The organism is Bacillus sp. TE9106W (assembly GCF_054062215.1).
The window spans coordinates 57,672-115,342 of record NZ_JBSSFA010000011.1 but is presented as its reverse complement, the minus strand read 5'-3'; the positions used below and the strand labels follow the sequence as shown (position 1 = coordinate 115,342).

The following is a 57,671-nucleotide window of genomic DNA, read 5'->3' as shown; positions in this document are numbered from 1 at the left end:
TAAAGTATGGATATTACAAGCAACACCTTGGTATGCCATCCTCATACTATTTACAATAGCTTGTTGTTATGTAGCTTATAATACGTTTAAAGTCATCGTACGATTTTATGTCATGGCCTCTATTCTCATTTTACCTATGGCGCTTTTAATTGCCCTAGGGCTTTCCCGAGCTGATTTTTCTTATATTTTCCCCATTACAGAGGCTGGATGGTGGAATATTATTCAAGCATCGAAAGAAACAATTACAGCCATGTATGGTTTTGAAATTATTCTTATCGCTTTCCCAAAAGTAAATGGGAATTCTCTGGCAAAACTAAAGGCCATTTCTATCGCTAATGGATTTGTAACTCTTTTTTATACGTTTACTGTTTGGATTTGCTTTATCGTATTTAGTCCAAAACAAATTGAACTTATTCCAGAGCCAGTTGCTTACTTATTACGCTCCTTGCATATCGGGATTATAGACCGGACTGATTTACTATTCATTCCAATATGGATGATAACAGTTGTGGCTTCTATTGCGAGTTATTATTGCGTTGCTTCAATCGGAATTGGACATATCTTCAATCTTGCTAATCATAAAAAAGCTGTTCCCATCGTTGGTATTATTGCTTTTAGTATAGCCTTATTTATAGATACACCTGAAGAATTAAAAGTAATTGCAACTTTCACTGATAAGTTCACCTATATTTTCATCGTTGTCCTCCCTCTTTTATTTCTACTTTATTCAGTAATAAGAAAGAAGAAAGGAGAACAGTATGTTCAAAAAAAGAGTTAAATTACTTTTTATATTATGTACTAGTTCCCTCCTTTCTGGCTGTTGGGATCAAGAACCATTAAGGGAGGCAAGGTTAGCTTATAGTCTTGGATACGATATCACTGAAGAAAATAAACTCCAGCAAGCGATTGAACTCGTAAAAAGTTCAAGCGGAGAGCAATCTTCATTCGAAAATGAAATACATTCAGCAACTGGGCATAACATAAGGGATACAAGTGATGCCCTAAAAAAAAATGTGACTGGGAATATTCGCTATTTTAAATATGGTGTTCAATTACTAGGAACCAAAATTCTAAAAAAAGGTATACTACCCTATTTAGATGTCAGTTTTCGGGACCCAACAAACCCAACTGCTTTAGTAAAACTTATTGCAGTAGATGGTGAAACATCCGAGATACTAGAAAAAAAGAAAGTTGGAAATTTACTAATTGGAGATTTTCTAAAGAAAAAAGTGAAAAGCTTAGAAGATATGAGTGTATTTCCAAAAGAAACTTTAGAAACAGCTGCTACAAAAATGTTAGATCCCGGTAAAGACTTTACCCTCCCCTCTATAAAAATAAAAGGAAAAGAAGTAGTTACAAACGGGTTAGCTTTATTTAACAATGATAAATTAACTGGCCATTTACCTTTGAAACAATCTGTTTTATTCGTATTATTAACCGGAAAAATGGGAACAAGTGCCCGTATAACCCAAAAACTTACTAGCGATGAATCAGAAAAGACATCTGATTATTTAACAATGGAAATTAGCAATCGAAAGTTAAAACGAGACTTAAAAATAACAACAGATAAAAAAGGAAATGTTTATGCTCACATTAAGCTTCAATTAAAAGTTATAGCACTTGAAGCTCCGAGAGATAATCTTTACAAAATGGATGAAAGAACAAAACTAAATAAAGAACTGTCTAAACAGCTTACGAAAGAAGCTAAAAAGATAACGAAAAAGTTACAAAAAGCAAACTGTGATGCTTTCGGAATTGGTAGACATCTTATCGCTTATCATCCTGACTTATGGAAGAAAAAAAAGTGGAATAAAGATTATGCAAAAGTAAAGTTTAAACCAGAAGTAGACGTAAATATTTTGTACAGTGGTGTCTTAAAATAAAAGGCTGTATGCCACACGGGCATACAACCTTTTTATTTCGTATATCGATATACAATTGATTCGTATGGTCTTAAGTTAAGTTTTGTAATATCCTTGCTGGAATCTTTATAATTCGACAGTAGTACTTCTTGTTTCATTCCATCTAATTGAACATGAGCTGGTACAGAATACGTTATTTCTTCTCCATAGAAATTATTGATAACAAGTAATACCTCATCATTTACAGTACGTGTATATGCCCAAATCTTAGCATGGTTTTCATCTAAAATAGCATATTCTCCTTCTGTAATAACATCATATGTTTTTCTTAGTTCAATTAACTTTTTATAATGATAAAATACAGACTCTTTATCTTCTAATGCCTTCTCTACGTTTATTTCTTTAAAGTTTTCAGCCACTGAAATCCACGGTTTACTTGTGGTAAACCCACTATTCACATCTTCATTCCACTGCATCGGAGTACGAGAATTATCACGAGATTTTTGTTTTAAAATCTCGATAATCTCTTCTTTCGATAATCCTTCTTCTAGCTTTATATCATATATATTTAACGATTCTACATCGCGATATTGCTTGATAGACTCGAATTTAGGATTCGTCATACCGATTTCTTCGCCTTGATAAATGTAAGGTGTGCCCTGCAACATATGCATAGCTGTCGCTAACATTTTTGCAGACTCATTTCTATACTTCTCATCATTACCGAAGCGTGACACGATACGAGGCTGGTCATGATTACACCAGAATAACGCATTCCATCCTCCACCCTTTTGCATTTCAATTTGCCAATTAGACATAATCTCTTTTAATTTAATGAAATCAAAATTCGCTTTCGTCCACTTATCTCCATTCGGATAATCTACTTTTAAATGATGAAAACTAAACGTCATACTTAATTCATTGCGCTCGGGGTTTGAATATTTAATACAATTATCAATTGTCGTAGATGACATTTCTCCAACCGTAATTACATCTTTCCCTTCAAAAACATTTCGGTTCATCTCTTGTAAATATTCATGAACGCGCGGGCCATCTGTATAATATTTCCGGCCATCGCTTGTTGCCGTACTTCCGTCATCATTTAAGAACTGTTGATCTTTTGAAATTAAATTAATAACATCTAATCGGAATCCAGTTACCCCTTTATCAAGCCAAAAACGCATCATATCATATACTTCTTCACGAAGTTTTTCATTTTCCCAATTTAAATCCGCTTGTGTCTCATCAAATAGATGTAAAAAATATTGCTCTGTCTTCTCATCATATTTCCAAGCAGACCCGCCAAACTTAGATTGCCAATTATTTTTTTCATCACGCCAAATGTAATAATTACGATATGGACTATTTTTATCTTCCTTCGCTTCCTTAAACCACTTATGCTCCGTCGAACTATGATTTACAACGATATCGAGCATAATTTCAATGTTACGTGCCTTTGCTTCTTCTAAAAGCTCTTCAAACTCTTCCATCGTCCCGTAAGATGGATCAATGCTGTAGTAATCACTTACATCATATCCATTATCATTTTGTGGTGATTGGTATATCGGTGTTAACCAAATATAATCTACTCCGAGTTCTTTTAAATAATCTAGTTTCTCTGTAACCCCTTTTATATCACCGGTTTCTTTATTGTAATAGCTATTAAAGCTCTTCGGATAAATTTGATAAACTACACTTTTATGCCAATCCTTCATGTTTAACTTCCTCCTACTTCTGTTTTACTCGTTTTGCAAATAACCACGTTAACATAAATGGGATTACAACTGCGATAATCATTCCGACAATAAACATCGGAATCGATTTCGGAATGATAGAAATAAATGCTGGTAATCCGCCAATTCCGATAGCAGGTGCTAATACACCATTTAACGTAATAAATATAGCTGCAATAGCCGATCCTATAATCGCTGCATAGAACGGGAATTTATTTCGTAAGTTCACACCAAACATAGCTGGTTCTGTAATACCGAAATATGCTGAGATTGCTGATGTAGATGCCATGCTTTTATCATTTTGATTTTTAGAAATCCAGAACATCGCAAGTGCCGCACTACCTTGCGCAATATTAGAAAGGGCGATCATTGGCCAAATGAATGTACCACCGTGCTGTGCAATTAATTGTAAGTCGATAGCAATAAACATATGATGCATACCTGTAATTACAAGTGGTGCATACAATGCGCCAAATAATACTGCTCCAACTACTGGTACTGTTTCATATACACCTACTAATCCTACTGTTAATAAATCTCCAATATGACGTGTAACCGGACCGATAATTCCTAATGCTAACACACCTGTCACAACGATTGTTGTAATTGGTACAACTAATAATTGAATTGCATTTGGTACATGTTTCTTTAAGAAGATTTCCACTTTACTTAATACAAATGCGGCTACTAAAACCGGCAAGATTTGACCTTGGTATCCTACCTTTTCAATTTGAAATAACCCTAAAATATCGAAGTACTCAATCTTTTGTCCATCTAAACCAGTTGCTGCTTTTCCGTAATCCCACGCGTTTAGCAAGGCTGGATGCACAAGCATTAAACCCATAACAATCCCTAATATCGGACTACCACCAAAACGCTTCGTTGCTGACCAACCGACAAGTGCTGGTAAGAATACAAATGCTGTATTCGCCATCATATTAATTAAATCCCAAAGCCCACTTAAGTTTGGATACACATCTAATAAATTTTTACCTTCAAAAAATAAGTCCTTTGCCCCTAATAGATTGTTAATTCCCATTAGTAAACCAGCTGTTACGATTGCTGGTAATATCGGCATAAATACATCTGAAAATACCTTTACAAACTTTTGAGCTGGATTTAACTTTTGATTTCCAGAATCTTTTACGTCAGCTACTGTCGCTTCCTTCATACCTGCAAACGTTATCAATTCTGCATATACTCGATCCACATCTCCTGGACCGATTACAATTTGAAATACCCCAGCGTTATGAAACGCTCCCTTTACTAATGAAACAGACTGTAATTTATCGTTATCTATTTTACTTTCATCTTTTAAAGCGATACGGAGTCTCGTTACACAGTGCGCAGCTTGTTCAATATTGTCTTTCCCACCAATATACTGCAACACTTCCTCTGCTGTTTTACGATAGTCTTTCCCCATATTCTCGTCCCTCTTTTCTTTTTTTGATACCGTTTACAATTACATATTAACTCGTATATATAAGTTAGTCAATACTCGTATATACGAGTTTGTAATTTTTTTATAAAAAAAGAGATGAAACATTTCGTTCCATCTCCTTATTTTCTCCGCGCCACATCCGAAAAATGAAAAATATCTAAGCGGTGACGTGATTCTGTATATTCGAACTGACTTCCATCATAAAAATGCGTAAAGTTTTTCACAACGACAACATAATCTGTTCCATTTAAATCTAAATACTTTCTATCGTCCTCTGTACATGGCTGCACCTCAATTACCCTCTGTGAGTAACTAATAGGAAGACCTAGTTCTTTCTCAATGTATTTATAAATGGACCCCGCTGCAATTTCACTCGTTAATCCAGGGATATACTCCGATACAAAATGATTAATATCCAAAATTACTTTTTCTCCATCAATATTTCGTACGCGTTTAATATGATCTATTTCTGTTTTCTCTTTCACATTTAATAGCTTTGCAATCTCTTTTGTCGCTTTTATTTTCTCTATTTCCACGACTTCTGTAATACAATGGCGCCCTAAACGTTCATTTTCTTCTTGGAAACTTACAATGCCACCAAAGTTGAATTCAATGTTTTTACGCTTTAAAACAAAAACACCTTTTCCGTGTATTTTTTGAACATATCCTCGCTCTTGTAATAAATCTACAGCTTTTCTTACAGTACCACGGCTCGCTTCATACTGCTTCATTAATTCTGTTTCTGATGGGATTTTGCATCCCTCTTTTAATTGTTTATTATCAATAGACTTGCTGATTTCTGTATAAATTTGTTCATACTTACTCATCATCTACAATAACCCCTTGTCACCTTCTAATTCTATATGTATTATAACATGCTACACTCTTCTGCCAATCTCTCACTTATTTTCCAGTATAGGAAAAATACAGGTAAATATTTAATCTCTAAAACGTATTTTTATAAAAATTTTTATATTTTTCTTTTCATTCAAAAAAACATGTAGTATACTAACTTCAAAATCAGAGGAGAAAGGGAGCAAAGAACTATGCTTACTTATACAACAATTGTAGTTACATTTGCACAAAAACATCATCATCATACGTAACCCTTGAAACCTAGCGGAAAAAATTACGCGTAGGTACAAGGGTTATTCCCGTTGTACCTACGCTTTGGCAAAGAGCCATGTAGGTATTTTTTATCTACATGGCTCTTTTTTTGTTGCCAAAAAGCTAGTAAAAAATGATGTTTAAGCAAATCTTACTACAAAGGAGTTAACAAAAATGGAAACGAAAAAATGGGGATTATGGGTTTTAACAGCTTTTGTTATCGGGAATATGGTTGGCGGTGGCGTATTTATGCTCCCAGCAAATTTAGCACAAGTATCAGGTCCAATGGGTTCTACACTTGCATGGAGTATTACAGGACTTGGCGTATTTATGATTGCACTCGTATTTGGAAATTTAGCAATCCGAAAGCCAGAATTAAAAGCAGGGCCACAAAGCTATGCTCAAGCGATGTTCCCTTCAAAAAAAGCGGGTAAAGTTGCAGGATATAGTATGGCATGGGGATATTGGGCTGCGAACTGGGCTGCAACAGCATCTGTTATTATTTCCTTTGCTGGATATTTATCAACATTCTTTCCAGTTTTACAGAGTAAGCAAATTCTCTTTTCAACGAACGGATTTTCACTAGAACTCGGAAAAGGATTAACTTTCCTCGTATGTAGCCTTATGCTATGGGGAATTCAATATATTCTTTCTCAAAATATTGACCGAGCTGGCAATATGAATCTTCTTGCTACCATTGCCAAAATTATCGGATTTACAATGTTTATTGTAATTACATTATTCATTTTCAATGCCTCTAATTTCGGAGACGGTCAAACGTTTATGAATGAAGCAGGACAATCCATTTCGTTAGGTGGACAAATTAATTCAGCTGCTATTGCAACACTTTGGGCATTTATCGGTATTGAATCTGCTGTCATGCTTTCTAACCGTGCAAAATCTCAGCGCGATGTTAAAAAAGCGACTATTTTCGGATTAATTATCGCTCTTCTTATTTACATGTCAATTACTCTACTTACAATGGGAGCTCTCTCTCAAGATGCTTTAAAAGACTCTCAAAAACCGTTAGTAGACGCATTAAATTTAGCAATTGGCAATAAAGGCGCATATATAATGGCTTTACTTGCACTTGTATCTTTATTTGGATCTACAGTTGGCTGGATTGTTGTTAGTTCTGAAGTACCTTACCAGGCAGCAAAAAATGGACTTTTCCCAAAGTTTTTCGCGAAAACAAATAAAAAAGGCAGTCCTTCAAAATCATTATTTATTACAAATGTGATGACGCAAATTTTCTTATTCTCAACGATTTCTGGTACTGTATCAGAAGCTTATAATTTCGCTATCGTTGTAGCAACATTAGCTTATTTAATTCCATACCTTGTTTCGACTTTGTACCAATTCAAATTGGTTATTACAGGAGAAACGTATGATATAATGCCTGGCTCTCGAATAAAGGACGGGATCATTACGACATTAGCATTTGTATACTCTATTTGGGTTATCAAAACGGGAACTGCTGATTTAAAAACGTTCTTCTTAGGAATTGGATTGTTCGTATTAGGTCTTATTCTTTATCCAGTACTAATGAAAGACTCACAAAAAATGAATTAAAAAAGAGAAGCTTCTGGCTTCTCTTTTTTATTAGAAGTCTATAATTAACTTTTCCTTTAACTCTGCTACAGATAAAGGTTTTGCATAATAAAATCCTTGTACATAATCACAGCCCATCGATTTTAATAAGCTTTCTTGCTCTACTGTTTCTACCCCTTCAGCAACTACTGCTAAATTTAAACTATGAGCAATTTCAATAACAGACTTTACAATCGTTCGCTCTGGCTGTGCATGATCATAGTGAAATTCACGAATAAAATTACGATCAATTTTCACTATATCCAATGGTAGTTGTTTTAAATAATATAAGGAAGAATATCCCGTTCCGAAGTCATCTAAAGCAATTAAAATACCCATATTTCTTAATTCTTGTAATGTAGCAATAATATAATCAAAATGACGAACAGCAGTACTTTCCGTTATTTCTAAAATTAAACGATTCGGAGGAAAGCCAGTTCTCTTTAAAATGCTACGTATAGACAAAATAAAACGTTTCTGCATTAATTGTTGTATAGATAAATTCACAGATAACTTTAATCCTTCTTGATAATTTGGCAATGTTTTAAATAAGCGACATGACTTTTCTAATACCCAATCTCCTAATTTTATAATAAGTCCAGATTCTTCAGCTATAGGGATAAACTCCCTTGGGGAAATAGGCCCTTCTTCTGTTGTACAACGTACTAAAGCCTCGATACCAGTATATTTCTTCGTTTTCAAATCAATAATAGGCTGCAACGCCACCTCTAACTCTTCATCACGAATTGCCTTTTGCAAAGCAAATTCAATTTTCATTCTACGATTTATTTTCGCACGTAACTCATCTGTAAAGAAACACGCGGCATTTCTACCTTGTTCTTTCGCACTGTACATAGCTAGATCCGAATTTTTCAATAGCGTTTCTACATCTTGTCCATCTTGCGGATATGAGCACAGTCCTAGACTAGCTGAAATGTATACTTCATGACCTTCAAGCATAAATGGTGCCTGAAAGCATGACAACACAGATGTCGCTAGCTGCCCCATCTCATCTTGTGTATGATTTTTTGTTAACAACACAAATTCGTCGCCACCCAGCCTAGCCAGAACATCTTTCTCTCCTAGCACATAATGCAACCGTGAAGCAACTTCGCTTAAAAGTAAATCTCCTATCATATGACCTAGCGTATCATTTACTAATTTAAAACGATCCAAATCAAAATAAATCATACCAAACTCTTTTTTATCTGCAATCAATTCGTTAACAGTCGTTATTAATTGTAAACGGTTCGGTAAACTCGTTAAAGCATCATGATACGCAAGCTCCCTATAACGACTTTCGCTTAACCGCAACCTCTGTTCTGCTTCTTTCCTACTACTAATATCATTTCGGATTGCAATAAATTGATATGGCTCTCCTTTTTCATTTAAAAATGGAACAATTGTTGTTTTAACCCAATAATTTGTACCATCTTTTGCTTGATTTCGAATCTCACCTCTCCATACTTTTCCGCTCAAAATACGCTTCCATAGCATTTGAAAAAATGTTTTCGGATGATATCCTGAATTTAAAATACGATGATCTTTCCCTATTAACTCTTCTCGTGTATATTTGGATATTTCACAAAACTTATCATTTACATATGTAATAAGACCCTTTCGGTCTGTAATCGCAACAATTGAAGACTCATCTAATGCTAACTTTAAATCTCGCAATGAAGATTCATATAATGCATGACCTCTTTGTTCTAGCATGCCCATCTCTCCTTGCTTCCTATCTGACTAAAACATAACTTGTTTCTTTTTATAGAAATAGAGATATTTCATTTCCTAATAATCGTCCTTTACATAAATCACATTTTGAAATATGTCGATTAAAATAACATAATATTATTTGTAATAAAAAGCAATATAATACCGTTTCAATTATAAATAGTAGTTTCTTATCGCTATAATTAGCTAACTCTATTCAAAAACATATATAAATTTTAATTATTATATATGTTTTTGAATTACAATAACAAAATATTAACATATTTTCCCCTTAATTTTGGAAGTATTTTATAAATAAATACTTTATTAAATAAAAAAAGAGGATAGCCTCTTTTTTTATTTAATACGGATATGGTGTTGGATATAGCACTGGATATGGCGCTGGATAAGTTACTGGGTACGGCGCTGGATAGTAGCCTCCACCTGCTGCACCCGTTAATGCGCCAGCTGTAAGCCCACCTAACACACCTCCAGCAAAACTTCCAGGGAAAAATCCACCGCCCCATGAGCCGCCACCCCAGCCCCATCCACCTCCGTGATGGTGATGATGATCATGGTGATTGTGCCCACCATGGTGGTGATGTCCGCCGTTATGATGGTGCCCTCCATGATGATGATTACGATAATACAATCCGTTATTTTCTATATAATTCATATTTCCCCTCTCCTTTTCCATTTTCTCATCTTAATAGGTATTGTAAGAATAATATGGATCTTGTTGGTAACCTATATAATAGGAAGAATCCGAGTAATACGGATAACCATATCCGCCATAACCAAATCCAGGACTGAGTAATGCTCCTGCTACAAACCCTGGAAAGAAACCTCCACCCAAAAATGGTGAATGTCCAAAACCACCATGAAAACCTCCGTGACCAAATCCTCCAATTGGACGACCATACATTTTATTCACCTTCCTTTTCTCTTTAAAAACGTAACAATACACTGTATGTAGGACAAATGCGGAAAGTATGGGGAAATACCTACATTTTGTAAAAAATAGAAAACACTTTATAATAAAAATGTCACAGTACATCTGCTATTTAGGAAATCTATATTGAGGAAAGATTAGAGGAATTATATAGAAATGAAGAAACCTATCGTCCAATTACTATTAATATTTACAATTGTATCTATCGTTCTTTTCTTATTAAATACATCTTATATTTCGTTATATACATTTGTCGGCGTTCTCTGGTCCATCACAATTGTAGGAATTTCATTCGTTATTTTTATCGAAAATAGATCTCCTCAAAGTACCTTAGCCTGGTTTTTAGTATTAGCACTTCTTCCCGTTATAGGTGTGCTTTTATACTCTATTTTCGGTCGTAGCCGTTGGAGAAGAAAAAAGCATCTTCATCGTTCAGAAGAACAAAGAAAGTTATTCCGTGAAATATTAGAAGGAAGACGACTAGAGTTATCACTCAAAGTCCCATTAAGTGAACGCTCTGTCCATTTAACAGAAGTCGTACAAAAATTTGGAGGCGGGCCTGCAGCAGATAGAACAACTACAAAACTTTTAACAAACGGAGATCAAACATTCTCAGAAATTTTGCAAGCGATCGAGCAAGCAAAACATCATATACATATTCAATACTATATTTATAAATCTGATGAGATTGGTACAAAAGTTGGGGATGCGTTAATAAAAAAAGCAAAATCTGGTGTTATTGTACGCTTCCTTTATGATGGACTCGGAAGTAATACGTTAAGAAGACGTTTTTTACAACCTATGAAAGAAGCTGGAATTGAAATTGTTGAATTTGATCCTATTTTTTCAGCTTGGTTACTTGAAACGGTTAATTATCGTAACCACCGTAAAATCGTCATTGTAGATGGGGAAATCGGTTTTACTGGGGGACTCAACGTCGGTGATGAATATCTTGGTCGTTCAAAAAAATTTCCCGTTTGGCGTGACAGTCATTTAAAAATAGAAGGAAAAGCGCTATATAAATTACAAGCAATTTTTCTAGAGGATTGGCTCTATGCATCTAGTGGATTGAATACTTATTCCTGGGATCCATTTATGAATAGACAATACTTCCCTGGTAAAGAAATTTCAAGTGCAGAAGGTGCTGTGCAAATTGTAGCGAGCGGACCAAGCTCAGATGATAAAAGCATTCGTAATACGTTATTAGCTGTTATGGGTTCTGCAAAAAAATCTATTTGGATTGCTACACCATACTTTATTCCAGATCAAGAAACTTTAACATTATTACGTTTAAGTGCAATATCTGGCATAGATGTACGCATTTTATATCCTGGTAAAAGTGATAGTATTATTAGTGATCAAGCATCTCAGTCCTACTTCACTCCACTTTTAAAAGCTGGTGCCTCCATTTATAGTTATAAAGATGGCTTTATGCATGCAAAAATTGTACTTGTTGATGATAAGATTGCAACAATCGGAACAGCAAATATGGACGTACGCAGCTTTGAATTGAATTACGAAATTATTAGCGTACTGTATGAATCAGAAACTGTTCATGACATTAAACGTGATTTTGAAGATGACTTTAAGCATTCTACTGAAATTAAATGGAACGCTTTCCAAAAGAGAAGTATCAAAAAACGAATATTAGAGTCTTTTATGAGGCTCATTTCTCCTTTACTATAAGCAATCAATGTATTATTGATTGCTTGTTCTTTTATATTTGTCCCCTCTCCTTTTCTTTGCATACCATATTAAAACAAGTTATCATAAGATGTATTACTTTATGAAAATAATGTTAGGTGGGACATACATGTTAGAACAATTTCATATACATGCTGATTTAAAACAGCAGCTTTCTACAATTCACGAAAAGAATAAACAAGAAGCTGGTGAAAATGCACATTTAATCGGTACAAAAATATATAAAGCATCTGATAATAGCATTATCGAAGATGCCATTACAGCACTTCTTCTTGGCAAAAATATTCTATTAAAAGGGCCGACTGGTAGTGGTAAAACAGTATTAGCTGAAACTCTTTCTTCTTTATTCCAAAAACCAATGCATAGCATTAACTGTTCTGTCGATTTAGATGTAGAAGGTATTTTAGGATACAACACACTACACACGAAAGATGGCGCATCTGAAGTTACATTCGTTAACGGTCCTCTTATGAAAGCAATGAAGAACGGCCATTTCCTATATATTGATGAAATCAATATGGCAAAACCTGAAACGTTACCACTTCTTCACGGCGCATTAGATTACCGTAAAATGATTACAAATCCATTTACACAAGAAGTTGTATACGGTGATGATGAGTATCGTGTAATCGCAGCAATTAATGAAGGCTACGTTGGAACAAGTGAACTAAACGAAGCGTTAAAAAACCGTTTCGTTATTATTGAAGTTCCTTACATCCAAGGTGATACATTAAAAGAACTATTATTAGCAGAATCAAAATTAAAAGACGTTGCAACAATTGAAAAGTTCGTTGCATTTGCAAGCGATCTTATGCCTTTAGCTCGTGATGGCCGCGTAAGTGAAGAAGCAGCAAGTATTCGTGGCATTATCGATGCATGTGATTTAGGTGTATATATTCCTGTTATGCGTGCAATTGAACGTAGTATTATCGCAAAATTAAATGATGAAACAGAACAAATGACTGTCCGTGAATTAGCAGAAAGTTATTTCTTTGAGGGATAATTCATGAGACAAATTTTTAGTGACAAAAAAATTGATGCGTCGCTGTTTCTACAAATGGAAAACTTAATGTATGCCCTTCTCAAAGAAGATGATGCCTACCTTGAGTATGGCTATAAAGCATACTACGACGAAATTGAAAAAAAGGTTGTCATTAGTCACTTTTGGGATGATCGAAAAGAAGAGGATACAGTAATCGGATTAAAAAGCGAAGTGTTTTTAAAAGCACTTGGTAATAAACATTACTCGGACATGACTTTAATTCGTTCTTATGCGATTGAATTACAAGAATCACCCTTGAAAAAGTTTTTAACACAATTATTTGTTCTATTAGAAGATTTACGTGTTGAGGAAATCGTAAAAAACTTACGCCCTGGCACAAAGCATGTTTTTAAAAGAAGAAAAGAAATGTATCGCAATTACTTTAGCTCACAAAATGAAATCAATCGCGTTCGTAACTATCACGGTGATCGTCTATTTTGTCTATGCTATCTTTCATTAACGAGCGATAAATATGAAATGTTTAATAATGAATATTTCGAGCAAATTGAAGCTATTCTGCATGAAACATTCCAAGCTCGTAATACGGAAGATATTATGTATATCGTTGAGAAAATTCGCTATCGTTTAGAGGAGCTTCTTGAAAGTGATATGCTTAACAATTATTTCGGACATGCTCCGCTCTACTTATCTGTTATTGCAGATGAGAAAGACAGCCGTCCCGAAAAATTAGCAAATGATGATACGCAAATCGTTGATGATGAGAATAAAAATAAAATGAATGAAAGCTTCTCGACATGGCATCGTGAAAATAAAAACAATGAAAATGAGAACTTTTTACGTTTTGAATTAGAAAGCGGAACAAAAACAAATATGATGGGTGACACTGCCCGCGAATCAGAAGATGGTGATCAAGCACTTGGCTCTGTACAAGGTACTTCTCAAAAAAGTACACAATCCAACTTTGATGGTGCTGATACAGAAGAAGCAAGAGCTTCACACGCTTCTAGTCAAAATGATGGTGCATACGGTAAGTATAACGTTGGTGCTTCTCATACATTTAAAGAAGCTCGTAAATCAAATCCTGATGAGAGAAAGGATTACCAAGCTATTAAATCAGTCGTTAATAAAGATGTAAAAGAATTAAAGAAAATTATCGAAAAAACAATTGAAAATAAAACGAATGCAAATAGTGATAAATATTACGGAAGACTTCGTAAGAAATTCCTTCGTATTTATACTGAAAAGCAGCCGCGCATGTTTTATAAAAAAGGACAAGAATCACAAGAGCTCGACGTTGCATTCCAACTACTAGTGGACTGTTCTGGTTCTATGTATAACAAGATGGAAGAAACGAAAAAGAGTGTGGTTCTATTCCATGAAGCGTTGAAATCTTTAAAAATCCCGCACGCTATTAGCGGATTTTGGGAAGATGCTTCTAGTGCGAAACCTGAAGATAAACCGAACGTTATCCATGAAGTTGTAACGTATAAAAACTCAACGTTACCAAACGTTGGTCCCGAAATTATGCAGCTTCGCGAAGAAGAAGATAACCGCGATGGATATATTATTCGGATCGTTTCTGAAAAGCTTGCAAAAAGACCAGAAAAGCATAAATTCTTACTTGTCTTCACAGACGGTGAGCCTTCTGCACTAGACTATCAACAAGACGGTATTTTAGATACGCATGAAGCTGTCAAACTTGCTCGTAAAAGCGGCTTGGAAGTAATTGGGATATTTATCGAAGAAGGCGAAGCGAAAGAAGCAACTTATCAATTAATGAAGAACATTTATAACCATCACTTCTTAGTTGCAAATCACGCTGAAGATTTGCGTCTGAAGATTAAACCACTATTGAAAAAGTTATTACTGAAGACGATTGAATAGAAAAAACAGGAGCGTTGTCGCTCCTGTTTTTTCTTTCAATCACTTTGTTTCTGGTTGAAACTTGTATGGAATGGCTACTTCTAATAATGCCTCAAATCCTCCATCGTAGAATGGGAATCGTTCATTTGCAATTGCTCTGTCCACCCACTCTATTGCGGAAATTTCTCCTTCATCTGCTGCAACAAGTTCACCTTTTACTACATGCGCTCGGAATGTAAATAATAGTGCATGATTCGTGGATTCTTCAAAGAATTTTTCATTGATCGCAACAAGTCCACCTGCCATAACCGTTAAACCTGTCTCTTCTTTTACTTCCCTTACTAAAGCTTCCTCTAACGTTTCGCCCTTTTCAACTGCCCCGCCTGGCAATGACCAAACATTTTGTTCTACATTATGTACCATTAATATTTTATCTGTTTCTTCGTCATGTATTAGTGCATATACGACATCAACTCTTTGCATGTTGCTTTTCTCCTTCAATTAAAAGGATCGATCCCTAAGAATCGACCCTTCCTATTAATTCATCACTAACTCAGCTGTGATCTTTTTTTTTAACTTAGCCAACATGTCCGTTGTCATTTTGTCTAAATCATATTCTGCTTTAAAGCCCCACTCTTTCATTGCCGCTGTTGCATCAATAGAGTTTGGCCAGCTATCAGCGATTGTTTGACGAGCTGGATCTACAGCGTAGTCCATTGTAAACGTCGGGATGTGTTTACGAATTGATGCTGCGATTTGCTCTGGCTCAAAGCTCATTGCTGTAATATTAAATGCATTTCTATGCACTAGCTTACTTGGATCAGCTTCCATTAATGAAATAATCGCTTGTAAAGCATCTGGCATGTACATCATATCCATGTATGTTCCTTCTGCAATGTATGAGGTATATGCGCCTTTTTTAATCGCTTCATAATAAATTTCAACTGCATAATCAGTTGTTCCGCCTCCTGGAGGAGCTACGTAAGAAATTAAGCCTGGGAAACGTACACCGCGCGTATCAACGCCAAACTTTTGATGATAATAATCACATAGTAATTCTCCTGCTACTTTGTTTACCCCATACATCGTAGTAGGACGCTGAATTGTATCTTGTGGCGTATTATCTTTCGGCGTTGATGGACCGAATGCACCGATAGAACTTGGCGTGAAAAACTTACAGTTTAATTCACGAGCTGCTTCTAATGCATTTACAAGTCCGCCCATATTTAAATTCCATGCAAATAACGGATTTTTTTCTGCTGTTGCTGAAAGTAAAGCTGCTAAATGAATAATTGTATCTACTTCATTACGCTTTGCAATATCATGTAGTTTTTGTCCATCTGTTACATCTAACGTTTCAAATGGACCAGACGTTACTACTTCACTATCTGTTTCACGAATATCTGTTGCAATAACATTTGATGCGCCGTATACATCACGAAGTTTCATTACTAGTTCTGAACCAATTTGCCCTAAAGAACCGGTTACTAGAATTTTTTTCATTTTCCCCACTCCTCATTTGCAAGCTATTCAAAAGATGTCGTTACTTAAATGATGCCTATTTCTTTCCCTACTTTTTCATACTTACGAATTGCTTCATCTAACATTTCTTTCGTATGAGCTGCTGTTGGCATATTACGAACGCGTCCTGTTCCTTTAGCTACAGTTGGGAACACGATAGATTTTGCATATACGCCTTCTTCATTTAGACGTTTACTAAATTCTTGTGTTAATACTTCGTCACCAATAATACAAGGTGTAATTGGTGTTTCACTTTCCCCGATGTTAAAGCCAAGTTCTTTTAACCCTTGTTTTAAATAGCGACCATTTTCCCATAAACGATCGTGCAACTCTGTGCTTTCCATTAAGATTTCAATTGATCTCATGCAAGCCGCTGCATCAGCTGGCGTTAATGCTGTAGAGAATAAGAATGGACGTGAACGAACTTTTAACCAGTCAATTAAGTTTTGTTTCCCTGCTACATATCCACCAATTACCCCAATTGCTTTTGATAATGTACCAATTTGGAAATCAACTTTATCAGACAGACCGAAGTGCTTTACCGTTCCTGCACCTTTTCCAAGTACACCTGAACCGTGTGCATCGTCTACGTATGTCATTAAATCTAATTCTTCCGCAATCTCAACAATTTCTGGTAGTTTTGCAACATCTCCATCCATTGAAAAAACACCGTCTGTAATTACCATTAATTTATTGTAAAGACCTGATTCTTTCGCCGCGATTGCTTTTTGGCGTAAATCTTCCATATCAGAATGTTTATAAACAATAATTTTTGCTTTTGATAGACGACTACCATCAATAATAGAAGCATGGTTTAACTCGTCTGAAAGAATCGCATCATTTTTATCCATAACGGCTGAAATCGCTGCCATATTACAATTAAATCCTGATTGATAAGCAATCGCTGCTTCTGTATGTTTAAACTTTGCAATTGTTTCTTCTAATTTAATATGCAAATCTAAAGTACCGTTAATTGTACGAACCGCTCCTGCTCCAACGCCGTACTTATGAATTGCACCAATTGCTGCTTCTTGCAAACGGCTATCTGTTGCTAATCCAAGATAGTTGTTTGAAGATAAGTTAATATATTCTTTTCCGCCAATTGTAATGATCGGTCCATTTGAACTTTCAAGCGGATCAATTACGTTATAAAGCCCCTTTGATTTTAAATCCTCTAAATTTTCTTCTAAAAATTTCGCAAGTGTTTTACTAGACATCGTGAAGCCTCCCATCGTTCATGTAAGCGAATTATTGTCTTAATAGTTCTAATAATCCCTCTACTAGCTTAACACGTTTTCAGAATTTATTATAGAAAAATAGTTTAAAGTAACCGCTTACAATTCTAGATTATATACGATTCATTACAAGAAATCTATCATTTACTTTTAGCGTTCAACACCCTGTTATTACTTCTTCATTTGAAAGCTTGCAAACGAGCGGAAAGAGAACGAGCTGGCTCGTCGATGATTATTTTAAAACGGGAAAACGCGTTGAACCTTGGATTGATCAAGAAGTTATTAAATATCACCGCACAACGGAAGAATATTTTACACTATTACAACAAGCTGGATTTACAATTACAAATTTAAAAGAAGCTACACCAAATCAAACTTATTTTCAAAGCGCGGAAGAATATGAACGTCGTTTACGTATTCCCCTCTTTCTCTTATTCTCTTGCCGAAAATACAAAAGACGATGATTCCTCATCGTCTTTTTCTTTATCTCATTGCATGAGCAACTTCTTTACGTACACGTCTTCCTTTTCCATGTGGGATACAAAGTGGCGTCCCAAATAACGGATCCGTACTAATTTGACATTCCATTCGGAATACATCACGTACTAGTTTCTCATCTACTACTTCTTCTGGCTTACCTTGTGCATATATTTGTTTATCTTGAATGGCTACAATATTATCTGCATAACGGCATGCTAAATTTAAATCATGTAGTACCATAACAATTGTTCTTTGTTCTGTTTCATTTAATTCGAATAATAAATCTAGCACTTCAATTTGGTGAGTCATATCTAAATAGGTAGTAGGCTCATCCAATAAAATAATATCTGTATCTTGTGCAAGCGTCATTGCAATCCAAGCCCGTTGGCGTTGTCCACCTGAAAGAGCATGCACATCACGCTCAGCAAATTCTGTCATACCTGTTGCTGCAAGTGCATTCTGTACCATTTCCTCATCTTTTTCTGACCATTGCTTCAGCCATGTTTGATACGGATAACGTCCTTGCTTTACAAGTTGTAATACTGTAAGCCCTTCTGGCGCTTGCGGTCCTTGCGGTAAAATTGCCATTTGACGAGCAATTTGCTTCGTTTGCATACTTTGAATGGCTTGATTATCTAACAAAATGTCACCAGTTGTTGGCTTTAATAATCTAGCTAATGAACGCAATAAAGTTGATTTCCCACAACCGTTAGAACCAATGAAGATTGTAATTTCACCTTTTGGAATTTCTAAATTCAACTCATCAATAATAATTGTTTCACCATAAGACAACGTCAAACGTTTCGTCTCCAATGCTTTTTGCATATTCATCTTCCTTTATGAATTCCGACTTTTATAAAGTAAATAAATAAAATAAGGTGCACCAATTGCTGATGTAAATACCCCTGCTGGAATTTCAAGTGGGGTGAAAACTGTACGCCCAATTAAATCTGCAGCAAGTACTAAAATTGCACCAACAATAGCCGCAACCGGGAGTAATGCACCGTATAAAGAACCAACTAGTCTTCGTGAAATATGAGGTGCCATTAAACCGACAAATCCAATTCCACCAGCAAAGGCAACTGCTCCACCAATTAAAGCTGTACTAAGTAATAACATAAATATGCGTGACTTCGTTAAAGGAACACCAAGCCCTACCGCAATATCATCCCCTAGCTCTTGCGCATTTAAATGTCTAGCAGCTATAAACGATATTACCGTTAAAATGAGAACCCACGGCGCAAGTACCATGACATTTTGCCAAGAAGAACCGTAAACAGTGCCTGTAATCCATACATTCGCTTGACTCGCTTGGTAAATTGGCGCTAACAACATAAACAAAGTCGTTGCCGCTTTCGTTAATGCCCAAAAGCCAACACCAATTAAAACAAGACTAATCGGTGATAATCCGTCATTTCTCCATGCAAATAAATATACAAAAAGTGCTACAATCGTTGCCCCAATAAAAGCGGCTAACGGCATATAATGAATGCTTACAGTTAGCGCATTATTTTTATCACTAAATATAGCTAAAAATAACACAACTGCAACACTTGCACCACCTGTAATCCCGATGATATCCGGAGAAGCAAGTGGATTTCGAACGAGCCCTTGTAAAATACATCCTGCTACAGCAAGTGCGATTCCTACAAGGATAGCAATTAAAATACGAGGCATACGAAACTTATTTACAACCATATTTGACATCGCATCGCCATTTCCAGTAATCGCTTGCCATACATCATAAGGAGCAATTTTCATGTCTCCCATACCTGCACTCGCAAAAAATAATCCAATTAAAACAACTAGTAAACTGAATAAGACGAGACAAGCTCGTTTATACATTAAAAACGAGAGCTCGCCTTTTCCTATACGGAACGGAATATACTTCTTCATTTGCTAAGCCCTCTCTTACGTGCAATATAAATAAAGAATGGGGCCCCGATAAATGCTGTCATAACCCCTACTGGTACTTCTTGCGGCATAATGACATATCTTGCTGCTATATCAGCTAAGATTAATAGTATTGCACCTAACAAACCACTATACGGTACTCTCCATCTGTGATCGACTCCAACAAGAAATCTGGCAAAATGCGGGGTAACAATACCAATAAATCCAATCGGACCAGCGACCGCAACTGAACCACCAGATAACAGGACAATAATAAGTAGTACGAATGATTTCATTAAAATCGTTCTTTGACCAAGTCCTTTTGCAACGTCTTCCCCCATCATTAATGTATTTACTTTCCCTGCCATCATAATAGATGCCATCCAGCCTATTAATAAATACGGGAATACTGATTGTAAAATTTCTAACTTTCTTCCTTGCACAGATCCGGCAAGCCAAAATAATACTTCTTCAAGCGCCTTTTCATTTAACACAAGTAATCCTTGTGTTAATGATGAAAATAACGCACTAATTGCCACCCCTGCTAACGTTAATTTAAGAGGCGTTGTCCCCTCTTTTCCTAAAGAACTAGAAGCAAATACAAGTACAGCTGCAATTGCTGCCCCTAAGAAGGCAATCCACGTGAAAGCTGATAATGATGTCACGGAAAAAATAACAATTGCTACAACTATGAAGAAAGCAGCACCTGAATTTAATCCAATAAAATCTGGAGAAGCAAGTGGATTTTTCGTTAAAGTTTGCATAAGACAACCTGCAATGGCTAAACTAGCACCAACACTTGCTGCAATTAATGCTCTTGGTAGACGCACATTTTGAATAATAATATGTTCATTGGAACCATTAAAATGAAAAAAAGCATCTAACGCTAATTTCCAGCTCGTATTTGTATATCCGAAAATAATACTTCCCCAAATACAAGTAATGACTGCAATGATCCCAACAAATAATCCAATCCATTTTGCTCGATTTGTTTTTAATAACATGCAGCGTTTTCCCTTCAATGTATAATGATACGTTGTAAGTGTATTTCAACTTAATTCTCATTGTCAACGGAAATGAGAATTATTTTCAACCATATGTATTGACAATCATAAGATAAAAGCTTAATATCATGCTTGCTATTGAAAAAAATTCTCACTATGTAGGGGGTACATAATGAATTTCATGCGAAAGAAATCGTTTACAGTATTTGTATTTTTATTAGCCTTTTCACTACTTTTAAGTGCTTGTGGAAAATCAAATACGAAAGAAGAATTAAAAGAAGATACGAAAAAAGAAATGATTCCTGTGGAACATGCAATGGGTAAAACAGAAGTTCCTGCTAATCCAAAACGTGTAGTCATTTTAACAAATGAAGGTACTGAAGCTTTACTTGAATTAGGTGTGAAACCAGTTGGGGCTGTAAAATCTTGGACTGGTGATCCATGGTATCCACATATTAAAGATAAAATGAAAGATGTAAAAGTTGTTGGTGACGAAGGACAAGTGAACGTAGAAACAATCGCTTCTTTAAAACCAGACTTAATTATCGGTAACAAAATGCGTCACGAAAAAGTGTACGAGCAACTAAAAGCAATTGCACCTACTGTGTTCTCTGAAACATTACGCGGTGAATGGAAAGATAACTTCAAGTTTTATGCAAAAGCATTAAATAAAGAAAAAGATGGTCAAAAGGTTTTAGCTGATTACGATAAACGTATGAAAGATTTAAAAGCCAAACTAGGTGATAAAGTAAATCAAGAAATCTCTATGGTTCGCTTCATGCCTGGTGATGTTCGTATTTATCATGGTGATACATTCTCTGGTGTTATTTTAAAAGAACTTGGATTTAAGCGTCCTGGCGATCAAAATAAAGATGACTTCGCAGAGCGTAACGTATCTAAAGAACGTATTTCTGCAATGGATGGTGATGTATTATTCTACTTCACATTCGATAAAGGAAACGAGAAAAAGGGCTCTGAATTAGAAAAAGAATATATCAATGATCCTCTATTTAAAAATTTAAATGCAGTGAAAAATGGTAAAGCATACAAAGTTGACGACGTTATTTGGAATACAGCTGGTGGTGTAATGGCTGCTAACCTACTATTAGATGATATCGAAAAACGCTTTGTTAAATAATATTTCCCTAACCAGCTCCCCTTCTATGGAGCTGGTTATTTTTCAATTCACTTAAATGTCACATTATTTCATTTTGTATTTTTATTCCCAATATGTTATATTATAAAAGTAAATAGAATATATTTTCTCTATATCAGAATAAATATTTTAATCTAAATTTTCTGATTAGTCACTATTTTATTTTCTTTTAGAATTCAATTATTACATTTGAAAACGCTTATCATCTTGTTTTCAGGGCAAAATACAGTAACGGTCGAAGTAAAATAGAACTTTTTTAGAAATTTTCTTTCTATTTCCATATAATTCTATTGACTTCTAAATATTTTGTAAATTAAAATGATTACATAAATATCCGTTATACAGGATTAGGGGGAAACAAAAATGGATGCAGCTTTAAAATTAGACAAAGCTGGAGAGCAACAATCACCAAAAAAACATCCACCAGGGTTATACTTGTTGTTCTTTACAGAGGCATGGGAAAGATTTAGTTATTACGGAATGCGTGGCTTATTAGTTCTTTATTTAACAACGAGCTTAGTAAGCGGCGGTTTAGGATTTGATAAAGCAGTTGCAGTTCAAATTTACGGTATTTTCACAATGTTAGTATACTTCACACCAATTATTGGTGGTTGGTTAACTGACCATTTCATTACGAAACGCCATGCCATTACTATTGGTGGTATCATCATGGCAATTGGTAACTTTGTACTATTCTCAATGAACACAAAAACTGGACTATTTTTAGGATTAGGATTATTAGTTATTGGTAACGGATTCTTCAAACCAAATATTTCGACTTTATTAGGTCAATTATATAGCGAAAATGATTCTCGTCGTGATAGTGCCTTCACTATCTTCTACATGGGAATTAACTTAGGAGCTCTTATCGCTCCATTCATTTGCGGTTACTTCGCAGATTATAGATACGGTTTCTTAACAGCTTGTATCGGTATGATCATTGGACAGCTTGCTTTTAACTTCTTAGCCCCTCGTTACTTAGGGTCTATCGGAACAACTGTTGTAGGGAAAAAATCTAAAGAAAAAAATGCAAAAGCAATCGAGAAAAAACCTTTAACAACACAAGAGAAAAAACGTACTGCTGCAATTTTAATTTTAACTTGTTTCGTAGTATTCTTCTGGGCAGGATTTGAGCAAGCTGGTAGTTCTTTAACACTTTACACAGATAAATTTGTGGATCGTACAATTGGTGGATTTACAATTCCAACACCTTGGTTCCAATCTGTAAACCCACTATTCATTATCTTACTAGCATTACCTGTTTCTGCATTATGGATTAAACTTTCAAAAACAAAAAATGGTGATTTGAAAATCCCAACAAAAATGGCATTTGGTATGATTTTACTAGGGATTGGCTATTTAGTTTTAACTTTAGCTGTATTAAAAACTGGTAGCGACGAAGGCAATATTACAATGAAAGCAAACTTACTATTCATTGTATTCACTTACATGTTCCATACAATTGGTGAATTATTCTTATCACCAATCGGATTATCTATGGTAAGTGCAATCGCTCCTGTTAAATTAGCATCATTATTAATGGGTGTATGGTTAGCTGGTACTGGCTTTGCAAACTTACTAGCAGGACAATTAGCTGCTTTCACTCAATCTTTAGGATATTTAGAAGTATTCGCAAGTATCGGTGTTATCGTAATCGTACTCGGATTAGTACTTCTTATGTTCTCTAAGAAAATTGCACATATGATGGAATAAATAAGAAGACGCTTCTAAATATTAGAAGCGTCTTTTCTATTACTTCTCCTCTAAAGCCGTCACGTTCACGTGAACGCTTTCTCCAGGATTAGATACATCATACACTTGAGCAACTCCACTCTGCTCGTCACAGCTCTCAATCCATACCGGTACGCCTTCATATGTAACGTCGATTCTACTTGAAGAAGATAAAATTTGTTTCACACGTTTTACATCCATTCTACTATCCCTCCTTTTACTTATTACACTCCTTTCTATCTTTTCTTTTCCTTTTAGAATATATTCCATATAGCAACATTTTAATGGTTAGCCTTTTTTCCTTACATATTAACATTCTTTCTCATATCACCTTTCTAACAAATAAAAAAAGACGTATATCCCACACGTCTTTTTCCATAATATTCAAATTTTAAGAAAATAATGTTTTTACTACTTCACTTACTTTATCATTATGAATTTGATAATACACTTCTAATCCTCGTCTTTCAAAGCGTACTACTTTATTTTGTTTTAATTTTGTTAAATGTTGCGAAACTGTTGATTGTGGAATTTCTAGCACTTCCTGTAATTGTGTTACATTACAAGTTCCACGTTGCATTAATTCCATTACTAGGCGTAGACGTAATGGATGCGCTAACGCTCTTAACATTTGTACATCTTCTTCTGAAATACGACATTCAAATTGATTTTGGCTCATAAAGTTCCCCTCATTTTCGTTTTTATTTTCTTTTTATTTATTTATATATCTGTTCTTATATTTCCTGTTACGACATAACTTTATCAACCTATAAAGCTGAAAATTTTTTCCACCTTAACCAGCAAAGAACTCAGGAAAAATTCCTTGCTGATTTTGAATATTATACTATATGATATAACGAAAAAGCAAAATAACGGGCTGCAAATACTTTGCTTGCAAACGTTGTTTTATCAGGCTTTTTGTTATATTTTCACCTCATTGCAACGTACAGTAATTATATTGTAAAATACCGTCTATAATTGATAACCTATCGTAACGTTTTGGGGTTATATTTAACCTCTTTGTTATGCTAAAAGGAATTTTCAGTAAAAAGAGATATCATAACATTAAATTTTAACTTATTGCTTTTTAAATAGTATTCAATAGCTTAAACTGTGATGAAATCCTTCCTATTAAATGTATTTATTTCCCCTTTCTTACTTGATCAAATGAGGCAAGCTGTACCAACCTAGCAAATATTACATACTTCAACATACTTTCTCATATTCGATACAAAGACGGTCTCTACTATAGAACTGTAGGATCAATAATGTATAAACAACTGAAAGAAAAGAATATGCAAATAATTTATCCCGCCCACTCAAATAGACTTGGGTGGGCTTTTTGTCTACTTTATGAACAAAACGTTTCTTTTAACACTATTATGGAATAATTATACTTTTTCACGTTGACAATAGTGTTGAAGAAGAATATACTAAGCATGTAAGTTGATTGTGAATAGTTTCACAAATAATGTGAATTTCTTCACATAAAATAGATAGGAGTTGTCATTATTATGAGTACTTGGACACAAATTTATGACCCATTAAACAATATTTGGTTATCTGCTCTAATCGCAGCACTTCCAATTTTCTGCTTCATCATTTGTTTAATGGGACTAAAAATGAAAAGTTATATCGCTGGTCTTTACAGTGTGATTGTCGCTATTATTCTTGCTATATTCGTTTATAAAATGCCAGCAACAGTAGCTGTAGCATCTGCTGGATTCGGTATTTTATCTGGATTTTACCCAATATGTACTATTGTTATCGCAGCAATTTTCCTTTACAAATTAACTGTTAAAACAGAACAATTCAACATCATTCGTGATAGCATTTCAAGTATTACAAATGATCAACGTTTACAAGTATTATTAATTGCTTATTCTTTCGGTGCTTTCTTAGAAGGCGCAGCCGGTCTAGGTGTTCCAGTTGCTATTACAGCTGCACTACTTGTAGGTATGGGCTTTAACCCATTAAAAGCAGCAGGTATTTGTTTAGTAGCTAACATCGCTGGTGGTGCTATGGGTGCTATGGGTATCCCAGTTACAGTACCAGCACAATTAACTGAACTTGATGCATTAACTATCGGTCGTCAAACTGTTCTTATTTTACCATTCATTAGTATTGTATTACCTTTCTTACTTGTTTCAATGGTCGATGGAATTAAAGGTATTAAAGAAACTTGGCAAGGTATTCTTGTAAGTGGTATTTCTTTCGCAATTACTCAGTTCGTTGTAACTTACTTCTTAGGTGCAGAACTTACTAATATTTTCGCAGCCGTTGTAAGTATGATCTCTCTTGCATTATTCTTACGTGTTTGGCAGCCAAAATCTTCTACTAAAGAAGAAAAACAAGAAGAAAAAGAATCTCATACATTCAATCAAATTTTATATGCTTGGTCTCCATTCGTATTCTTAACTGCTTTCGTAACAATCTTTAATTTAAAACCAATTAAAGCGTTATTTGCTCCGGATGGTGCACTAGCAAACTTAGTATTTAACATTCAATTCCCTGGTCTTCATAATGCTGTTATGAAAACTACACCAATTACAAAAGCTGATACACCTTTCGCAGCTGTTTTCAAATTTGATGTATTCTCATCTACAACTACTGCAATCGTATTAGCAATTATCGTTTCACTTATCGTGTACCGCGTTAAAGGTAAAATGGTTAAAGAATTAATGGTTGAAACAATGAAAGAGCTAAAAGCTCCAGTATATACAATCTGTAGCGTTATCGCGTTAGCTTACGTAGAAAACTACTCTGGTATGTCATCTACACTTGGACTTGCATTCTCTTCTACTGGTAATGCATTCCCAATTCTTTCTCCAATCTTAGGATGGATCGGCGTATTCATTACAGGATCAGTAGTATCAAGTGGTTCATTATTCGCACCGCTTCAAGCAGTAACTGCAGATCAATTAAACATCGTTCCTTCTACTCTTGTTGCCTTAAACGTAGTAGGTGGTACAATGGCAAAAATGGTTTCACCTCAATCTGTAGCAGTTGCTTGTGCAGCAGTTGGACTAGTTGGTAAAGAATCTGCCCTATTTAAAACAGCAATGAAATACAGTTTAATCTTCTTAGCTATCATTAGCTTACTTCAATTAAACGCTGTATTTAATATCTTTTAAAAATAAAACACCGATCCAAATGGATCGGTGTTTTTCACATTACATCTTCTTATCCTTTAATAAAGAAGCACCAGCAATTTCAGGATGCGTCATTTCGAATGGATCTAAAATAATATCCAATTCTTCTTCTGTCAGTACACCATGTTCTAAACATAACTCCCTAACAGATTTTCCTGTTTCAATCGCTTCACGTGCAATGCGAGATGCTGCTTCATAACCAATATGAGGGTTAACTGCTGTAATAATTCCAACACTTTTCTCAACATATTGCTTCAGCAATTCTTCATTTGCTGTAATTCCTTTAATACAATATTCACGGAATACACGGAATCCGTTATTCATAATACTAATAGATTGAATTAAATTAAATACAAGCACCGGCTCCATTACGTTGAGTTCCAATTGTCCGGCTTCTGACGCTAAGCAAATTGTATGATCATTACCAATTACTTGGAAAGCCACTTGATTAATTACTTCTGCCATAACAGGATTTACTTTACCCGGCATAATAGATGAACCTGGTTGGCGAGCTGGTAATTGAATTTCCGCCAATCCAACACGTGGACCAGATGCCATAATACGAAGGTCATTCGCAATTTTAGACATATTCATCATGCATACTTTTAATGCTGCAGATACTTCTGTGTATGCATCTGTATTTTGCGTTGCATCAACCAAATGCTCTGCACCAACAAGTGGGAATCCGCTAAATGTTCGCAAGTGTTTAACCACTTGTTCAATGTACGTAGGGTTTGCATTTAATCCCGTACCAACAGCTGTCGCCCCCATATTCACTTCATATAAATGTTGGCGAGACTGTTTAATTCTTTTTATATCACGCGCAAGCACTCGGCTATACGCTTCAAATTCTTGACCAAGACGAATCGGCACAGCATCTTGTAAATGTGTACGTCCCATTTTAATGACGTGATCGAACTCTTTTGCTTTTGCACGAAAAGCAGCATGAAGTTCTTCCATTGTAATAAGAAGTTCTTCTAACATCATAAGAGTTGCAATATGAATCCCCGTTGGAAACGCATCATTCGTTGATTGAGCCATGTTTACATGCGTATTTGGGCTAATTTTTGCATACTCGCCTTTTTCATATCCCATACGTTCTAACGCTCGATTAGCGATTACTTCGTTTGTATTCATATTAATAGAAGTTCCAGCACCGCCTTGGATTGGATCCACAATAAATTGATCATGGAACTTTCCATCAACAATCTCTTGCGCTGCCTCCGCAATTTCATGTCCAATATCTTTCGCTAAGTATCCAGTATCCATATTTGCAAGTGCCGCCGCTTTTTTCACAATTGCCATTGCCGTAATGAGTGACGGATGAATGCGATATCCTGTAATCGGGAAGTTTTCTACAGCGCGTAATGTTTGTACACCGTAATAAGCTATACTTGGTACTTCCTTTTCACCTAAAAAGTCTTTTTCTATACGTATATCCTTCGTTGCTATCATTTTCATCACCTATACTTTTCATTCTAAATCCCTATTTAAAAAATTCGCCCTCTAAAAACACGAGTATCATGCAGAAGAATTTTTCAGTGTCCACCTTCACTATATAGCACCTTTTTTGAAAGCGCAAACATTTAATTTTCTATATATAACTTTTATAGAAAATCATTCTTCTACCTTCTTTATTTCCACTCGTTTAATTTGATGCATATCTTTTTCCAGAACTTTAAAAGAAAAGCCGTGTTTCTCAATAATATCTCCTTCAGCAACGATTTGCTTTTGTACCATAATCCAGCCACCAATTGTATCTACATCATCAGCGATTAAGTGAATGCCAAATAAATCATTCACTTCACTAATAAGCACTTTTCCTTCTACAATTTTACACCCTTCACTTATATGCTCTATAGGCGGGTGTTCATCTTCATCGTATTCATCTCGGATTTCTCCAACAATTTCTTCTAAAATATCTTCTAATGTAACAATCCCTGCTGTACCTCCGTATTCATCATACAACACAGCTAATGGAATATGTTTTCTTTGCATTTGTAATAGCAAATCATGTATAGGAATATTTTCTAACACTTCAATAACTGGTCTTGTATATGGCGTAATGGAGCATTCCTCGTCCCGATTACCATCCATATAACGAATAAATAAATCCTTTACATTAACCATCCCAATGATTTCATCTTTATCTTCACCAAATACAGGATACCTCGTATATTTTTCTTGTGCGATTATTTTAATATGTGTTTCAAATGGTTCGTCCTCATATAAACCTATAACTTCCGTACGAGGCACCATAATTTCCTTTGCTACTCTATTATCAAATTCAAAAATATTATTTACATATTTAAATTCCCTTTGATTAATCTCTCCACTCTCATAACTCTCAGATAAGATTAATCGTAATTCTTCTTCTGAATGAGCTACTTCATGTTCAGAAGCTGGATGTAAACCGAATAACCCTGTTACAAGCCTTGCCGAACCGTTTAAAGCCCAAATAAACGGATACATTATTCGGTAAAAGTAAATAAGTGGCTTCGATAATAATAAGCTAACTTGCTCCGCTCTTTGTATGGCGAACGTCTTTGGAGCAAGTTCACCAATAACAACATGTAAAAACGTAATAACTGCAAAAGCAATAATAAATGAAACGGTACTTGCAATTGCAGGAGATAAGTTTAGTTTTAAAAACAACGGCTCAAGTAAATGTTTTATAGTCGGCTCGCCTAACCACCCAAGCCCTAAAGCGGTAATTGTAATACCTAACTGACATGCTGATAAATACTCATCTAAGTTCGAAGTTACTTTTTTCGCTGCCAATGCTCCTCGTCGTTTTTCACTAACGAGTTGATCAATACGACTGCTACGCACCTTAATAATTGCAAACTCAACAGCTACAAAAAATGCTGTTAATCCAATAAGGATGGCTACCATCAGTAATTTTAAAATATCCACATATACCCTTTAGCTTTCTTAGCTAAAGTTACACCTCCTTTTAAAAAGAAGTTTCACTTTAGTTTCTTCATTTACTCAAAAGCAACCCTATATAAAATTCACCAATTTCAAACCTCATACAATTCTAACGGTAGACCGTCAGGGTCTTGGAAAAAAACAAATTTTTTCCCGGTTATCTCATCAATACGTATCGCCTCAGTTTCAACGCCACATTGACTTAAATGTTGCACGGCTTCTTCTATATTTGTAACAGCAAATGCTAAATGCCTAAGTCCAGCCGCTTCTGGGAAGCTCGGGCGCTTCGGCGGATCCGGAAATGAAAATAATTCAATTTGATACTCTTTTCCTACACATAAATCTAACTTATAAGAATCTCTTTCCTTTCTATATACTTCATTTATCGCTTTAAAACCCAATATCCTAGTATAAAAATCCTTTGACACTTCATAATTCGAACAAATAATTGCAACGTGATGCACTCTACTTATATTCATGACTTCTTTATTCCTTTCTTTACCAATGATGCATATTCTCCCTTGAAATGAAAAACATATATAGCAGAATATCTCTTTTAGGGGGCTTACTATGAAATTTATTACTTTTTTCTTAGGACTTATCGTCGTCTTCTTCCTTGCTTATATCGCTAGTAACAATAAGAAGCATATTAAATTTAAACCTATTTTCATCATGCTTCTTATACAGTTAATTTTAACCTATTTATTATTAAATACAGAAATCGGTCTCATACTTATTCGGGTCATCTCCAGTTTGTTTACAAAGCTACTCGATTATGCTGCTGATGGTATAAACTTCGTATTTGGCGGCCTTGCCAATAAAGGTGAAATGCCCTTTTTCCTTACTGTCTTATTACCAATTGTCTTCATTTCCGTCTTAATTGGTATACTACAACATTTCAAAATACTACCATTTTTTATTCGTTGGATCGGTTACTTCCTTAGCAAAATAAATGGTCTTGGGAAATTAGAATCTTATAATGCTATCGCCTCTGCCATTGTCGGCCAATCAGAAGTTTTTATTACAGTCAAAAAACAATTAGCTCAAATTCCAAAACACCGTCTTTATACACTTTGTGCCTCTGCCATGTCAACCGTATCTATGTCTATCGTAGGTGCCTATATGACAATGATTGAACCTAAATATGTAGTAACCGCACTCGTTCTCAATTTATTTAGTGGTTTTATTATCGTACTTATCATTAACCCTTACGACGTTAAAGATGACGAAGATATTTTAGAGATTAAAGGCGAAAAGCAAAGCTTTTTTGAAATGCTTGGAGAATACATTTTAGATGGCTTTCGCGTAGCTATCGTTGTCGGCGCTATGCTTATCGGATTCGTCGCATTAATTAGCTGCATTAATGATCTATTCCTCATTATATTCGGCATTACTTTCCAACAATTAATCGGCTACGTCTTTGCGCCTGTTGCATTCCTTATCGGTGTACCAAGTTCTGAAATTGTCGCGGCTGGTAGCATTATGGCAACGAAGCTTGTAACGAATGAATTTGTAGCAATGATGGACCTTAGTAAAATCTCTAATAGCCTTTCTCCCCGTACAGTTGGTATTATTTCTGTTTTCCTCGTTTCTTTTGCCAACTTTTCTTCTATCGGCATTATTTCAGGTGCGGTAAAAGGATTAAACGAAGAACAAGGAAACGTTGTTGCAAGGTTTGGCCTTAAATTACTATATGGAGCTACTCTCGTTAGTATTTTATCTGCAATTATCGTAAGCATTATGTTGTAATTAGGTAAAATTTTATCATTTTCTTATCCCTATCTTTTGTATACAATAACGAATAGGTGTCTTATAAAATGAAACTTTAATCAGATTCGGCTATCCCTACTCTCATTATTAGCCTTCACCAATTGGGTATTTACCGGATAAATAATCAAGACATCTATTTTTTATACATGTACAATCGCTTTTATTTAGCGTACAATATTTTTTATGTATTTAAATGCGCTTCTAGATGTATACACTTTGATAGTTTTAAAGGAGAAAAAATGATGAAATCCGATATGAACAAAGATACTCGAGCCAAAAAAGGACGCTCAAAGAAAAAACGTCTACTTTGGTTCCTTCTTATTCCATTACTGATTATAGCACTTGGAGCAGGGGGATACTCCTTCCATATATACAGTAAAGCAAAATCAATTTTAAGTAATGCCTATTCTGAGCTGGGTCGCGGAGATAAATCCAGCAAACGTGAAAAAGCCGTTAAACCTATGACTGACAACATTTCCATACTTATTATGGGTGTTGATGAAAGTGATATTAGGGACAAGAATTATGGGAAAGCAACTCGTACAGATGCACTATTACTTGCCACAATTAATAAAAACGATAAATCTGTTAAACTTGTTAGTATTCCACGTGACTCACGTGTCTACATTAAATCACGTGAGAAATACGATAAAATTACACATGCGCACGTATTCGGTGGTGTGGACAGCACGATTGATACCGTAGAGAACTTTTTAGATGTCCCAGTTGACTACTATGTAAAATTCAACTTTAAATCATTTATCAAAATTGTTGATTCCCTTGGTGGTATTACTGTCGATGTTCCAGTTGAATTCACAGAACAAAATAGTAAAGATGAGGCTGATGCAATTCACCTTAAAAAAGGACGTCAACATTTAAATGGAGAAGAAGCACTGGCACTAGCTAGAACTCGTCATATCGATAGTGATTATATGCGAGGTCAACGTCAACAACTTGTTTTAGAAGCTATTGCTGAAAAGGCATTATCTCTTAATTCCATTAATAAAATCGGTGGTCTATTAGACGCTGTTGATAAAGACTTAAAAACAAATTTAACTTTTGATGATATGATGACAATTGCAAAAAATTCAATGGGTTCAAACTTAAAAATGGACAAATTGCAAGTAGAAGGTACTGATAAATATATAGGTGGTATTTATTATTACGTTCCAAATGAAAAAAGCGTCAATAATATATCGACAACACTACAAGAACATCTCGGTGTTACGAATAAAAATGAACATAAAAAATTATAATAAAAAGGCTGCTAGAACTTTCTAGACAGCCTTTTTATTATAATTTTCAACATATTTTTCATGCATATTGTGACAAAAAGAGACAATTATTACAACAGTGTAACATTTTTTATAAAAACATTACACACATAGTGAAAATAATAGTATACTAGTACGTACATAATGTTATTTTCATCATTTTTATACAAAAAATGTAATACATATATTTATACAAAAATTTCTGGGGGGAAATAAATGAAGCTAAGTAAAATACTGATCGGTTCTGCAATTGCTGGAGGCATATTACTTTGTGTAGGCGGTGTTAGTGGATATCAATATGTATCCAAACTAAATAATCAATTAGATACTACTGCATTACCAAATACTACATTTGAAGGTATTTCTCTCGATGGAAAAAATAAAAAAGATATTCAAGCCATTATTAATCAAAAAATAACTGAACTAGATCAAAAATCACTTACGTACATATTCCAAAATGATAAACAAACTTATACATGGAAATATTTAGGGATAAATTATAAAGAAAAAGATATTATCGACAAAATCTTTAAAGAGCAAGAAGGAAACGCAATGAATCGTTACAAAATGCGAAAGCAGGCTGAAAACGGTGAATTAAAACGCGACTATAAATTAACCCCTCAATTAAATACAACTGCTTATGAAAGCTTTATGAAGGATAAATATAATGAAACATTAAAAAATCCTGTTAATGCAGAATTAAGTATTGAAGGCACTACAGTAAATATTAGCCAAAGTCAAAATGGAGAAAAAATCGATAAAGGAAAGCTAACTGATTTAACGAAACAGGCCATTACTTCTGGCACATCTGACATTACGTTACCAGTTACACTATTAAAACCTGAACGCTCTACAGAAGATATACAGAAAATGGGAATTAAAGAAGTAATCGCTGAATATTCGACTCCAATGGCTGGTCGTAACGGGAATCAATCCTTTAACGTAAATAAGTCAGCTAATACTTTAAGTGGCGTTATTGTCGCACCTGATGAAACGTTTAGTTTTAATGGCCGCGTTGGCGTAACGGATGCTGCACATGGTTATAAATCCGCAGCCGTATATTCACAAGGTAAGGTTATACAAAGTGCAGGCGGAGGCGTTTGCCAAGTTAGTAGTACTTTATATAGCGCAGCTTTAAGAGCAGATTTAGGAATTGTTTCTCGAAGCAATCATTCTATGCCCGTAAATTATTTACCACTTGGGCAAGATGCAGCAGTGGCAGATTATGGTCCGGATTTAAAATTTAAAAACAATACAGGCAATCATATCTATATTCAAGCATTTTCAAATGGAGGTAGTATTACTACACGTATTTTTGGTACAAATACTGGTAAAAATGTTGAAGTTTCTTCTCAAGTAATTAGTAGGACTAATGATAAAATAACAGCAGTTACGTATAAAAAAGTAACACAAAACGGTGAAGTAATATCTAATGGCCAAATTTCAAAAAGCGTATATAAAAGTGCTCCAAAACAATAAGACACCATTAAAAGAACACATTTCAAAAACAAAAAAGGCGTGAGTAGATCACGCCTTTTTCTTTTGCAATAATACTAAAAAGGTTGTAAGATGATCTTTCGTTTCTTCTAAAGACCACATACGATTTCCTTGCTTCGCAGCTAATACGCACGCCTCTTCCCAGGCATCCTTTTTCTCCATATATAATAATTCATCGCGTAATTTCAAAACAATTTCTTCATCTTCTTGCTCTATAAACTCTTCCATCACGCCTACTATTTCATCTTCATGGATGCTTAACGTACAGTACGATTTGAGAAAATATTGTAATGTCGTATACATATTTACTCCCCCTTCTTATTTATCAGATGGATAAGAAGTAATAATCTTATACCCTAAATCTCCTGACTTATCTCTTGCTAAAACAGTAACTGTTTTTACTAACTTGTCTTTTACATTCATATTTTTCTTTATTACCGTTTTTCCAACCGGGAATGAATGAGTTGTATTTAATACGAGACGAGCCTCTTTAGAATTTTTTAACCAATCTTGAATTTCCTTATCATGCTGCTTCAAACTATCTTTTACAGCTTTCGTCGCTGTTTCCTTATCATAGTATGTACTTGCTGCTGATACTTTATCTGTCTTCAAGCGATTCTTCAAATCCTCTTCTGATTTGCCTACATGTCTTTCAATCGTATGACCATTTTTAGGTGGTCCTTCCATTTCATCTAAAATATTATCACTAATTTTTTCTACTGATGTCGATTGATTCCCTGTTTGTTTCTCTGTTTTTTGTTCTTTTCCTGCACATCCACTTAAGATCAGCATTAGTGCCATTAAACTACTCAAGAAAAGACTACTTATTCGTTTCATCATATCACCTCTTTCATGATTATTATCGTAACTCCACTAAAAGTCAATTTCACACTGAAAAAACATACACATTTGTTAAATTCCTCACCTATTTTTCATAAAACCGCTATTTTCGAACTTTTATAAATATACCCCTATGTTTTTATAATTATTTCCCGAGTTGAAATACCTATAAAAACACCAAATAAACCTTTTAAATAAAGGGTTTATTTGGTGTTTTTTAAGTTATTAAAATATACCCCTCACTTCATATACCCAATACCCATATAAGGTATATGATTGGTGTTTTATCAACGTTTTCTACATTATGTAAATTTGTACTTGCCTACACAATAGAAATATGGTGTAATGCAAAAAAAGATAAAGGATTTTAAACAATGGCTGAAACAATTCAAAACTTCTTAACAAACTATTATTCAATCGCAATTCCACTTAGTATCTTAATTAACATCATCATCAGTCTTTTAGGTTTTATCCCTAGTATTTTTTTGACCGCTATTAACATACAGCTCTTCGGTGTAACAAACGGAACCATTATTTCGATCGCAGGTGAGGCATTAGGGGCTATTATTTCGTTTTATATTTATCGTATAGGCCTTCAGAAATTCACTCACAGCAAAGTAAATAAGTATCCAAAGGTAGAACGCCTCCTTTATGTAAAAGGTAGAGAGGCCTTTCTACTCGTCCTATCATTCCGATTGATACCTTTCATCCCATCCAGTATCGTTACTTTATTTGCAGCTCTAGGTAAAATGTCATTACTATCCTTCAGTATTGCCAGTACAATAGGCAAAATACCGGCTTTATTGATTGAAGTATATTCGGCATATCATGTTATCAATGGAACAAATGAAGCGAAGTGGATTGTAACAATCGCGGGCGCTATTGGGTTGTTTTATTTGTGGAAAAAATGGAGAAAAAAATAAAGAAGGAGCCTATGCTCCTTCTTTATTTTTGAGGTATTTTATTATAACTATCCCTTAAAGCCTTAGTTTACGCCAACAGCACTGTATGATTGCTTAACTGCTGCTACTTCTGCAGAGCTAGCACCATATAAATCAGCTGCAGCTTGTACTAATCCAGCACGAGCTTGACTAAACGTAGTAGATTGTGTGAAATATTGCGTATTTGCACGGTAATAAATCGCTCCTACTTTATCTTTACCAATACCGTTTACAGTAACACCGTAATGCGTACCACCATTCGCTAGTAAGTAAGCAGCTTTGTTAATAATACCGCTATTTGTATGAACGCCACCGTTATCACCAGTGCCTGTGTAACGCTTAGAATAATGATCTGGATCACCATATTTCGTTGGATCACTCATAGAGCGAAGTGCATCTCCAGCTTTACCAGGCGTGTAAATATCTTCACCAATTTCCCAATCAGGGTTACGGTTATCATAATACTCTACTAATGTACCAAATACATCTGAAATAGCTTCATTTAACGCTCCTGATTCATTTTGATAAATTAAATCTGAGCTATACTCTGTAACAGCATGCGTTAATTCATGGCCAATTACATCAATTCCACCAGACAATGAAGTGAATGTTACACCATCACCATCTCCGTATACCATTTGAGAGCCATTCCAGAACGCATTATTATATCTACTTCCATAATGAACTGTTGATTTTAATGGTGCTCCTGCATCATTAATAGAGTTTCTATTAAATGTCGCTTTATAGTAATCATATGTTCTACCAGCATAGTAGTGAGCATCTACTGCCGCTGCATCATACGCTGCATTGAAAACATTATCCGCATCTACCCATAACGTTCCTGGTAATGTTGAGCGGTTTTTCGCATCATATGTGAAAATCGTTGCTCCGCGCGTATTATCTTGTAAATAGTAAGATGATGCAGATAACGTTGTATTAAGTGACTTCGTATCTCCTAATACACCTTTACCAGTACCCACTGCATTTGTGCCTGTTACAGGCTTTACAGCCGGTTTCGCTTCTTGTTTAGGTGCCTCTTGCTTAACTGGTGACTTATCTTCATTTGCTACATGATCCAATTTATTATATTTATTTAATACTTTACCGCTGTCTGCTTCAATGAAATAGTAGTAGTTTCCTGGGCTTGGCTCTAAGAAGTTTAAATTTACAACGTATGCATACGTTGTTTCTTCACCATTTTGATATACATATAAGTCCGCTTTTGGTTCTACCTCATATTTAGGTGTAACACCTAAATCTTTTTGCGCAATTTCAATTGCTTTTGCGCCTTCAATCTTATTTTTATTTTTCAACTTTTCTTTTTTGTCTAAATCAGGTGCAACTGTTCCAGACAATACTTTTAAAGAACCATCTTTACTTACGTGAGCTACTTGTGTAGAACCCCATACAGGTACTCCTTCGTAAACTTGTTGCAAACGTAATACTGTTGAATCAGTTACAGCATCTTTCTTCGCTTGTTTCACTTTGAAAGAATCTTGCGCACTCTTTTCCCCTAACTTATAATCACCTTTTGCTGCATTTAAGTAATCAAACACAACAGATTCTGCTTTCTTACCAGTTGCTTCAGTTAAATCCCCAGAAACAAACTCCGGTGACTGTACTGTCTCATTGTACTTCTTCGTAGAGAGCACATTTTTAGAATCTGCAAAAGCAGAGCCTGTCCCTCCAAACGTTGTAACTGCCATTCCTGTCGCTAACACTAACGCTAAACTTTTCTTTTTCATGAACCTTCCCCCTAATAAATTTTTTTTGAAAAAGAGTAGTTTCATATTAGCATTATGTTTTCACTATTAATATACTAAAAATTCAATTAATTTTTTTCTCAAGTTTTGTAGAATTTTGAGGAACAAATATTGAAAAACCCCTTTCCGGTTGGAAAGGGGGTTTCAATTATGAATTAATTTGTTGAACTGTTTTAGCTTCTTGACCAAGAGTATCTGGCTTCCACGCATACTGAATATCTAATACCACCGCCGCAATCGCCATAACTACAAATGTTCCTGCAATTAACTTTTTCATACTACCTCTCCTCCTTATTCTTCTAATAAGTTTATCGCTAACTTATAGTAGCGATTACTCTCTTTAAAATCTGAACATTCTTCTAGGTATTCAGCTAGTTCTAAATATATTTTCTTTAAATCTTTTATATTTTCCTCTGCTTTAAAGAAAGGAACTACTTCTATTTCTAGAAATTTTTTATAAACATCTCTTTCTTCAAAATGCTTATATCGTAAACTTAATAATAAATATAGCATCCCTTTATATCTATCATCTTTCCTTGCAGCAATGATGCCTTTTTCAATCCATTTAGCCGCTTCGTCGATTTCTCCTAATTGAATACACTGTAACGAAAGCTCATACATAGCATCAATATAGTTCATATCCTCTTCTTTTTTATACTTTAAACATTCTATATAGTACTCTTTTGCCTTAGTATAATTTTTTTGACGATAATACAGGTAACCAATATTATTCAAAGCGATAGATAGAATATTATCTTTATCAGCAAAAGAAGTCGCTTCCCTTATGATATGATTATAAATTTCCATAGCTTCGTTATATTGTTTTTTTCTAGTGTAACTAAAAGCAATTAAAAACTTGCAATTAATTATATTTCTAAATTTATATTCACTTTTAAAGCCTTCTAATGCCACGTTAGCAAAGTATAATGTCATATGGTCTATTTCCATCTGACTATAAGTTAGTGCTAAATTATAATATATTCCTGTTTCATAATAACCTAACTCTTTCGCCATCGCTTCCGTCTTCAACAAGTATTCCAATGCCTGTGTATATTTGTACTGTACAGAATATAACAATGCCTTATTATACGTATATAACATCTTCTGAAAAGGTGAGTATTTCTTGTAAACTTTTTTTAATCTCTCTAATTCTTCTTCAACAGCAGGTAAATCTCGTTTCATCATTAAATACCGCGTATAAAGCAGTTTATAATAATTTATAATTTCAAAATCCAAAACATGCTTCATTTCACCTTGCAATTCTTCATATATGCGTTCTACTTGTGGCTTGTCCAAATGAACTAATGCATTTAACCATTCATCCAGCTTCCCCTTCACATCTTCTTCTACATCTCTCAAATCCGTCACGGCAATTTCTAATCTTGCGCAGAGCAATTGTAGAATCTCTTCTGATGCTTCGATCTTTCCATTTTCGATTTTACTTAAGTATGAGACAGAACAAATGCCCTGACATAATTCTTCTTGTGTCATTTTTTGCTGTAGCCGTTTGTAAAAGACTTGTTTGCCTATTTTTTCTAATGTTTGTTGCATTGTCCTCCTCCATTCTCATTTACCCCATTACTTTAATAATACATAAAATCTTGAGAAATATAAATTGATAAATGTTAATTTTCTAAAAAATATGCATTATTTCATTTTTTTCCCCCTTGACTCTTCTTTCATATCCATTCTTTGCTACGATGGTTGAAAAATTGGTATACTATAACCAAATTATGGAGGTGTTTTCGCGATGACTTATTATAAAGATGATAGCTATGCCTTACATACAGATTTATATCAAATTAATATGGCTTATACATATTGGAAAGATGGTATTCACAATCGCCGCTCGGTGTTTGATTTATACTTTCGAAAGCTTCCATTCGAGAACGGTTATGCTGTTTTTGCTGGTCTTGAAAAAATTGTAGAGTACATAGAAAACTTTAGCTTTACCGAAAGCGATATCGCTTATTTAGCAGAATTACAATTTGAAGAAGAATTTCTTCATTATTTACAAAATATGAAATTCACTGGTACGGTTCGTAGTATGCAAGAAGGTGAAGTTGTGTTTAATAACGAGCCTTTATTGCGTGTCGATGCACCGCTTGGTGAAGCACAAATTATTGAAACTGCCCTGTTAAACATTGTGAATTACCAAACATTAATTGCAACAAAAGCTGCTCGTATGAAGCACGCTGCAAATAACGATGAACTTTTAGAGTTCGGCACAAGACGTGCCCACGAGTTCGATGCAGCCCTTTGGGGCACACGCGCTGCCTTTATTGGTGGTTTCTCCTCTACAAGTAACGTACGGGCTGGAAAACGCTTTGGGATACCTGTAGCCGGCACACATGCGCACTCTTTTGTTCAAGCTTATCGCGATGAATATGTTGCTTTTAAGAAATACGCTGAAACTCATAAAAAATGTGTCTTTCTCGTTGATACATATGACACATTAAAATCTGGTGTGCCAAATGCAATTCGCGTCGCGAAAGAGTTTGGGGATCGCATCAATTTTTATGGCATTCGCCTCGATAGTGGTGATATGGCTTATTTATCTAAAAAGGCAAGAAAACTACTAGACGAAGCCGGGTTTACAAATACAAAAATTATTGCTTCTAGCGATTTAGATGAATACACAATTATGCACTTGAAATCTCAAGGAGCAAAAATTGATGTATGGGGCGTTGGAACAAAATTGATTACGTCCTTTGAGCAACCAGCGTTAGGGGCTGTTTATAAACTAGTTGCGATTGAAGATACTGATGGAAAGTTAAATGATACAATTAAAATTTCATCTAACCCGGAAAAAATTACTACTCCAGGACTGAAGCGAATTTATCGCATTATCAATCGAGTAAACGATCATGCTGAAGGCGATTATATTGCATTAGATTATGAAGAACCTGGAAAAGAAGAACGCTTAAAAATGTTTCATCCTGTTCACACGTATATAAGTAAATTTGTAACAAACTTTGAAGCTCGCGAACTGCATAAAGACATTTTCGTTAACGGTGAAAGAACATATGAACTACCAGGAATATTAGATATTCAAAAATATAACGAACAGAGTCTCGCGCTATTTTGGGAAGAGTATATGCGAACTTTAAATCCTGAAGAGTATCCTGTCGATTTAAGTCAAGAATGCTGGGATCATAAAATGAATTACATTCAAACTGTTCGAGAACAAGTTGAAAAAAATATACAAAAATAAAACAGAGAAGCTGCTCCTTCTCTGTTTTTTCAATGCTATATATATCTTTGCGAAAAATATATTAAAATAATAAGGCAAATATTTTTTATTTGTAAATTTAAATGTTAAGTTATTAATTTATAAAATAATATTTGTTATTATTTTATTGAGTCAATTTCAACAGAATAACCTAAAAAGAGAGGACGCGGGTTGCGTCCTCTCTTTTTATAAATCTTTCACTCGTAGTACACGCATTGCATTTAACACTGCCAGTAGTGTCACACCAACATCTGAGAAAACAGCTTCCCACATTGTTGCAATACCGAAAGCACCAAGTAATAAAACTAATCCTTTTACACCTAATGCAAAGATGATATTTTGCCATACAATGCGTCGTGTACGTTTTGCAATGTTTACAGCTGTTGCAATTTTTGAAGGCTCATCAGTCATAATAACGATATCTGCCGCTTCAATTGCTGCATCTGATCCTAAACCACCCATTGCAATACCAACATCAGCTCTTGCTAATACTGGTGTGTCATTAATACCATCACCAACGAAAGCAACTTTTTCTTTTCCATGTTTCGTTGCATCAATTTTTTCAATTTCTTCTACTTTTTGTTGCGGTAATAGTTCTGCGTGAACTTCATCTAAACCTAATTCTTTCCCAACAGCTTCACCAACTAGTTTTGCATCACCAGTTAACATAACTGTCTTCTTAATACCTAGTTCTTTTAACTTTTGAATTGCTTGTTTTGAATCTTCTTTTACTTCATCAGAGATAACAATATAACCTGCATATTTTCCATCTACAGCAACGTGAACTAATGTACCTACTGTTTCTGGTTGCTTAAATGTAATGTTTTCTTTTCTCATTAATTTAGCATTACCTGCAAAAATTTCTTTCCCTTGTACCTTTACGACTGTACCGTGACCAGAAATTTCATTATAATCATCAATTATTTTTTCATCAATTGATTTTCCGTATGCATTTCGAATCGATTGTGCAATTGGATGGTTAGAATATACTTCAGCAAATGCTGCATACTCTAATAATTCTTCATTTGTAATGCCTTCGCTCGGTTCCATTTTTGTAACTTTGAAGACACCTTTTGTTAATGTTCCTGTTTTATCAAAAACAATATATTTCACATCATTTAAAGCTTCTAAATAGTTACTTCCTTTTACTAACACACCACTTTTAGATGCTCCACCGATACCTCCAAAGAACCCAAGAGGAATAGATACAACTAACGCACATGGACAAGAGATTACTAAGAACACTAGAGCTCTATAAATCCAATCAGAGAATGTAGCTCCTTCTAAAATAAGTGGTGGAATAAACGCCATGATCGCTGCTGTAATTACTACAACTGGCGTGTAGTAACGCGCGAACTTCGTAATAAAGTTTTCTGTTGGCGCTTTTTTACTGCTTGCATTTTGAACTAAATCTAAAATTTTTGATACAGTTGATTCACCAAATTCTTTTGTAACTTCAATTGTTAATACACCATTTTGGTTTACAAAACCACTTAGTACATCATTTCCAACTTCAACTTCACGTGGTACAGATTCACCAGTCAATGCTGAAGTATCTATCATTGACGCTCCTTCAACTACTTTTCCGTCTAATGGTACTTTCTCACCAGGTTTCACGATAATATAATCGCCGATTTGTACATCTTCTGGTGATACTTGTTTCGTTTCATTTCCAACCTTTACATTTGCGTAATCAGGACGAATATCCATTAATGAAGTAATTGATTTTCGAGAACGGTTTACCGCAATACTTTGGAATAGTTCCCCTACTTGATAGAATAACATTACTGCAACTGCTTCCGGGTATTGCTGAATCGCAAAAGCTCCTAGCGTTGCGATTGCCATTAAGAAGTTCTCATCGAACACTTGGCCACGAGTTATGTTTCTTACCGCTCTCCAAACGATATCTCCACCGATTAATAAATACGCAAGGACGAATAACGGAATTGTTATCATTTGTGGTAAGCCAGCTAATGCAGCAATTGCTGTCAAAATTCCGCCGACCACTAATCGGCCTACCATCTTTTTCACATTTGCTTCACCATGATCGTGACTATGTCCGTGGTCATGACCACCCTTTTCTTCACGAACAACTTTCACATCTGGTTCTAACTTTTGAACGACATTTGTTATATTCGCTACAGTCGCTTCTAATTCTCTTTTATTCGCTACTTCAACTCGTAATTTCTTTGATACGAAATCAACAGTTGCTGCTGAAACTGTCGGCATTTCCTTAACTTTATTTTCAATCTTCATCGCACAGTTTGCGCAATCTAAACCTTCTAATATAAACACTTCTTTTGCCACTTTGGTGTTTTTTTCTTCTTGTACTTTAATGTGCGGTTCTAATTTTGTAACGAGCTGTTTTGCTTCTGTAACAACTTCGCTTTCTTTATTTTGTACCGTTTCTAAAACCATTGTTTTTGTCGCGAAATTTACAGAGCAAGAATTTACTCCTTCTATATTCCCAACACCTTTTTCAATTTTCATTGCACAGTTCGCACAATCTAAACCTTCTAACATCAGTTTCTTTTTCACTAATGCTTCAGCCATCGTTCTCCCTCCTCGCGTTCTTTTTTATTCTTCCTCGTTTACGTGTTCAAACGCTTGCTCGAAGATATGAATTACGTGCTGGTCAGCTAACGAATAATAAACGACCTTTCCTTCTTTACGATTCTTTACAAGTTTCGCTTGCTTTAACACACGAAGCTGATGTGAAATAGATGATTGTGTCATTCCTAATAAATACGCTAAATCACAAACACACATTTCAGCTTCAAATAACGCATGTAATATTCTCGTACGTGTACGATCACCTAATACTTTAAATAATTCTGCTACCTTACTTAAACTTTCATCAGTTGGAATTGTTTGTTTTACTTGATCCACAACTTCTTCATGGATTATCGTTTGAGAACATGTCTCTTGTGGTGTTTCTACTTTATTTCCAGCCATTATAGCTCACCTCTTCATTTGAACATATGAACAATCATTCATATATCTTATACTTTTATTATATGAGCGTCCATTCATATGTGTCAATGAAATCTCATACATTTTTTTGAACATTTCGTTCACATTTTTAAAAGGCCTACACATATTTTCCGCATCCATTACATTCTCATACAAAAATGGATGTACACTTTGCACAAAAGAAAAAGCCTTGTGCGCTCCCTAGACGCACAAGGCTTACTATTACTTATATCCCTTTTAATTAGCTTGTTCTAAATTATCCTGCGAACTTCCATCGTCTTTTAAATGACTATGTTTTTTCGAATAAACAAAGTATACAACTACTCCAATTGCTAACCAAATACCGAAGTAGATCCATGTTGTTAATGGTAGGTTAAACATTAAGAATAGACAACATGCGATTGAAATAAGCGGTAGCGTTGGTACAAGTGGTACCATAAAGCCACGTTTTAAGTTCGGATGTGTTTTACGAAGAATAATAACTGACACACCTACCATCGCAAATGTTAATAATGCTCCAATATTCGCTAAATTTGACAATTCTTTTAAATCGATAAATCCAGCAATTAAAGCACTACCAATACCTGTTAACCAAGTTGAGAATACTGGCGCTTCTGTTTTCTTATTGATTTTCGCAAATGATTTTGGTAATAAACCGTCACGGCTCATCGCGAAGAATACACGCGTCGTTGCATAAATGTAAGCAAAGATTACAGCCATAATACCAATTACAGCTCCAACTGCAATTACACCAGCTACTTTATCTTGTCCTACAACTTCTAATACATATGCCATAGCTTCTGGTACATCTAATTCTTTATAAGAAACCATACCTGTCATAACGAGACAAACTACAACATAAATAATTGTACAAATAACTAACGAAGCAATAATACCAATTGGTAAATCACGTTGTGGATTTTTTACTTCTTCAGCAGAAGTTGCTAATGCATCAAATCCTAAGAAAGCAAAGAATACTGCTGCTCCACCGGCAAAGATTCCGCTAATGCCGTATGGCGCAAATGGTGTCCAGTTTTCTGGTTGTACGTAAAACGCACCAACTGCAATGAATAAAATAACAATACCAATTTTAATTAATACCATTATGTTATTCACACGCTTACTTTCTTTCGTACCTCTTGATAGTAACCAAGTTAAAACTAATGTAATAACTACTGCTGGTAAATTCACAATCCCACCTTGTGATGGAATCTTTAACAGCTCTGCTGGAATTTCTAATCCAAATCCACTCACTAAGTTATTAAAATAACCCGTCCATCCACCAGCTACTGCGGCAGTTGTTACGACATATACAGATAATAATGTCCACCCCATTAGATGGGCAATAAACTCACCGATTGTCGCATATGAATATGTGTACACACTACCTGAAACCGGAAGTGTAGATGCAACTTCTGCATAACACAACGCTGCAAATCCACAAACGATCGCTGCAATCATGAATGAAAAAATAACTGCTGGACCAGCATCTCTTGCTGCTACTAATCCTGTTAATACTAGTACTCCTGTACCAATTATCGCACCAATCCCTAGCATTGTTAGGTCAAATGCCCCTAGCGTTTTCGTTAAAGTTTTACTTTTACTTTCCCCTAACAATTGCGTAACGGATTTCTTTTTAAATAGGTTGGCCACGATGTATGCCCCCTTTTGCCAAGAAGAGCTAAGAGATATTCACTCTTAGCTCTTATCATGTTGGTTTATATATTGTTCGATTTTGTTTTGTATAATGCTTCTATTAGCAAGATACTGTTTCTGCTTCTAATAATTCTTTAGCACCTTTGTACTCTACACCGTGAGCTTCTGCAACTGCTTCGAATGTTACATAGCCATCTAATGTGTTAATACCTTTTAGTAATGCAGAGTTGCCTAGGCAAGCTTCTTTGTAACCTTTGTTAGCAATTTGTACTGCATATGGTACTGTTACGTTTGTTAATGCAAGAGTTGATGTACGTGGAACCGCACCTGGCATGTTTGCAACTGCATAATGAACAACGCCGTGTTTTTCGTAAGTTGGGTTATCATGAGTTGTAATACGGTCAGTTGTTTCGAAAATACCACCTTGGTCAATCGCGATATCTACAACAACAGAACCTGGTTCCATTGATTGAATCATTTCTTCTGTTACAAGTTTTGGCGCTTTTGCACCTGGGATTAATACTGCACCGATTACAAGATCAGACTCTTTTACAGCTTCTGCAATATTGTAAGGATTAGACATTAAAGTTTTTACTTGATTTCCGAAAATATCATCTAATTGACGAAGACGTTCTGCACTTAAGTCGATGATTGTTACATCCGCACCTAGTCCAACTGCAATTTTAGCAGCATTTGTACCAGCTTGTCCACCACCGATGATTGTTACTTTACCACGTTTAACCCCTGGAACACCTGCAAGTAAGATACCTTTACCGCCTTTGTTTTTCTCAAGGAATTGTGCACCAATTTGTGCAGCCATACGACCAGCTACTTCACTCATAGGTGCAAGTAATGGTAGAGAACGGTTTTCTAATTGTACTGTTTCATATGCAATAGAAACAACTTTCTTTTCGATTAATGCTTTTGTTAATTCTGGTTCTGGAGCTAAGTGTAGGTATGTGAATAAGATCAAACCTTCGCTGAAGTGTTTGTATTCGCTTTCAATTGGTTCCTTAACTTTCATAACCATTTCCATGTTCCAAGCTTCTTCAGCTGTATCAACAATTTTCGCTCCTGCTTCAACATACTGAGCATCTGTGAAACCTGATCCTAAACCTGCACCCTTTTGAATGAATACTTCGTGATTGTTACGAATTAAATGTACAACACCTGCTGGTGTCATTGCCACACGGTTTTCGTTGTTTTTAATTTCTGCTGGTACCCCAATACGCATAATGAAATGCCCCCTTATAATTAACAGAAAAAAGAAAGTCTTTTTTCTTTTTGTAATAATTAATAACTTATGTCCTTATTCTAGCATAACTTAAAAGTTATGAAAACGCTAACATATCATTTTTTTAAAGTTTATATATTTAGAATAGTGTAAATATATAAAACATTGATTCTATTAGGATTCTCGTTTCATCCCATTATCTATCACTCTATTTTTATTATACTCCTTTAAAATAAGTACCCATCATTTATTATTTGACAATAATGTAACAATGTAAGAAACCCCAATGATGTCGTATACATATACAGTTATTAATTTACACAATACTTTAGAGATATATTCTTTTTATAAAAAACAGCTGCTAGCATTTAGCTAGCAGCTGGATAACTTATAAATAACTTGGAAAATAAATCATCTGTTGTTTCAGTAATTTTATCAAACAGATCACTTTCTTCCTCTTCTTGCTCTTTTAACATCTTAATTGTTTCACGTGCATCTTCAGGATAATCGGTAATGATACCATCTACGTTTAATTTATAGTATCCCTTTAAACTTTCCATATCATTTACCGTCCATACGTAAATTGGCTTGTTTAACTTCCTTGCTTCTTTTACTAATTTCTTATTTAGCATGTATTCTTCTGCTACATAAAAATCAGCCTTCACATTCTTTAAGTGAGCTCTACTTGCATACAGTATATATCCTACTTTTATATTTGGATTTGCACGCTTAAATTCTTTTATAAGCGGATAGTGTAACGTTTGAATGACACATTGCTTTTCAAATTCATTATCTTTAATCGTTTTTAATACTTTATTTACAAAGTCTTTTTCGCCCCCATGAAGCTTCACTTCAATATTGAGTTTGATTTTGCCTTTTGCCAGCTTAATAATCTCATCAAGTGTACTTATTTGTCCTGAAAATCCATCTTGACTCAGAGTAAGTTGTCTTAACTCGTCCATCGTTAAATCTGATACTTGAACATTAGCATTAGCAAGGCGTTTCAACTTCAAATCATGTATAACTGCTAATTCACCGTCTTTTGTTTGCAGTACATCAATTTCAGCATAGTCTGCTTTCGCATCAATAGCGCCTTGCAAAGCTTCTTTTGTATTCTCTACACCTTTTGAAATATAACCACGATGAGCCATAATAATTGGTTCTTTATACGTGTTTGTAATAAAGGTCACAATGAAGGCAACAACCATTCCGGCAGTAATAATTCCTACAATATATACGCCAATAAATTTCCAACGATGTTTTTGGAAGAAACATTTATCTGCTTTCGTTTTCGAATAATCTAATCCTTCTTCTAATAAAACATCTTCAACTGGAACCTTTTGTAAATACAATCTCGTAATCGCCATAATATAAAATGGTGTCACGATAAAGCTAAATAAATACAATGTACTCGTTAGAAATACAGACATTGTTGATTCCGCTAATAATGCAAATGTCCCTTTCGGGTTTGTAAATTCATAAACACCCCATAGACATAATAAATATATTCCTAAAAATAGGACATAGACAATTCCTATTGAAATAAAAAATCCTACTAAAAAGAATAGTACTTTAAAAAAGCTTTCTTTTACTAACTTTGCACTTTTACGTGCTGCCACGCGAAATGGCTTTTGTTCTAAAACAACAATAGGTAGAACAAAAATCCATCGAAGGTTCAAATACGCAACTACAGCAAAGAATGTGTAATAACCCACTTGTCCCATCGTTGTCTTAAATAGTTCTCCTGTAATGAAGTTAGGAATTTGAATTTGCGGGATTAAAGCTGTTTCATATCCCATATTTAAAAGAGGTAATAATACGACAGCATATAAAATAAATCCCGGTAAGCAATATGTGAAAAGAGTAGGTAAATACGTTACTGTTTTATACAAAATTGGACGTAATCTCACCTTTTGCCTTTTATGAGCAAAGTACGAAATAATAATAAGCACCGCAAATTCCGTAAAGATAAGAAACAGCGCTAACAATGATAAAATTACGATTGCCAAAATGCCGTATGGTGTCTTTAAAAACGCTAATAATTCATCATTCGTCGCATTTGCATAACCACCAAAATACAATAACTTATTAAAAATGATCCCAAATAGCGGGACGAATACAATCGCTGCTAATAATTTATAAGCGAGTTGAAAGGTTAATACATTCCAAAAAGCAAATTTAACTGTTTGAAAGGAATGTCCTATTACCCCTGGTATAGATAGTCTTTTACGGTGTTGCATATATTCCTCCACATTCTAAAACAATATTTGAGATGGATTCCATATTTCCCTTTCTAACCCATCTTTTTAATAATAATATATTCCGCTTAACATGAACACTCTTATACATACAATGAAAAAAGTGATGGTTACTCCCCATCACTTTTTTCATCTACTCTATTTTTTCTCTAACCCTTGTCCAAATGCTTTCAAGAAGCTAAAACCAAATGTAATGGCTCTATTGATATCTGGATCTTTTAACACTTTAAAGAAATCCATCACTTTTGTTTTTTTACCACTATTTAATTCATCTGTTGCAAATTGTAATCCCGTAACTAAGCTGGATGTAATTTGTTTCGTTACTTCCGGATCAACTGCAGATAATGCTTCTCCTGCCCCCATCATATTGTTGAGTGCATTTTTAACTGGTTCACGATTTAATTGCTCCACAGCGATCTTTGAAACATCTTCCTTCGCAGCAAGTAAACTAATCGCCGCATCTAATATACCAGCCTTCTGCAACTGTGCTAACAGCTGCATCGTTTCTTCTACTGCTTCACGATTATTAGATAGTTCATTGAGAAGTGCATCTGCTACTTGCTGTTTCTGTTCTTCCTCTGTTACAACTTTCTTTTTAATTAAAGTAATTTCTTTTGCCACTATCTCCGCCCCCTAGTCCACAAGTGATACGTATTGTTTTCTTTGCCACTTTTGCTCGATTTCAACACCATTTTGCGGATTACGATTTTTATCTCGCGGGTTTGAAGATGGTAACGGACGATTTCCTTTTTCACGTAATACACGCATTTTCACCATCGTTTGTTTATACGCCGGTGTACACGTATAAAGGTCTGTTGCCGTCCCAGTTAAAATATTAATCGCTTCTTCATTTATCGTTGCATGCATTGGTAAATATAGCTCTTTCCCCGTTACACGATCAGTAATAAGTGCTTGTACTTTAATTTTTCCAAATGGTGATGCTAATTCCACAAGACCACCATCTTTCACATTGCGTTCTATAGCGAGTTCAGGTGAAATCTCAACGAATACTTCAGATACTTTAGATAAAATACCAGCCGACTTATTCGTCATATTCCCTTCATGGAAATGTTCTAGCATGCGTCCATTATTTAAAAGTAAATCATACTCATCTGGCGCTACAACTGGCGGTATCCATTCATCTAATGATAAACGAGCGAGCTTATCTGGGAAGTTAAATCCATCTACATATAATAGAGGTGTATCGCTACCATCATGACTACCCCAACATAAACTATTCCAACCTTCTAGGCGGTCATACGTTGCTTGAGAGTATAGCGGTGCAAGTGATGCGATTTCGTCCATAATTTCACTTGGACTTTCGTAATTCCAATCCCCGCCCAGTGCACGAGCAACTTTTTGTAAAATCCACCAGTCTGGCTTGGAATCACCAAGCGGTTTCAACACTTCATATAATCTTTGAATACGGCGTTCTGTATTCGTAAATGTTCCTTCTTTTTCTAAGCTTGGTGCTGCTGGTAAAATAACATCAGCAAAACGAGCTGTTTTTGATAAGAACATATCTTGAACAACGAGGAAGTCTAAATTCGCTAAAATATGTTGCACATGGTTCGCATTGGAATCGACTAAGGCCATCTCCTCACCCATGACATACATACCTCGTAATTTTCCTTCTTCTGCCGCAAGTAACATTGCAATATTATTTAACCCTGGTGCTTTCGGAATAGTTGTGCCGTATGCTTTTTCAAACTTAGCACGAAGCGTATCATCTGATACTGCTTGATAACCTGGGAGCCAGTTGGGTAATGTCGCCATATCACAAGCACCTTGTACGTTATTATGACCTCGTAATGGATATGCGCCTGCACCAGGACGACGATAGTTCCCCGTAACAAGCAGTAAATTTGAAATGGCAGCAGATGTTGTACTTCCTCCTGTATTTTGCGTTACACCCATTCCCCAAAGTATACAAGTACCATCTGCTTCATATACCATACGAGCCATTTCTTTCAGATTTTCTTTCGAAATCCCCGTAATTTCTTCTGTATACTCAAGCGTATACTTTTCTAACATTGTGCTATATTCATCAAAGTTCTTCACATTTTCAGCTAAAAACTTTTTATCGTGCCAATCTTGATCAATAATATATTTCGTAATACCAGCAAGCCATACGTAATCCGTACCTTGGCGCGGATGAATAAATAAATCCGCACGCTCTGCCATTTCATGTTTACGAAGGTCTGCTACAATCAGTTTTTGCTCGTGTAATTTATGAGCACGTTTTACACGCGTCGCAAGTACAGGATGTCCTTCTGTTGGATTCGCACCAACGATAATGACAAGACCTGCTTCAGCTATATCTTTCACTGTTCCAGCATCGCCGCCCATACCGACAGTTTTAAATAGACCATCTGTTGCTGGAGATTGGCAATAACGAGAACAATTATCCACATTATTCGTTCCATATATTTGTCGAGCTAACTTTTGCATAAGGTAGTTTTCTTCATTCGTTACTTTTGATGAAGAAATAAATCCAAATGCATCGCTACCATATTCAGATTTAATATGCTGCATATTAGAAGCAACAACTTCTAATGCTTCTTCCCATGAAGCTTCAATAAACATATCTCCTTGGCGAATTAATGGCTTCGTAATGCGATCTTCACTGTTTACAAAGTCCCATCCAAATTTACCTTTTACACATGTCGAAATACCATTAACCGGTGCATCTGAAACAGGTTGCACTTTTAGTATATGGCGATCTTTCGTCCATACTTCGAATGAACAACCGACACCACAAAATGTACAAACTGTTTTTGTTTTATTAACTTTCGTCTTACGCATCGCAGCCTCTACTTCTGAAACTGCTAAAATGCTACTATATCCAGGCTCTACATCCTTTACAAAATCAATCATCGGATCTAACACATCTGGTTTTAACCCTGTCATAAATCCAGCTTCACCTAACATTGATTTCTCCATCAACGCATTACATGGACATACTGTTACACACTGCCCACAACTCACACAAGATGAGTCATTTATGCTTACACCGTGATCCCATATAACACGCGGACGATCTAAGCTCCAGTCTATCGATATCGTTTCATTAACCTGTAGATTTTGACACACTTCTACACACTGTCCACAAGCAATACATTGATTTGGATCATATCGATAAAACGGATGTGACATATCCACTTCACAAGCACTTACCTTCGGCTCATACGGATATTTCTGTTCTTCAATCCCCATCATATGCACTGTATTATGGACCTTACAATTACCATTATTGTTATCACATACAGTACAATACAATAAGTGGTTTTCTAATATTCGATCCATCGCCTCAGTCTGCGCCTCTTTTGCACGCTGTGACTGTCTTTCAATGTGCATACCATTCTCTATTGGCGTTGAACAAGCACGCATTAACTTCCCATCTACTTCTACAATACACGTATCACAAGTTTGAATTGGATCTACTTCTGGTACATGACAAATTTGAGGATGTTCCAAATTACTCTCGTTAAATAATTGTAGTATCGTCTTTTCACCTGATGCTGAAAACTCTTTACCATCTACGGTTACACGGACTGTCTGTTCTGCCATAGTTTCCCCTCTCCTTACAACCAACTGTACAGTAATTCATTTTTGAATCCGTTTTCATAAATGAATTACTATACATATTTTTGAAACGCCCTGCCCAAATACTTTTCTTATGAAGTCGATTCTAGATGTTTATAAGGTATCACTACGAAAGCTTGAAAATTTCACTATTCTACATTTCTATTATATCGTATATATACAATAATAACCAAAATAATCTGATACCTTCCTTCTAATAGATGTTTTTATTTTTTCAATGTTTTATGATGAATGTGGGGGAAAATACATATAAAAGGGGAATTTAATATGGGGCCTACGCAAGAGAGTTATACAATTGTACGCTATCACTCTGGTACATTTTCAAAACAAACTGATGAGATTGTTACAGAATCTCCTATCACTATTAAATTAAATGGTGAAGAGTATGTAACAGTCGTATGTACACCAAATTACATCGAAGATATGGTAATTGGTTTTTTAATTTCTGAAGGAATTATTTCTTCCTATAAAGATGTTGGAGAACTATGGGTTCAAAAAGATAACGGAATTGTCCATGTAGCATCATCCAAAGTAAATCCGCTCTATCAAAATTTATATAATAAACGATACATCACTTCTTGCTGCGGAAAAGGTAGACAAGGTTTTATTTTCGCTAACGATGCCGCAAAAGCAAAAAATTTACATAATATACATGTGACAATTACTCCTGAAGAATGCTTCCACTTAATGAATACTTTACAACAATCTTCCACTACCTTTCGCCAAACTGGCGGTGTTCACAATACCGCGCTATGTGATCGAAATAATATCCTTATATCAAGAATGGATATCGGAAGACATAATGCATTAGATAAAATATACGGCCATTGTTTGCGTAACGATATATCTGTTAAAGGAAAAATTATTGCATTTAGCGGGCGTATTTCATCCGAAATTTTACTCAAAGTTTCAAAAATCGGATGTGAAATTGTTCTATCTAAGTCTGCTCCAACAAAACTAGCATTGCAACTCGCCCATGATTTAGGCATTACAGTCGTAGGATTTATTAGAAATGAATCCTGCAATATTTACACACATCCACATCGAATTGATGGTTATCAATCGAATAACTAAAATAACTCCTCGGTTGAGGAGTTATTTTAGTTATAAAAGTGTAATATATTAAACGCTTGAATAGTTAATAAAGTTAATATATAATTTCATTACATATTAAAGCAAAATATTGTAGCATATATCTTTTCATTCTTCTACACATTAAAAGAGACTGCTAACAAAACGCATACACATTCTTATAAAAATAATGGATTTATTTTATTTAAAATCACCCAAGGAGGTTACAACAATGGAAATTCGCTTATTAACGACAGAGGACGCAGAAATATATTTAAAAGTTTGTATGGAAGGTTTAACGAAGAACCCGGAAGCTTTTAGCTCTTCTTATGAAGATGTTTTGAAACATGAGGATCCTGTAGCTGCTATGGCAAAACGATTAAGCAATCCGGATAAGTATACTCTAGGGGTCTTCAAAGATAAAGATTTAATCGGCATTGCTACTTTAGAAACAAAGCCTTTCATTAAACAAGAACATAAAGCAAAAATCGGTTCCGTTTTTGTTTCCCCTAAAGCGCGTGGCCTTGGAGCAGGACGAGCTCTTATTAAAGCAATTATTGAAAATGCCGATAAATTACATGTAGAACAACTTATGCTCGATGTTGTAGTTGGTAACGATGCAGCAAAAAAATTATATGAATCAGTAGGTTTCCAAACTTACGGTGTACAAGAGCGTTCATTAAAACATAACGGTCAATATTGGGACGAGGAACATATGGTACTGTTCTTAAATGATTAATACTTCAATATAAAGTGAAACTTTACTCAGTAGGGGATTTTTCCAAAAGCATCTTTGTATTAAGAAAGATGCTTTTTTCATTACAACAATGTAATCTTCATGTCACCTTTATCGATCGTACCAAACCTTTCCATTCATTATACTAAAAATATAAAGTGAAACTTTACTCAGTGGGGAACTACATCCCACGCTGATCGCATGTACTTGATATGTAGAGGAGAATGTGACATGAAACAAAACAAACGAGCTATGCTTTTAATATTTACTACAGCAATTATAACTTCTGGATTAGCAATTTTACCTTGGTTCATTATATAGAACTATTCCCCTAATAATGAAAAAAGCTCATTACTTCCTAAGAAGCAATGAGCTTTTATATATTATAAAATCCCCAAAATTTTATTTACACAACTTATAATAATAACCATAGATACGGCAATGCACATGACAACCGTCTTACGATCTTGCTTTTCTTTTTTTGAAATTTCTTCTTTTGGATTCATGTGTATGATCTCCTTTTAAAAAAAGTGTGAGATAGGAAATTTTTCTTATCCGATGCGAGGTGAATACGAAAACCCTCTCTATCTCACATACACAATAGAATGGAATTGTCATTTTATAAATAAAATGACATGACGTTATGTCGCAACATAGGGTATTTTGTGTCGCTACGTTTTCTATTATAAAAAATAGTTGTGCAAAACTAGTGCATTTTTTATGTCAATTACTCTGAGCGAAAAATAACTACTCCACTCAATCACATAAAAAGAGTTTTTTATTATTTTCATGTAAACTATACAAGTAGAATGAACAGTTTGGGGTGCACAAGATTATGGTAAAAATTTTATTAGTAGACGATGAAGAACGTATGTTACGATTATTAGATCTGTTCTTAAGCCCTCGCGGCTATTTTTGTATGAAAGCTACCTCTGGCCTTGAAGCATTAAAATTAATAGAACAAAAAGACTTCGATATTATTTTGTTAGATGTTATGATGCCGAATATGGATGGATGGGATACTTGCTATCAAATTCGTCAAATCTCCAACGTTCCAATTATAATGCTAACAGCTCGTAATCAAAATTACGATATGGTGAAAGGTCTTACTATGGGCGCAGATGACTATATTACAAAACCATTTGATGAACATGTATTAGTCGCAAGAATCGAGGCTATATTACGTCGTACAAAGAAAGATGGATTTGTCAGCTTCAATGGTATTGAGTGGGATAAAACGAAACATACTGTCACAGTTTATGATGAGAAAATCTCACTAACACCTATCGAGTTTTCGTTACTTGGACTATTTTTACAAAATACAAACCGTGCTTATAGCCGAGATGATTTAATCGAGAAAATTTGGGGCTATGAAACAGATATTGAATATAGAACAATCGATTCACATATTCGTAATATCCGCGATAAATTACGAAAAAAAGGATTTCCAGTTGAAAATTACTTAGAAACTGTTTATAAGGTCGGATATAAATGGAAAAGTGAATAATCACTTCGGTCAGTGGAAACTAGTATACCACTGACCCTTTATTATGAATAAGGTATGGTGAGAAAATGAGTAAACTTTCACTTAAAATCGGGACATACTTTTTAATATTAGCTTTATGCATTGAAACAATTGCTTTCGTATCTTTTTACAAAAGTATTTCCAAAATGCGCATTGAAGAGGAAACACTCGCTCTTTTAGAAAAAGGTAATCGCTATAGTAACAAAATTACAAGACGTGCTAAGTGGAGTGCACATGCTCAAGAAAAGAAAAACATCGAACGCACTGAATACAATAAAAATCCTAATCGTCCTATATACCCGGATTTCGATATCGCGGATGAGGCTGAACACTTAGTTGAATCAGAATCAATTTCTAACTCCGACATAGCAATCATTATAACGGACAATAATGGAAAAATCATTTCCACTTCAGAACCCGTAACAAAGGCGATGCAAAAGCAACTTACTTGTAAAACAGAACCTATCCCCAAAGACGGATTAATTGTCGAAAAGAACTGGAAAAAATCAAAATTCATCACAACGGTAAGCCCAATTCACACAACAGAGTTTCAAGGAAAGTTATATATGTTATTAAAAACATCTTTCTTAGAAAACATGTTACTTAAACTCATGAAGCAATTTCTTATTATTAGTGTTTTGACGATTATTTTAACGACTATTTCTGTCTTTGTTTTTTCTCGTGTTATTACAGAACCGCTTATCAAAATGAAGAGGGCAACAGAAAAAATGTCAAAATTAAATAAGCCAATTCAATTAGGTATTAAACGGAATGATGAACTTGGAAGCTTAGCAAAAACGATTGAAGATTTATCCAGTGAACTGACTTATATGAAAAAAGAAAGAGGTGAGTTTCTCGCTAGTGTTGCTCATGAATTATTAACTCCATTAACCTATATGAAAGGTTATGCGAAAGTGGCAAAGAGAGACTCTTTAACGAAAGAAGAGCGTGAAGAATACTTGCAAATCATCGAGGATGAAACAGATAGTGTAACCGATCTCGTCCAAGATTTATTTATGCTGGTACAATTAGAACAACACCAGTTTGTTATAAAAAAACAAAAAGTACTTCTTAGACCATTTTTAGAACGAATGGTTGAAAAAACAAAAACAACATTAACAAATAAACAAATGCAACTTCATGTATATTGCAAAGATGATTTAGAAGTTTGCATAGACGAAAGACGTATGGAACAAGTTATGTTAAATTTATTACACAATGCTT

The 57,671-nt window shown here is 35.0% G+C and carries 48 protein-coding genes and 1 pseudogene (2 of these 49 cut by a window edge); 19 read left to right on the top strand and 30 right to left on the bottom strand.

What is annotated here, in order from left to right:
• A protein-coding gene (locus ACVWY7_RS19445; RefSeq protein ID WP_073525660.1) for a GerAB/ArcD/ProY family transporter crosses the window boundary here: on the top strand, positions 1-778 show its 3' portion. The gene continues 329 nt to the left of window position 1, outside the view; the window shows 778 of its 1,107 coding nt (coding positions 330-1,107); the start codon falls outside the window, past its left edge; its stop codon occupies positions 776-778.
• Positions 759-1,883 (top strand): spore germination protein GerKC, encoded by a 1,125-nt coding sequence (gene gerKC, locus ACVWY7_RS19440; RefSeq protein ID WP_073525661.1) that lies wholly within the window; start codon positions 759-761, stop codon positions 1,881-1,883. The genes ACVWY7_RS19445 and gerKC overlap by 20 nt, the downstream gene beginning before the upstream one ends.
• A gap of 32 nt (positions 1,884-1,915) precedes the next feature.
• Here the strand turns inward: gerKC and treC are convergent, their stop codons facing one another.
• The 3 genes from treC to treR all read right to left on the bottom strand — a co-directional run bounded on the left by treC (position 1,916) and on the right by treR (position 5,866).
• Positions 1,916-3,577 carry an alpha,alpha-phosphotrehalase gene (gene treC / locus ACVWY7_RS19435; protein WP_000656112.1) on the bottom strand — a complete coding sequence of 554 codons (1,662 nt, stop codon included), beginning with the start codon at positions 3,575-3,577 and terminating at the stop codon, positions 1,916-1,918.
• 13 nt (positions 3,578-3,590) lie between these two features.
• Positions 3,591-5,018: a PTS system trehalose-specific EIIBC component gene (gene treP / locus ACVWY7_RS19430; RefSeq protein WP_105989811.1), complete on the bottom strand. Its 1,428-nt coding sequence runs from the start codon at positions 5,016-5,018 to the stop codon at positions 3,591-3,593.
• Between the two features lie 137 nt (positions 5,019-5,155).
• Complete coding sequence (gene treR, locus ACVWY7_RS19425) at positions 5,156-5,866, bottom strand: trehalose operon repressor (protein WP_212114866.1); 711 nt, start codon at positions 5,864-5,866, stop codon at positions 5,156-5,158.
• 451 nt (positions 5,867-6,317) lie between these two features.
• Between treR and ACVWY7_RS19420 the strand changes: the two genes are divergently transcribed.
• On the top strand, positions 6,318-7,715 hold the full coding sequence (locus ACVWY7_RS19420) for an amino acid permease (RefSeq protein ID WP_000448465.1): 1,398 nt from the start codon (positions 6,318-6,320) through the stop codon (positions 7,713-7,715).
• A gap of 30 nt (positions 7,716-7,745) precedes the next feature.
• Here the strand turns inward: ACVWY7_RS19420 and ACVWY7_RS19415 are convergent, their stop codons facing one another.
• The 3 genes from ACVWY7_RS19415 to ACVWY7_RS19405 form a co-directional block, all read right to left on the bottom strand.
• Positions 7,746-9,449 carry a putative bifunctional diguanylate cyclase/phosphodiesterase gene (locus tag ACVWY7_RS19415; RefSeq protein ID WP_456523933.1) on the bottom strand — a complete coding sequence of 568 codons (1,704 nt, stop codon included), beginning with the start codon at positions 9,447-9,449 and terminating at the stop codon, positions 7,746-7,748.
• A gap of 358 nt (positions 9,450-9,807) precedes the next feature.
• Positions 9,808-10,122: a hypothetical protein gene (locus tag ACVWY7_RS19410; protein ID WP_001106392.1), complete on the bottom strand. Its 315-nt coding sequence runs from the start codon at positions 10,120-10,122 to the stop codon at positions 9,808-9,810.
• Positions 10,123-10,152: 30 nt separating this feature from the next.
• The gene (locus tag ACVWY7_RS19405; RefSeq protein ID WP_456523932.1) at positions 10,153-10,371 is read right to left on the bottom strand and encodes a hypothetical protein; all 219 of its coding nucleotides are present in this window, start codon (positions 10,369-10,371) and stop codon (positions 10,153-10,155) included.
• A gap of 183 nt (positions 10,372-10,554) precedes the next feature.
• Here ACVWY7_RS19405 and ACVWY7_RS19400 point away from each other — a divergent pair, with 183 nt between their 5' ends.
• The 3 genes from ACVWY7_RS19400 to ACVWY7_RS19390 all read left to right on the top strand — a co-directional run bounded on the left by ACVWY7_RS19400 (position 10,555) and on the right by ACVWY7_RS19390 (position 14,989).
• Positions 10,555-12,084 (top strand): cardiolipin synthase, encoded by a 1,530-nt coding sequence (locus tag ACVWY7_RS19400; RefSeq protein WP_456523931.1) that lies wholly within the window; start codon positions 10,555-10,557, stop codon positions 12,082-12,084.
• A 127-nt stretch (positions 12,085-12,211) separates the two neighbouring features.
• Positions 12,212-13,105: an ATP-binding protein gene (locus ACVWY7_RS19395; RefSeq protein ID WP_000892967.1), complete on the top strand. Its 894-nt coding sequence runs from the start codon at positions 12,212-12,214 to the stop codon at positions 13,103-13,105.
• A gap of 3 nt (positions 13,106-13,108) precedes the next feature.
• A complete protein-coding gene (locus ACVWY7_RS19390; RefSeq protein WP_429669851.1) occupies positions 13,109-14,989 on the top strand; it encodes a vWA domain-containing protein in 1,881 nt (626 codons plus the stop codon).
• Between the two features lie 39 nt (positions 14,990-15,028).
• Here ACVWY7_RS19390 and ACVWY7_RS19385 read toward each other — a convergent pair whose 3' ends face one another.
• The 3 genes from ACVWY7_RS19385 to ACVWY7_RS19375 are packed head-to-tail and all read right to left on the bottom strand — an operon-like array spanning position 15,029 to position 17,706.
• Positions 15,029-15,451, bottom strand: coding sequence for an NUDIX hydrolase (locus ACVWY7_RS19385; protein ID WP_429669852.1), 423 nt, complete (start codon positions 15,449-15,451; stop codon positions 15,029-15,031).
• 54 nt (positions 15,452-15,505) lie between these two features.
• A complete protein-coding gene (locus tag ACVWY7_RS19380) occupies positions 15,506-16,471 on the bottom strand; it encodes an L-threonine 3-dehydrogenase (RefSeq protein ID WP_326969472.1) in 966 nt (321 codons plus the stop codon).
• A gap of 44 nt (positions 16,472-16,515) precedes the next feature.
• A complete protein-coding gene (locus tag ACVWY7_RS19375; RefSeq protein ID WP_456523930.1) occupies positions 16,516-17,706 on the bottom strand; it encodes a glycine C-acetyltransferase in 1,191 nt (396 codons plus the stop codon).
• Positions 17,707-17,858: 152 nt separating this feature from the next.
• On the opposite strand from ACVWY7_RS19375, the pseudogene ACVWY7_RS19370 reads away from it, so the two are divergent.
• Positions 17,859-18,188 (top strand): annotated as a pseudogene (locus ACVWY7_RS19370) (SAM-dependent methyltransferase); the annotation flags it as partial.
• Between the two features lie 19 nt (positions 18,189-18,207).
• On the opposite strand, the gene ACVWY7_RS19365 reads toward ACVWY7_RS19370, so the two are convergent.
• Genes ACVWY7_RS19365 through ACVWY7_RS19355 form a run of 3 tightly spaced genes read right to left on the bottom strand, consistent with a single transcriptional unit; the run spans position 18,208 to position 21,101 of the window.
• A complete protein-coding gene (locus ACVWY7_RS19365; protein ID WP_001167965.1) occupies positions 18,208-19,029 on the bottom strand; it encodes an ABC transporter ATP-binding protein in 822 nt (273 codons plus the stop codon).
• A gap of 12 nt (positions 19,030-19,041) precedes the next feature.
• On the bottom strand, positions 19,042-20,100 hold the full coding sequence (locus ACVWY7_RS19360) for a FecCD family ABC transporter permease (protein ID WP_000760047.1): 1,059 nt from the start codon (positions 20,098-20,100) through the stop codon (positions 19,042-19,044).
• A complete protein-coding gene (locus ACVWY7_RS19355) occupies positions 20,097-21,101 on the bottom strand; it encodes a FecCD family ABC transporter permease (protein WP_000925218.1) in 1,005 nt (334 codons plus the stop codon). Before ACVWY7_RS19355 ends, ACVWY7_RS19360 begins: the two co-directional genes overlap by 4 nt.
• 172 nt (positions 21,102-21,273) lie before the next feature.
• Between ACVWY7_RS19355 and ACVWY7_RS19350 the strand changes: the two genes are divergently transcribed.
• Entirely contained in the window at positions 21,274-22,239 is a 966-nt protein-coding gene (locus tag ACVWY7_RS19350) for an ABC transporter substrate-binding protein (RefSeq protein ID WP_001010258.1), read from the top strand.
• A gap of 381 nt (positions 22,240-22,620) precedes the next feature.
• Positions 22,621-23,970 carry a peptide MFS transporter gene (locus tag ACVWY7_RS19345; protein ID WP_000338309.1) on the top strand — a complete coding sequence of 450 codons (1,350 nt, stop codon included), beginning with the start codon at positions 22,621-22,623 and terminating at the stop codon, positions 23,968-23,970.
• A 39-nt stretch (positions 23,971-24,009) separates the two neighbouring features.
• On the opposite strand, the gene ACVWY7_RS19340 is transcribed toward ACVWY7_RS19345, so the two are convergent.
• Positions 24,010-24,189, bottom strand: a complete 180-nt coding sequence (locus ACVWY7_RS19340) for an acid-soluble spore protein H (RefSeq protein ID WP_000382683.1) — start codon at positions 24,187-24,189, stop codon at positions 24,010-24,012.
• A gap of 190 nt (positions 24,190-24,379) precedes the next feature.
• Complete coding sequence (locus ACVWY7_RS19335) at positions 24,380-24,667, bottom strand: ArsR/SmtB family transcription factor (protein WP_000081429.1); 288 nt, start codon at positions 24,665-24,667, stop codon at positions 24,380-24,382.
• A gap of 835 nt (positions 24,668-25,502) precedes the next feature.
• Here ACVWY7_RS19335 and ACVWY7_RS19330 point away from each other — a divergent pair.
• Positions 25,503-27,122: an L-lactate permease gene (locus tag ACVWY7_RS19330; protein WP_000109110.1), complete on the top strand. Its 1,620-nt coding sequence runs from the start codon at positions 25,503-25,505 to the stop codon at positions 27,120-27,122.
• 39 nt (positions 27,123-27,161) lie between these two features.
• Here ACVWY7_RS19330 and aspA read toward each other — a convergent pair whose 3' ends face one another.
• The 3 genes from aspA to gloA2 form a co-directional block, all read right to left on the bottom strand.
• Positions 27,162-28,595 (bottom strand): aspartate ammonia-lyase, encoded by a 1,434-nt coding sequence (aspA, locus tag ACVWY7_RS19325; protein WP_000562145.1) that lies wholly within the window; start codon positions 28,593-28,595, stop codon positions 27,162-27,164.
• A 162-nt stretch (positions 28,596-28,757) separates the two neighbouring features.
• Complete coding sequence (locus tag ACVWY7_RS19320; RefSeq protein ID WP_000353297.1) at positions 28,758-30,056, bottom strand: hemolysin family protein; 1,299 nt, start codon at positions 30,054-30,056, stop codon at positions 28,758-28,760.
• Between the two features lie 107 nt (positions 30,057-30,163).
• Complete coding sequence (gene gloA2, locus ACVWY7_RS19315) at positions 30,164-30,550, bottom strand: SMU1112c/YaeR family gloxylase I-like metalloprotein (protein ID WP_073525710.1); 387 nt, start codon at positions 30,548-30,550, stop codon at positions 30,164-30,166.
• Positions 30,551-30,641: 91 nt separating this feature from the next.
• On the opposite strand from gloA2, the gene ACVWY7_RS19310 reads away from it, so the two are divergent.
• From ACVWY7_RS19310 to ACVWY7_RS19300, 3 genes are all read left to right on the top strand, one after another.
• The gene (locus ACVWY7_RS19310; protein ID WP_073525718.1) at positions 30,642-31,820 is read left to right on the top strand and encodes a NupC/NupG family nucleoside CNT transporter; all 1,179 of its coding nucleotides are present in this window, start codon (positions 30,642-30,644) and stop codon (positions 31,818-31,820) included.
• Positions 31,821-32,080: 260 nt separating this feature from the next.
• Positions 32,081-33,097 carry an LCP family protein gene (locus ACVWY7_RS19305; protein WP_001984694.1) on the top strand — a complete coding sequence of 339 codons (1,017 nt, stop codon included), beginning with the start codon at positions 32,081-32,083 and terminating at the stop codon, positions 33,095-33,097.
• A gap of 234 nt (positions 33,098-33,331) precedes the next feature.
• Positions 33,332-34,594: a VanW family protein gene (locus ACVWY7_RS19300; protein ID WP_073525727.1), complete on the top strand. Its 1,263-nt coding sequence runs from the start codon at positions 33,332-33,334 to the stop codon at positions 34,592-34,594.
• A 48-nt stretch (positions 34,595-34,642) separates the two neighbouring features.
• Here ACVWY7_RS19300 and ACVWY7_RS19295 read toward each other — a convergent pair whose 3' ends face one another.
• Positions 34,643-34,915, bottom strand: coding sequence for a hypothetical protein (locus ACVWY7_RS19295; protein WP_000288793.1), 273 nt, complete (start codon positions 34,913-34,915; stop codon positions 34,643-34,645).
• Between the two features lie 15 nt (positions 34,916-34,930).
• The gene (locus ACVWY7_RS19290; protein ID WP_000822716.1) at positions 34,931-35,449 is read right to left on the bottom strand and encodes an RNase A-like domain-containing lipoprotein; all 519 of its coding nucleotides are present in this window, start codon (positions 35,447-35,449) and stop codon (positions 34,931-34,933) included.
• Positions 35,450-35,826: 377 nt separating this feature from the next.
• Here ACVWY7_RS19290 and ACVWY7_RS19285 point away from each other — a divergent pair, with 377 nt between their 5' ends.
• Complete coding sequence (locus ACVWY7_RS19285; protein WP_000852236.1) at positions 35,827-36,375, top strand: TVP38/TMEM64 family protein; 549 nt, start codon at positions 35,827-35,829, stop codon at positions 36,373-36,375.
• Between the two features lie 62 nt (positions 36,376-36,437).
• On the opposite strand, the gene ACVWY7_RS19280 is transcribed toward ACVWY7_RS19285, so the two are convergent.
• The 3 genes from ACVWY7_RS19280 to ACVWY7_RS19270 form a co-directional block, all read right to left on the bottom strand.
• A complete protein-coding gene (locus ACVWY7_RS19280; RefSeq protein ID WP_000730392.1) occupies positions 36,438-38,138 on the bottom strand; it encodes a M4 family metallopeptidase in 1,701 nt (566 codons plus the stop codon).
• Positions 38,139-38,304: 166 nt separating this feature from the next.
• Positions 38,305-38,433, bottom strand: coding sequence for an NprX family peptide pheromone (locus ACVWY7_RS19275; protein ID WP_000733137.1), 129 nt, complete (start codon positions 38,431-38,433; stop codon positions 38,305-38,307).
• A 14-nt stretch (positions 38,434-38,447) separates the two neighbouring features.
• Entirely contained in the window at positions 38,448-39,707 is a 1,260-nt protein-coding gene (locus ACVWY7_RS19270) for a helix-turn-helix transcriptional regulator (protein ID WP_001187931.1), read from the bottom strand.
• A gap of 199 nt (positions 39,708-39,906) precedes the next feature.
• Here ACVWY7_RS19270 and ACVWY7_RS19265 point away from each other — a divergent pair, with 199 nt between their 5' ends.
• On the top strand, positions 39,907-41,370 hold the full coding sequence (locus tag ACVWY7_RS19265) for a nicotinate phosphoribosyltransferase (RefSeq protein WP_000222895.1): 1,464 nt from the start codon (positions 39,907-39,909) through the stop codon (positions 41,368-41,370).
• 204 nt (positions 41,371-41,574) lie between these two features.
• Here ACVWY7_RS19265 and ACVWY7_RS19260 read toward each other — a convergent pair whose 3' ends face one another.
• The 7 genes from ACVWY7_RS19260 to fdhF form a co-directional block, all read right to left on the bottom strand.
• Complete coding sequence (locus ACVWY7_RS19260; protein WP_000796609.1) at positions 41,575-43,941, bottom strand: heavy metal translocating P-type ATPase; 2,367 nt, start codon at positions 43,939-43,941, stop codon at positions 41,575-41,577.
• A gap of 24 nt (positions 43,942-43,965) precedes the next feature.
• On the bottom strand, positions 43,966-44,343 hold the full coding sequence (locus ACVWY7_RS19255; RefSeq protein WP_000918377.1) for an ArsR/SmtB family transcription factor: 378 nt from the start codon (positions 44,341-44,343) through the stop codon (positions 43,966-43,968).
• A 255-nt stretch (positions 44,344-44,598) separates the two neighbouring features.
• Positions 44,599-46,014, bottom strand: a complete 1,416-nt coding sequence (locus tag ACVWY7_RS19250; RefSeq protein ID WP_001284875.1) for an amino acid permease — start codon at positions 46,012-46,014, stop codon at positions 44,599-44,601.
• A 103-nt stretch (positions 46,015-46,117) separates the two neighbouring features.
• Positions 46,118-47,251, bottom strand: a complete 1,134-nt coding sequence (ald, locus tag ACVWY7_RS19245) for an alanine dehydrogenase (protein WP_001219745.1) — start codon at positions 47,249-47,251, stop codon at positions 46,118-46,120.
• A gap of 368 nt (positions 47,252-47,619) precedes the next feature.
• A complete protein-coding gene (locus ACVWY7_RS19240) occupies positions 47,620-49,491 on the bottom strand; it encodes a glycerophosphoryl diester phosphodiesterase membrane domain-containing protein (RefSeq protein ID WP_001164724.1) in 1,872 nt (623 codons plus the stop codon).
• 156 nt (positions 49,492-49,647) lie between these two features.
• Positions 49,648-50,130: a DUF1641 domain-containing protein gene (locus ACVWY7_RS19235; protein WP_001040520.1), complete on the bottom strand. Its 483-nt coding sequence runs from the start codon at positions 50,128-50,130 to the stop codon at positions 49,648-49,650.
• Between the two features lie 12 nt (positions 50,131-50,142).
• Entirely contained in the window at positions 50,143-53,079 is a 2,937-nt protein-coding gene (fdhF, locus tag ACVWY7_RS19230; RefSeq protein WP_000840644.1) for a formate dehydrogenase subunit alpha, read from the bottom strand.
• Positions 53,080-53,382: 303 nt separating this feature from the next.
• Between fdhF and fdhD the strand changes: the two genes are divergently transcribed.
• Together fdhD and ACVWY7_RS19220 are read left to right on the top strand one after the other, a co-directional pair.
• A complete protein-coding gene (gene fdhD, locus ACVWY7_RS19225) occupies positions 53,383-54,189 on the top strand; it encodes a formate dehydrogenase accessory sulfurtransferase FdhD (protein ID WP_000529217.1) in 807 nt (268 codons plus the stop codon).
• Between the two features lie 229 nt (positions 54,190-54,418).
• Positions 54,419-54,925 carry a GNAT family N-acetyltransferase gene (locus tag ACVWY7_RS19220; protein ID WP_000405870.1) on the top strand — a complete coding sequence of 169 codons (507 nt, stop codon included), beginning with the start codon at positions 54,419-54,421 and terminating at the stop codon, positions 54,923-54,925.
• A gap of 380 nt (positions 54,926-55,305) precedes the next feature.
• On the opposite strand, the gene ACVWY7_RS19215 is transcribed toward ACVWY7_RS19220, so the two are convergent.
• Positions 55,306-55,428: a hypothetical protein gene (locus ACVWY7_RS19215; RefSeq protein WP_001068384.1), complete on the bottom strand. Its 123-nt coding sequence runs from the start codon at positions 55,426-55,428 to the stop codon at positions 55,306-55,308.
• A 329-nt stretch (positions 55,429-55,757) separates the two neighbouring features.
• Between ACVWY7_RS19215 and ACVWY7_RS19210 the strand changes: the two genes are divergently transcribed.
• Positions 55,758-56,429: a response regulator transcription factor gene (locus tag ACVWY7_RS19210; RefSeq protein WP_000238949.1), complete on the top strand. Its 672-nt coding sequence runs from the start codon at positions 55,758-55,760 to the stop codon at positions 56,427-56,429.
• Between the two features lie 65 nt (positions 56,430-56,494).
• Positions 56,495-57,671: the 5' portion of a sensor histidine kinase gene (locus ACVWY7_RS19205; protein WP_000041004.1), read on the top strand. The gene runs 287 nt beyond the window's last position; only the first 1,177 of its 1,464 coding nucleotides appear in the window; its start codon is at positions 56,495-56,497; its stop codon lies beyond the right edge, outside the window.

What these genes read in the sequence shown, in the direction of transcription:
- ACVWY7_RS19220 (WP_000405870.1), top strand. Translation starts at nt 54,419, where the DNA reads ATGGAAATTCGCTTATTAACGACAGAGGACGCAGAAATATATTTAAAA.
- ACVWY7_RS19335 (WP_000081429.1), bottom strand. Translation starts at nt 24,667, where the DNA reads ATGAGCCAAAATCAATTTGAATGTCGTATTTCAGAAGAAGATGTACAA.
- fdhF (WP_000840644.1), bottom strand. Translation starts at nt 53,079, where the DNA reads ATGGCAGAACAGACAGTCCGTGTAACCGTAGATGGTAAAGAGTTTTCA.
- ACVWY7_RS19260 (WP_000796609.1), bottom strand. Translation starts at nt 43,941, where the DNA reads ATGGCTGAAGCATTAGTGAAAAAGAAACTGATGTTAGAAGGTTTAGAT.
- ACVWY7_RS19290 (WP_000822716.1), bottom strand. Translation starts at nt 35,449, where the DNA reads ATGAAACGAATAAGTAGTCTTTTCTTGAGTAGTTTAATGGCACTAATG.
- ACVWY7_RS19420 (WP_000448465.1), top strand. Translation starts at nt 6,318, where the DNA reads ATGGAAACGAAAAAATGGGGATTATGGGTTTTAACAGCTTTTGTTATC.
- ACVWY7_RS19305 (WP_001984694.1), top strand. Translation starts at nt 32,081, where the DNA reads ATGATGAAATCCGATATGAACAAAGATACTCGAGCCAAAAAAGGACGC.
- ACVWY7_RS19270 (WP_001187931.1), bottom strand. Translation starts at nt 39,707, where the DNA reads ATGCAACAAACATTAGAAAAAATAGGCAAACAAGTCTTTTACAAACGG.
- ACVWY7_RS19330 (WP_000109110.1), top strand. Translation starts at nt 25,503, where the DNA reads ATGAGTACTTGGACACAAATTTATGACCCATTAAACAATATTTGGTTA.
- treP (WP_105989811.1), bottom strand. Translation starts at nt 5,018, where the DNA reads ATGGGGAAAGACTATCGTAAAACAGCAGAGGAAGTGTTGCAGTATATT.
- ACVWY7_RS19360 (WP_000760047.1), bottom strand. Translation starts at nt 20,100, where the DNA reads ATGAAGAAGTATATTCCGTTCCGTATAGGAAAAGGCGAGCTCTCGTTT.
- ACVWY7_RS19380 (WP_326969472.1), bottom strand. Translation starts at nt 16,471, where the DNA reads ATGAAAAAAATTCTAGTAACCGGTTCTTTAGGGCAAATTGGTTCAGAA.
- ACVWY7_RS19215 (WP_001068384.1), bottom strand. Translation starts at nt 55,428, where the DNA reads ATGAATCCAAAAGAAGAAATTTCAAAAAAAGAAAAGCAAGATCGTAAG.
- gerKC (WP_073525661.1), top strand. Translation starts at nt 759, where the DNA reads ATGTTCAAAAAAAGAGTTAAATTACTTTTTATATTATGTACTAGTTCC.
- ACVWY7_RS19385 (WP_429669852.1), bottom strand. Translation starts at nt 15,451, where the DNA reads ATGCAAAGAGTTGATGTCGTATATGCACTAATACATGACGAAGAAACA.
- ACVWY7_RS19375 (WP_456523930.1), bottom strand. Translation starts at nt 17,706, where the DNA reads ATGTCTAGTAAAACACTTGCGAAATTTTTAGAAGAAAATTTAGAGGAT.
- ACVWY7_RS19210 (WP_000238949.1), top strand. Translation starts at nt 55,758, where the DNA reads ATGGTAAAAATTTTATTAGTAGACGATGAAGAACGTATGTTACGATTA.
- ACVWY7_RS19255 (WP_000918377.1), bottom strand. Translation starts at nt 44,343, where the DNA reads ATGGCTGGAAATAAAGTAGAAACACCACAAGAGACATGTTCTCAAACG.
- ACVWY7_RS19340 (WP_000382683.1), bottom strand. Translation starts at nt 24,189, where the DNA reads ATGGATGTAAAACGTGTGAAACAAATTTTATCTTCTTCAAGTAGAATC.
- treC (WP_000656112.1), bottom strand. Translation starts at nt 3,577, where the DNA reads ATGAAGGATTGGCATAAAAGTGTAGTTTATCAAATTTATCCGAAGAGC.
- ACVWY7_RS19265 (WP_000222895.1), top strand. Translation starts at nt 39,907, where the DNA reads ATGACTTATTATAAAGATGATAGCTATGCCTTACATACAGATTTATAT.
- ACVWY7_RS19405 (WP_456523932.1), bottom strand. Translation starts at nt 10,371, where the DNA reads ATGTATGGTCGTCCAATTGGAGGATTTGGTCACGGAGGTTTTCATGGT.
- ACVWY7_RS19395 (WP_000892967.1), top strand. Translation starts at nt 12,212, where the DNA reads ATGTTAGAACAATTTCATATACATGCTGATTTAAAACAGCAGCTTTCT.
- ACVWY7_RS19415 (WP_456523933.1), bottom strand. Translation starts at nt 9,449, where the DNA reads ATGCTAGAACAAAGAGGTCATGCATTATATGAATCTTCATTGCGAGAT.
- ACVWY7_RS19410 (WP_001106392.1), bottom strand. Translation starts at nt 10,122, where the DNA reads ATGAATTATATAGAAAATAACGGATTGTATTATCGTAATCATCATCAT.
- gloA2 (WP_073525710.1), bottom strand. Translation starts at nt 30,550, where the DNA reads ATGAATATAAGTAGAGTGCATCACGTTGCAATTATTTGTTCGAATTAT.
- ACVWY7_RS19355 (WP_000925218.1), bottom strand. Translation starts at nt 21,101, where the DNA reads ATGTTATTAAAAACAAATCGAGCAAAATGGATTGGATTATTTGTTGGG.
- ACVWY7_RS19280 (WP_000730392.1), bottom strand. Translation starts at nt 38,138, where the DNA reads ATGAAAAAGAAAAGTTTAGCGTTAGTGTTAGCGACAGGAATGGCAGTT.
- ACVWY7_RS19345 (WP_000338309.1), top strand. Translation starts at nt 22,621, where the DNA reads ATGGATGCAGCTTTAAAATTAGACAAAGCTGGAGAGCAACAATCACCA.
- ACVWY7_RS19300 (WP_073525727.1), top strand. Translation starts at nt 33,332, where the DNA reads ATGAAGCTAAGTAAAATACTGATCGGTTCTGCAATTGCTGGAGGCATA.
- ACVWY7_RS19365 (WP_001167965.1), bottom strand. Translation starts at nt 19,029, where the DNA reads ATGCAAAAAGCATTGGAGACGAAACGTTTGACGTTGTCTTATGGTGAA.
- treR (WP_212114866.1), bottom strand. Translation starts at nt 5,866, where the DNA reads ATGATGAGTAAGTATGAACAAATTTATACAGAAATCAGCAAGTCTATT.
- aspA (WP_000562145.1), bottom strand. Translation starts at nt 28,595, where the DNA reads ATGATAGCAACGAAGGATATACGTATAGAAAAAGACTTTTTAGGTGAA.
- ACVWY7_RS19350 (WP_001010258.1), top strand. Translation starts at nt 21,274, where the DNA reads ATGAATTTCATGCGAAAGAAATCGTTTACAGTATTTGTATTTTTATTA.
- ACVWY7_RS19400 (WP_456523931.1), top strand. Translation starts at nt 10,555, where the DNA reads ATGAAGAAACCTATCGTCCAATTACTATTAATATTTACAATTGTATCT.
- ald (WP_001219745.1), bottom strand. Translation starts at nt 47,251, where the DNA reads ATGCGTATTGGGGTACCAGCAGAAATTAAAAACAACGAAAACCGTGTG.
- ACVWY7_RS19240 (WP_001164724.1), bottom strand. Translation starts at nt 49,491, where the DNA reads ATGCAACACCGTAAAAGACTATCTATACCAGGGGTAATAGGACATTCC.
- ACVWY7_RS19310 (WP_073525718.1), top strand. Translation starts at nt 30,642, where the DNA reads ATGAAATTTATTACTTTTTTCTTAGGACTTATCGTCGTCTTCTTCCTT.
- fdhD (WP_000529217.1), top strand. Translation starts at nt 53,383, where the DNA reads ATGGGGCCTACGCAAGAGAGTTATACAATTGTACGCTATCACTCTGGT.
- ACVWY7_RS19275 (WP_000733137.1), bottom strand. Translation starts at nt 38,433, where the DNA reads ATGAAAAAGTTAATTGCAGGAACATTTGTAGTTATGGCGATTGCGGCG.
- ACVWY7_RS19295 (WP_000288793.1), bottom strand. Translation starts at nt 34,915, where the DNA reads ATGTATACGACATTACAATATTTTCTCAAATCGTACTGTACGTTAAGC.
- ACVWY7_RS19390 (WP_429669851.1), top strand. Translation starts at nt 13,109, where the DNA reads ATGAGACAAATTTTTAGTGACAAAAAAATTGATGCGTCGCTGTTTCTA.
- ACVWY7_RS19285 (WP_000852236.1), top strand. Translation starts at nt 35,827, where the DNA reads ATGGCTGAAACAATTCAAAACTTCTTAACAAACTATTATTCAATCGCA.